Genomic DNA, 56,712 nt, shown 5'->3' with positions numbered 1-56,712 from the left:
AACAAGAACGAACTCCTCGATCTCGAAAAAGGGTTCTGGACCGGCGACGCTGCCTATTTCAAAGCCAATGCCGACACCAAATGCTTGGTGGCTTTCCCACAGATGGCGCAAACGATGAGCAACGCCGATCTGGCCGAAACCGCGACGGACCCAAATCGCTGGCGGGATCTCGACATCGACCTCAAGGGCATCATCGAGCCGGGCAGCGACATTGTCATGCTGACCTACGAGGCCCATGCCACGCGCGAGAATGGCGAGCCCTATTCGGCGCTGGTCAGCACCGGCTATGTCCATCGCGTCAATGGCTGGAAGATGATGTTCCACGCGCAGACGCCGCTTGAGCCTGCCGCAAAAACCTGACCAAAAACCCGACCTTTGGCGCAGATCATGGGAAAAACACCGCCTCGCCCTTCAGCGCGTCGGCCAGCATCTTTTCGTATTTGCCCCTTGGCACGTCGACCGCGCCGAAGCGTTTGAGGTGCTCGGTGGTGAACTGCGTGTCGAGCAAGGCGAAGTGTCGATCCTTCAGGCGTTCGACCAGGTGCACCAGGCAGACCTTCGACGCGTCCGTTTCCCTGGCGAACATGCTTTCGCCGAAGAACACCCGGCCAAGAGACACGCCGTAGAGGCCGCCAACCAGCCGACCCTCGCGCCAGGCTTCGACCGAATGGCAATGGCCCATCCGATGGAGTTCGACATAGGCCTCGCGGATCGGCGCATTGATCCAGGTCGACCGGCGTTCCTCGCGCCTCTCGGCGCAGCCGTCGATGGTCGCCTCGAAATCAAAATCGAAACGGATGTCGAACAGGTTTTTCCGGATCGCCTTCCTCAGGCTTTTGGGCGTGTGAAAACCATCCAGCGGGATGATGCCGCGCGTCTCCGGCCGCACCCAGAACACTTCCGGATCGGTGGCGCTTTCGGCCATCGGAAAGACCCCCGAGGCGTAGGCCTTGAGCAACAGGTCGGTCGGGATGCGATAGCCTGGCGCGTAGGGACGGGTCATCGCGTCACTATATTCTATAAGTTCACGTCCTAATCCTCATCGGCCAGATATTTTTCCAGCCAGTGGATGTCATACTCGCCATTGGCGATATCGGCATTGCCGACGAGATCGCGAAACAGCGGCAGCGTCGTCTTGATGCCGTCGACGACGAATTCGTCGAGCGCCCGCCGCAGCCGCATCATGCATTCGACGCGATTGCGGCCGTGCACGATCAGTTTGCCGATCAAACTGTCGTAGTAAGGCGGGATCTTGTAGCCGGAATAGACGCCGGAATCGACACGGATGCCGAGGCCGCCCGGCGTGTGGAAGTGGGTGATCGTGCCGGGCGAGGGGGTGAAGGTGCGCGGATCCTCGGCATTGATGCGGCATTCGATGGCGTGGCCCTGAAAGCGGATCTCTTCCTGGCGCATGGAAAGCCCGCCGCCCGAGGCGACGCGGATCTGCTCATGCACGAGGTCGATGCCGGTGATTGCCTCCGTCACCGGATGCTCGACCTGCAGGCGCGTGTTCATCTCGATGAAATAGAACTCGCCGTTCTCATAGAGGAATTCGATGGTGCCGGCGCCGGAGTAGCCGAGATCGGCGATCGCCCTGGCACAGACGCCGCCGATATGTGCGCGCTCCTCGGCATTGAGCGCCGGCGAGGGCGCCTCTTCCCAGACTTTCTGGTGGCGGCGCTGCAGCGAACAGTCGCGTTCGCCGAAATGCACGCCGCGGCCGGCACCGTCGCCGAACACCTGGACCTCGATGTGGCGCGGCTTTTCGAGATACTTCTCGATGTAGACGGCGTCGTCGCCGAAAGCGGCACCGGCTTCCGAGCGCGCCGTCTGCAGTGCGACCACAAGATCGGCTTCGCTGCGCGCCACCTTCATGCCGCGTCCGCCGCCGCCGGCCGACGCCTTGATGATCACGGGGTAGCCGATCTCGGCGGCGATGCGTCTGGCTTCCTTTTCCTCGGTGACCGCCCCGTCGGAGCCGGGCACCACCGGAATGCCAAGGCGCTTTGCAGTGCGCTTGGCCTCGATCTTGTCGCCCATGATGCGGATGTGATCGCCGGACGGGCCGATGAACGTGATGTTGTGCGCGGCGAGGATATCGGCGAATTTGGCATTCTCCGACAGGAATCCGTAGCCCGGATGCACCGCGTCGGCGCCGGTGATCTCGCACGCCGCGACGATCTGGTGGATGTTGAGATAGCTGTCGCGCGACGGCGGTGGCCCGATGCAGACGCTCTCGTCGGCGAGCCGCACATGCATGGCGTCGGCGTCGGCAGTGGAATGCACCACCACCGTCTGGATGCCGAGCTCCTTGCAGGCGCGCAGCACCCTCAGAGCGATTTCGCCGCGATTAGCGATGAGGATTTTCTGGAACATTTTTCGGCTGTTCCCGGCTCTACTCGATCACGACGAGCGGCATGCCATATTCGACCGGCTGCGCATCCTCGAACAGTATCGCCGTCACCGTTCCGGCACGCGGCGAGGGGATCTGGTTCATCGTCTTCATCGCCTCGATGATCAGCAGCGTCTGGCCCTCCTTGACCTGTTGGCCGACTTCGATGAACGCCTTGGCGTCGGGCGATGGCGCCAGGTAGGCGGTGCCGACCATCGGCGAGGCCACTGCGTTCTTGGACACGTCGGCCGCCGCCGGGGCGGCTGCGCCAGCCGGCTGCGCTGCCGGCTGCGCATAGGCGGGCTGCGCTGCGGCGACCGCATGGACGGCCGGCGCCTGTCGCGACACGCGCACCTTCAAGTCGCCCAGCTCGACCTCGATCTCGGTGAGGTTGGTGTCGTTCAGTATGCCCGCCAGATCGCGGATAAGCTGCTGGTCAACACCATTCTTTTTTATCGACATTTTCGAGCCTTCTGTTTGTTGGCCGGTCATAGGCGTGCGGCCAGCGCCTGCAGCGCCAGTGTGTAGCCGAGCGGCCCGAACCCGCAGATCACGCCGACGGCGACCGACGAGACCATGGAGACGTGGCGGAATGATTCCCGCGCATGGATGTTGGAAAGATGAACTTCGGCGACGGGCAATGGCGCGACGGAGCGGATGGCGTCGTGAATGGCGATCGAGGTGTGGCTGTAGGCGCCCGGATTGATGACGATGCCGACAGCCTTGTTGGCGGCTTCCTGTATCCAGTCGACGAGGTCGCCCTCATGGTTCGACTGACGGAAATCGATCTCGAGCCCAAGTGCCGCACCTGCCTGCTTGCAATCGTCGGCGATCGCGGCCAGCGTCTTGCCGCCATAGATGCCCGGCTCGCGTTTGCCGAGCGCGTTGAGGTTGGGACCGTTCAGGACGAAAACCGTTTTCAAAATGCCGACCTTTTCCCGGTGTGGTTTCGAATTCGAAATTCGCAATACCTTGGAGCAGCGCTTTGAACGAATTTCGGCTTCAAAGCCACACTGGCATTTATACATTTCTGATGTGGTGGATTTAAAGTTCCTGAACACTGACGCCACCAAAGCAGCAGGAACTTCAAATCCACCACATCAGCGCCGGCATCAGTCGGCGCACCGGGCCTCTATAATGGGCTTAGACGCCTGCGAAAAGAGCGCAAGTGGGTTCTTTCGCTGTCCACAACAGGCGGAAAATGGCTTGCGCAGAAAGCCAGCCGCCGATCAGAGTGCGGCCTTGGCCGCTTCGATCTTCTTCGCCAGCACGTCCTGGCCGAGCGCACCGAACACCACCTCGTTGCCGACCACATAGGAGGGCGTTCCGGTGATGGCCAGCTTGTTGGCAAGATCATAGGTCTTGGAGAGGGCCTCGGCGATCGACGGATCCTTCATCTTCTCGCGCAGCGTCGCTTCGTCGGCGCCGAGCGAAAGCGCTACCTTGATGGCCGCCGCTTCGGTGGCGCGTCCCTGGGCGCCGAGCAACGCGTTGTGGAACTCGCCGTATTTCTCCGGCATCATCAGGTGGAAGGCCATCGAGACGACGCTTGCCTTCTGCGAATCCGGGCCGAGGATCGGGAACTCCTTGAGCACGAAGCGCAGATCCGGATCGGCTGTCGTCAGCGTCTGCATGTCCTCCATGGCGCGTTTGCAGTAGCCGCAATTGTAGTCGTAGAATTCGACGATGGTGACCTTGCCGTTCGGATTGCCGACGACGCCGTCGAAGGCCGAGTTGAAGATCTGGTCCTTGGCATCCTTGATGACGTCGAGACTGGCGACGCGCTGCGCCTCCTTCTGCTTGGCCTCGAGCGCTTCTTGAGCTTCCAGCAGCACTTCCGGGTTCTTCAGCAGATAGTCGCGGATGATGCCTTCGACTTCAGCCCGGTCGATCTTGGTGTCGGCGGAGGCTGCCTGGGCGATCTGCGCGGCATCGGCCTTTGCCGTCTGCGGACTTCCGTTCACGAACCCGAAACCCAGCATGGCGAGAGCGACCGCCACGCCCGTGGTGCCCAGCAGAATTGCCTTCTTCATCATCCTGATCCTCTTGCCTGGTTTCCGGCCGGGTTGTCCGACCCGGCTGGTCCGACTAGCCGATTTGGTTCGACTACCCGATTGGTCCAACTACTTGTCGCCGCGCACGGCCGGAAGGTTCACTTTTTCTTGCCTGATGGTGCGTAGTTTATGATGTCCTGCGCGCGGATCCAGCCCGGCTCGCCGCGCTTCATTTTCATCTGCGCGCGCATTGCGAAGATCTTGGCATCCTTGTAGGCGCCAGAATAGAAATGGCCTTCGGCGGTCGCAAGGTCGGCGGCCGGAATGTTGCCAAGCTCGCCATAGGCCTGCGCCAGATGGCGGTAACCGACGGCGTTTTCTCGGTCGCGCGCGAGACCCTTGTTGATCTGCACCACCGCTTTCTCCAGGGAATTGGGCGTGCCGACTGCCATCAGCGCCTGGCCGTAGGAAACCGGCAGCAGCCCGGATCGCGCTGGGTCGAGGCTGACCGCCTTGGCATAGGCTTCCGCGGCAGCCTTCGGTTTGTTCGCCTTCATCAGGATGTCGCCGCGCAATTCCTGGAAATAGGGGTTCTTCGGCTGTGCCTTGATCAGCGCGTTGGTCTTGGCAAGCGCCCCGGCCAGATTGCCGAAAAGGAAGCTCGTCTGCGCGTCGCCATATTGCGAGGCGAGGCTTCCCGGCATCTTGCGCATCAGCCGCGATGCGGCGGCCTGACCTCCCATATAGGCAGCGATCTTGATGCGCATCATGTCGTGCCGCTGCTGCAGCGCCGGCGGATCGGCCTTTTCGACGTAGGGGCTTTTTTTGACCAGGACTTCGAGGTTGGCAATGCGTTCGCGCGGCAGCGGATGGCTGATCCGGTAGGGGTCGACCTGCGCCCCCGACAGCGAAAGTGCGCTCTGAAAGCGGCCGAAGGTTTTCAGCATGCCCAGGCCGGACTGGCCGGTGGCATTGAGATAGGTTATCGCCGAGCGGTCGGCGGTCATCTCTTCGGTGCGCTGATAAGCGAGGATGCTGCGCTGCGCCATCTCGCCGCCGCCAGCTGCAACCCCCATGCCGGCGCCGGCCAGGCCCCGGCTTTTGCTGGTGGCGCCGGCAACCATGGCACCGGCGCCAAGCAGCGTCGCGATGATGGCCATCGTCTTGGCGCGTTCGAGCTGGTTGCGCAATTTCTGCTGGTGGCCACCGGCGATATGGCCGGCTTCATGGGCGATGACGCCAATGATCTCGTTGGGCGTCTCCGCCGACATCAGGGCGCCGGTGTTGATGAACAGGCGGGACCCGGCAACGAAGGCGTTGAAACTCTGGTCGTTGACCAGCACGATGTCGACGCCGTCTTCCGGCAGGCCCGCGGCCCTGAAGATCGGCCGCGCATAGGCGCGCACCAGCGCCTCGATCTCGGCATCGCGCACCACCGGCACATTTTGCGCAAAAGCGCTGACGGTGCCGGTCACAGCGACCGTCGCGGCAAGCGAAAGCGTCGCGAAGGCGCGCGCTGCCCTGGCTATCGTCGATTTGGGTCGGCTCAACATGGCAGGTCCACTGGTAGACGAGCGGGTGAAGGATGAAAAGTCGGCACTGAAACTTTACTGAACTTGTGAACCTCACATCAATCGGGCATTTGTGCGGCGCGGGACGCCAAAGCTCGGCGCCGGCAGCCGGCAAGCGCCGGCCCATGGGCGATCTCAAAGGGCTGACCTAAAGGGCGGACCCAAGGGCGAACAAGGAAATGAGGTCAAATGGTTGTATCGCTTTCGCGTCGCGGCGACGTCGAGCCGTTCCACGCCATGGACGTTCTGGCGGAAGCGAATCGGCTGAAGGCTAAAGGCGTGCCGGTCGTTTCCATGGCCGTTGGCCAGCCGTCCGATCCGGCGCCGGCCGGAGTCAGGCAAGCGGCGACGAACGCATTGAAGATGGGGCGCATCGGCTACACCGACGCATTGGGTCTTGCGGGCCTGCGCGAGGCTATCGCGCAGCACTATGCCGACCACTACGGGCTGGCCGTTTCACCCGGCCGGATCGCCGTCACCACCGGATCGTCGGCCGCCTTCAACCTGGCATTTCTGGCGATGTTCGATCCAGGCGACCGTGTCGCCATCGCCGCACCCGGTTATCCGGCCTATCGCAACATCATGGCCGCGCTCGGCATCGAGATCGTCGAGATCGAGCTCGACGGTGATGCCTATCTCCACGCCGAGCATCTGAAGGCTGCGCATCGCGAAAAGACGCTGAAGGGCGTGTTGTTTGCCAGCCCGGCCAATCCGACCGGGGCGATTATCCCCGCCGACGAGCTGTCGGCGCTGGTGACGACGGCACAAGAGCTCGGCATCGCCGTGATCTCCGACGAGATCTACCACCGGCTGGCTTACGCTGCGCCGGACAGCACAGCACTTGCCTGCGGCCCTGACGTGACGGTGATCAATTCCTTCTCGAAATACTACTGCATGACCGGTTGGCGCATCGGCTGGATGGTGCTGCCGGAACCCTTGGTGCGGCCGGTCGAGCGCATCGCCCAGAGTCTCTACATCTCACCGCCCGAACTGTCCCAGATCGCCGCGATCGAGGCGTTCAAGGCAACCGCGGAATTGGAGGCTGTGAAGGCGCGCTACGCGGGCAATCGGGAGCTTTTGATGCAACGCCTGCCCGAACTCGGCTTTACCCTGGCGGCACCGATGGACGGGGCGTTCTACGCCTTCTGCGATGTCACCAGGCACACCAACGACAGCATGGTCTTCGCGCGCAAGATGCTGGCCGAGGCGCATGTGGCGGCGACGCCCGGCCGCGATTTCGATCCGCTTCAAGGCCATCGAGCCATGCGCTTTTCCTACGCCGGCAGCCACGACGAGATGGTCGAGGCGATGATGCGCATCGAGCGCTGGCTGAGATAGCGTGATGCCGAACCTCGAGCAGGCTTTGACCGAGATTGCCGCCGAAATGGCCGAGCGCACCGATCGCGGCGGCGTCGCGACCTACATTCCGCAGCTCGGCAAGGTCGATCCGAAAAAGTTCGGCATTGCCGCGGTGACCAATGACGGTCGCGTGCTGATGGCGGGCGACGCCGATGAGCCGTTTTCGATCCAGAGCATTTCGAAGGTGTTCACGCTGACACTGGCGCTTGGCAATGTCGGCGACGCGTTGTGGCAGCGTGTCGGGCGCGAGCCTTCGGGCAACCCGTTCAACTCGATCGTCCAGCTCGAGCACGAGAACGGCATTCCGCGCAATCCGTTCATCAATGCCGGCGCCATCGTCATTTCCGACATTCTGCTCGCCGGCCACCAGCCGCGCGAGGCGATCGGCGAGATCCTGCGCTTCATCCAGTTCCTGGCCGACGACGAGACCATCATCATCGACCGCGAGGTCGCGGCTTCGGAACGAGCCACCGGTTTTCGCAACTTGGCGCTCGCCAACTACATGAAATCCTTCGGCAATCTCAGCCACGCGCCGGATCTGGCGCTGGGCGTCTATTTCCACCATTGCGCCATCGCGATGAGCTGCCGGCAACTTGCCCTGGCCGGCCGCTTCCTCGCCAGTGGCGGCAAGAACCCGGCGACTGGTCATTCCGTGGTGTCGGCCGAGCGCGCGCGCCGCATCGGCGCGATGATGCTGACCTGCGGCCACTATGACGGCTCAGGCGATTTCGCCTTCCGCGTCGGCATCCCGGGCAAGAGCGGCGTCGGCGGCGGCATTTTAGCAATCGTGCCGGGCGTGGCCTCGCTCGCCGTCTGGTCGCCCGGCCTCAACGCCAACGGCAATTCCAGGCTGGGGTCGATTGCGCTGGAAAGGCTGGCGAAGATGATGAACTGGTCGGTTTTCGCGCCATAGAGATTGGCCGGCTTCAGACAAGAATAATCCCGCGCTGTCGATGGGACAGCGCGGGATTATTTTGTTCAAAGATCAGGATAACCTACCGAAAAGCTTAGAAAAAGCCTTTCCGCTGCCACCAGCCGGCACGCTTTGGCTTCTCCTCGGTCTTTTCCTCTTCGGCAACAGTCGAGGACACGATCGGCTCAACCGGAGCATCGACCGGTACGGGCTTGCGTCGCGATGGGCGGACCTTCGGTTTCTCGTCGACGGCGGCCCCGGCTGTTTCCTCTGAAACAGCTGCGGGAGCCTCGGCAGAAATTTCCGGCTCGGCTACCGGCGTCTCGGCAACGACGTCCGCCGCGGCCTTCTTCGGCTTGGCAGCGCGGCGCGGCTTCTTCGGCTTTTCGGCGCTTGGCATGTCGTCATTGGCCGGAGCAAGGTCGACAGGCTCTTCGACCGGCGTGGCTTCCACCGGCGTTGCTGCTGCCGGTTCGCCGGAGACGGCCTCCAAGACCTCGGGACGGTCAGCCAACTCGGCAGTGCCTGCATCGACCTCGCCTTCGCCGTCTTCACGGCGATTGCGCTTGCCGCCGCGCTTGCCGCGCCGACGCTTCTTGCCCAGACCTTCGTCAGGCTCCAGACCTTCATCAGGCTCCAGACCTTCATCAGGCTCCCGACCTTTAGCCTCTTGCCCGTCATCCGACGCTTCCACCGCCTCGGTGACGCCGACCTGGTCCTCGTGGTCTGCTTCGGCGCCTTCATCGCTTGCGGCCTCGGAGACGCCATCGGCAGTGGCCGAGATGGACGCACCTTCCACGGGGGCGCCATGCTCGCGGTCGCGATCCTTGCCGCCGCGCCGTCTGCGGCGCTTGCGGCGCTTGCGGTCGCGGCCTTCGCCATCCTCGCTGGGCCTTGGCTGCTGCGGCTGCTGCGCCTGGCGCGGTTGCTCCGCCGGTGCAACGACCTCGTCTTCCTCCTCCTCGATGACGATTTCGTCGGCGGGCTCTTCCGGCTCGACATAGGCGGGCAAGGTCCGCACCTCGACGAAGCCTTCAGGCTTTTCGGCCAGCGCGCCGCGGAAGATCGCATAGTGCTGGGCGCCGACCGTATCGTCGGCCTCGACGGTGATGGTCAGGCCGAAGCGGTTTTCGAGCTCCACCAGCGTGCCGCGCTTGTGGTTGAGCACATAGAGCGCGGTCGCCGCCGGCGTCCGCACCGTGATGTGGCTGCGCGAATCCTTGAGCAGGAATTCCTCGATCGCCCGCACCACCATCAGCGCGACGGACGAATCGGACCGCACATGGCCGGTGCCGCCGCAATGCGGGCAAGGCTTCATCGTCGATTCCAGCACGCTGGCACGGATGCGCTGGCGCGACATCTCCATCAGGCCGAAATGCGAGATGCGGCCGACCTGGATGCGGGCGCGATCGTTCTTGAGGTGATCCTTCAGCCGCTTCTCGACGGAGCGGTTGTTGCGGTTCTCCTCCATGTCGATGAAGTCGATGACGATCAGGCCGGCGAGATCGCGCAGCCTCAGCTGCCGTGCGACCTCCTCGGCCGCTTCCAGATTGGTGTGAAGCGCTGTGTCCTCGATCGAGTGCTCCTTGGTGGAGCGGCCCGAATTGACGTCGATGGCGACCAGCGCCTCGGTCTGGTTGATGATGATGTAGCCGCCGCTCTTCAGCGTCACCTGCGGCTGCAGCATGCGGTCGAGCTGCGCCTCGATGCCGCTGCGCACGAAGATCGGCGTCGTGTCGCGGAACGGCTGCACGACCTTGGCGTGGCTCGGCATCAGCATGCGCATGAAATCCTTGGCCTCGCGATAGCCCTCTTCGCCGGAGACCAGGATCTCGTCGATGTCCTTGTTGTAGAGGTCGCGCACCGAGCGCTTGATCAGGCTGCCTTCCTCGTAGACGAGGGCAGGGGCCGTCGACTGCAGCGTCAGGTTGCGGACGTTTTCCCAAAGCCGCATCAGATATTCGTAGTCGCGCTTGATCTCGGCCTTGGTGCGGCTTTCGCCGGCCGTGCGCAGGATGACGCCCATGCCCTGCGGCACTTCGAGATCGGCGACGACCTCCTTCAGCCGCTTGCGGTCCTGCGCGTTGGTGATCTTGCGCGAGATGCCGCCGCCGCGCGCCGTGTTGGGCATCAGCACCGAATAGCGGCCGGCAAGCGACAGGTAGGTGGTGAGCGCCGCGCCCTTGTTGCCGCGCTCTTCCTTGACGACCTGCACCAAGAGGATCTGCCGGCGCTTGATCACTTCCTGGATCTTGTACTGGCGGCGCACCGGCTTGCGGCGGTTGCGCGCTTCTTCCAGCGCATCCTCGGCGCCGACCGATTCGACCTCATGGTCATCCGAATGCGATGACTGCACCTCTTCCAGCATGCCGCGATCATTGTCGGTGGAGGTGGCTTCGCCGGCCGCATCAGCCTGCGGCACGGCTTCGGAAATCACATCCGATTCGATGCTGGCGGCGATGGAGTTCGGACCGCCTTCGGAAGGCCCAATTTCGTCACCGCCAGTTTCGTCACCGCCAGTTTCGTCACGGCCATGGCCAGTCTCGTCACGGCTCGTCTCATCAGGACTTGCCTCGCTATGACTGGCGACATCCTCGCCATGTTCCGAAGCAGCGGACGGCGTGTCGACTTTTTCTGAGGCATCGACGTTCTGCGCGACCGCATCCTCGCCGTGTTCGCCGCCCTCATTGGAGCCGCTGTCATTGGACCCGCTGTCATTGGAATCGCCAGGAGCGTCCGAATCGGCCGCACCTGCATCACGCTTGTGTTCGCCTCGGTCGCGGCTCTTGCCGCCGCGACGGCGTCCGCGCCGGCCGCGATCGCGGTTCTGGCGATCGTCGCCATCGCCGTCCTCATCGTCCTCGTCTTCAGCCTCCTGCGCTTCCGCGCGCAACAGCGCCTGACGGTCGGCGACCGGAATCTGGTAGTAGTCGGGATGAATTTCACTGAAGGCGAGGAAACCGTGACGGTTGCCGCCGTATTCGACAAAGGCTGCCTGAAGCGAGGGTTCGACGCGGGTTACGCGGGCGAGGTAGATATTTCCTTTGAGCTGCTTCTTGTCCTGGGATTCAAAGTCGAATTCTTCAATACGGTTACCGCGAACAACGACAACTCGTGTTTCCTCCGGGTGGGAGGCGTCTATCAGCATTTTGTTGGGCATTATTTCGTTTCCCCCCGGCAGCCGTCAGCCGCAGCTTGCGAGGCAAAGCCCGCCGCTGTGAGTGTGGATGAACATGGGTGCCGGGCAATTGAATGTCCGCCGGCCGCTGCCTGAGCGCCATGGCGGTGCCGCCCGCAGCCATAATGGCGCGGTTTGCTGCGGACCTTTCCATGATTGCGCTTGAAGCCATCGTAACCAGCAGAACCTTTTTGAACCAAAGCCCGGGAAAACCGGACCAGCTTGTTTGCTCGTACAGAGCCGGCGCGGGACAATCCCGGCCGTTTTCCTCACGCAGGCGCTTCCCCCGCCACGGGCTTACACCTGCGAAATTCGTCGCGATCACCTGTTGCCTTTTTCGCCTGACGCGAAAGGAGCCGTCGTTCATCTCACCTGTAGCAGGAAGCTGCGGAGAAGGACGGTTCCAGGATTGCAGTGATCCACCATCGCTTTTATGATTTGGCGGGTTGGAAGGCAACCCTGATTTCCGATGCCGGCAAAATGCAGTTCCGCAACGGAAGCACGGCTTTAAGCGTTGCGTGAAAAGGCTTGGTTAACCTTCTCTGGTTACCAACCGTTAATCGAGTTCGCGGCCTGACCGGCGTTTAGACAAGACGACGACACTCCGACAAGCAAGATTGGCCGACAACAGGATCGGGCGCCTCACGCCAAACCGGAGCGACTGGAAGAGATGGGACTGGCAGTCTTCACGCACATGAGTGGTCGCGCCGGAGGCATTTTTTTCTACGCCGCCTACTTCCGCGCTGCCCACTTGCGAGGTGCCCGCTTCCGCGCTGCCCACTTCTTCCGCGCTGCTTGTCTGCTGTTGCTGGTTGTCGTTTGCCTGGCTCTTTCGCCAGTTTCCTTTGCCGCCGACGCGCCGCTGGCAGTGACGAGCTACAAAATGGCCGGTGACGCCACCAAGATGCGCATCGTCATGAATTTCGATCGTGAGCCCGACGTCAAATGGTTCCTGCTGCGCGGCCCCCACCGTCTGGTCGTCGACCTGCCAAGCACGAGATTCGCCATCAATGCCAAGGACGTGAAGGCGCGCGGCCTGGTCAGGAGCGTGCGCTACGGCGATCTCGGCGAGGGAGTGTCGCGGCTGATTCTCACCGGCAAGGGTCCGTTCGCCGTCGACAGGTTCGACGTGCTCAAGAACGATGACGGCAACGGCTACCGCATCGCCATCGACATGTCGGCGGCGTCCGTGCGGGAGTTCGACGCCGCTCTTGCCAATCAGGCGTTGACCACCGGCTCGACGGTCTCCTCCGACAAGGGCGGCAGGGTCGGCACCGGCCCTGTCTCCAATCCAGGCCATCGCTTCACCGTCGTCATCGATCCAGGCCATGGCGGCATCGACGGCGGCGCCGAGGGCATGAACGGCACCGTCGAGAAGAACGTCACGCTCGCTTTCGCCACCGAATTGCGGGACAAACTCGCCGCAGTCGGCAAATACGACGTGTTCATGACGCGCGAGACGGACCAATTCCTGCGGCTGGACGACCGCGTGCGCATTGCCCGCCAGCACGAGGCCGATCTGCTCATTTCGATCCACGCCGACACCATCAGGGTCAAGGGCCTTCGCGGCGCAACCGTCTACACCGTCTCCGACAAGGCTTCCGATCCCGAAGCTCAGGCGCTCGCCGACCGTGAAAACCTTTCCGACCAATTCGCCGGTATGGAGATCAAGGACGACAACAAGGAAGTAACCGACATCTTGATCGACCTGATTCGCCGCGAGACGCACAGTTTCTCGATGAGTTTTGCCCAAACGCTGGTCGGGCAGCTTTCGACCAGTGTCGGCCTCATCAACAATCCGCAGCGTTCGGCCAGCTTCAAGGTGTTGAAGGCGCCGGATGTTCCCTCCGTGCTGGTCGAACTCGGCTATCTGTCGAATGCCAAGGACGAGGCACAACTGCTCAGCGCCGATTGGCGCAGCAAGGCGGCCCAGAGCATAACCAATGCCATCGCCCTGTTCGCTTCGGCCAAGACCGGAGCCCGAACCGGAGGCTGAGACGCTCGCGCCGCCACAACCAGAGGCAGCGTTGCACGACGACAACACTTTGCACTTATATTTTCGCCATTCGAAGCCGAAATTCCAGGCTGCCGCATTTTGCCCACATGGTGGCGACATGGATTTTCGATTACCGGTCGGGATCGTCTCGAAAGCTTGCGCGAAAGGCGGCTTCGTTTAGGCAATTCCCGAACCAAGGACTGGAGCGGGCATGATTCGTCTTATTGGCTATTTCTTCGGCATCGGCACCGCGCTGGCCCTTTTGGTCGCGGCCGGGGTGGCGATCTATATCAGCCATTTGTCGAAGGATTTGCCCGATTACGAGGTCCTGGCCAAGTATGAACCGCCGGTGACGACCCGCATCCATGCGTCCGACGGTGCGCTGATGGCCGAATATGCGCGCGAGCGGCGCCTGTATTTGCCGATCCAGGCGGTGCCGGATCGTGTCAAGGCGGCCTTCCTGTCTGCCGAGGACAAGAACTTCTACAATCACCCCGGCATCGATATGACCGGCCTTGGCCGCGCAGTCATGGTCAATCTGCAGAATGCTGGCTCGGGCAAGCGCCAGGTCGGCGCCTCGACGATCACCCAGCAGGTGGCGAAAAACTTCCTGTTGTCCTCGGACCAGACCTACGAGCGCAAGATCAAGGAGATGATCCTCGCCTTCCGCATCGAGCAGGCCTATTCGAAGGACCGCATCCTCGAGCTCTACCTTAACGAGATTTTCTTCGGGCTTGGCGCCTATGGCGTCGCCGGCGCAGCACTCACCTATTTCGACAAGGCGGTGAATGAACTCACCGTGGCGGAGGCGGCCTATCTGGCGGCTTTGCCGAAGGGCCCCTCCAACTATCACCCCTTCAAATATGCCGACCGCGCCATCGAGCGCCGCAACTGGGTGATCGACCAGATGGTCGGCAACGGCTACGTTACGCAAGAGGAAGGTGCCAAGGCCAAGGCCGAGTCGCTCGGCGTCAAGCCACGCCGCTCCGGCACCTATCTGTTCGCCGGCGAATATTTCACCGAGGAGGTGCGTCGCCAGATCAGCGCGCGCTACGGCGAGAATGCGCTCTATGAGGGCGGCCTGTCCGTCCGTACGACGCTCGATCCCAAGATGCAACTCATCGCCCGCAAAGCCATGCAGAACGGCCTGATGAAGTTCGATACGCTGCGCGGCTATCGCGGGCCGGTGAAGACCATCGACGTATCCGGCGACTGGGGCGTGCCTTTGAGCGAAGTCAAGGGACTGGACGACGTGCCCGAATGGTCGCTCGCCGTCGTGCTCGACAGCTCGGAGGGCGGCCTGTCGATCGGCCTTCGGCCGACCCGGCAGATCTCGGGCGAACTCGTCAAGGATCGCATCGAAGGCACCGTCAGCCGCGAGGACATGAGCTTCGCCATGCGTCATGTGGTCGGCGGCAAGACCGTCAAGGCCAAATCGCCGGCGGACGTGCTGAAGCCTGGCGACGTCATCTTCGTGCAGAAGAAAGAAGGTACGGATGGGGCCTATATCTTGCGCCAGGCCCCCGAAGTGGAGGGCGGCCTGATCGCCATGGACCCGCATACCGGGCGCGTTCTGGCCATGGTCGGCGGGTTCTCCTATTCGCTATCCGAATTCAACCGTACCACGCAGGCCATGCGGCAGCCGGGTTCGTCGTTCAAGCCGATCGTCTATGCGGCCGCTCTCGACAATGGCTATACGCCGGCTTCGGTGATCATGGATGGCCCGATCACCATCAAGAGCGGCAACACGACCTGGACGCCGAAAAACTATGATGGAAGGACTGCGGGCCCCGCGACCTTGCGGTCCGGCATCGAGAGGTCGCGCAATCTGATGACTGTGCGCCTGGCCAACGACATGGGCATGAAGCTGGTCGCCGAATATGCCGAGCGCTTCGGCGTCTATGATCGACTGGCGCCGTATCTGCCGATGGCGCTGGGGTCGGGCGAGACGACCGTGATGCGCATGGTATCGGCTTATTCGATCATGGCCAACGGCGGCAAGTCGATCAAGCCGACGCTGATCGACCGGATCCAGGACCGCTACGGCAAGACGGTCTACAGGCAGGACGAACGCGGCTGCAAAAATTGCAATGCGGCTGAATGGCAGAACCAGCCTGAGCCGGAACTGGTCGACAATTCCGAGCAGGTGCTCGATCCGATGACCGCCTATCAGATCACTTCGATGATGGAGGGCGTCGTCGAGCGCGGTACCGGCGCTACCGTTGCCGAACTCGGCCGCCACATCGCCGGCAAGACGGGAACGACAAACGACGAGAAGGATACCTGGTTCATCGGCTATACGCCCAACCTCGTTGTCGGCCTTTATATGGGCTATGATCAGCCCAAAGGTCTTGGCAAGGGCGCGACCGGCGGCGGCCTTGCTGCGCCGATCTTCAAGGACTTCATGCGCGTGGCGCTGGACGGCACGCCCAATGTCGATTTCCAGGTTCCCGAAGGCATGAAGCTGATCGCCATCAATCGCAAAACCGGCATGCGGGCGAACCCGGACGACGCCGGCGCCTTTATCGAAGCCTTCAAGCCGGGCACCGGCCCCGCCGACAGCTATTGGGTGATCGGCATGGGTGAGGACGGCTCCAACGCCTCCGGCGGCGCGCTGTCGCCACAGGCCAACCAAGCCATCCAGTCCGGCGGCGGCGGGCTCTACTGACATAGGTTCGAGCAATTCCAGGAAAAGTGTGAAACGGTTTTCCGTCCGGAATTGCGCAAAAACAAAAAGATAGAGCCGTTCGGCGTTTCTGTGAAACGATGAACCGCCCTAAGGTATTTGGGCCGGTTTTCGAGCCGGCCCATTTCGCTTTACAGGCGGCGGTGCCGTCCCTATGTATCGCGCCAACCCAAGCTCTGCTTAAGCGACAGGGCACCATTTCAGCACAGGACAGAACGGCCAGCCATGCGCGCGGAAACGCAGAATATTGTCGACGAAATCAGGCAGGCGATAACCCTGCTGAGGAGGCATCTTTGACTGGGATCAAGCCATAAAGCGGCTTGAATACCTGAATGTGCGTGCCGAGGATTCGAGCCTCTGGAACGAACCGCTGGAGGCGCAGAAGCTGATGCGTGAGCGCCAGGGCCTCGAGGAAGGCATCGCCGCAGTCAAAGGCCTCACCCAGGCGCTGGAAGACAATATCGGCTTGATCGAGCTTGGCGAGGAGGAGGGCGATGAGGGCGTCGTCGCCGAGGCGGAAGCCGCGATCCGCTCGATGCGCGGCGAAGCAAAGGCCCGCCAGATCGAGACGCTGCTTTCCGGCGAGGCCGACGCCAACGACAGCTATCTCGAAATCCATGCCGGCGCCGGCGGCACCGAAAGCCAGGACTGGGCCTCGATGCTCCTGCGCATGTACACGCGTTGGGCCGAGCGGCGCCGCTTCAAGGTCGAGGTGCTGGAGGTGCATGACGGCGAAGAGGCCGGCATCAAGTCCGCCACGCTGCTGATCAAAGGCCACAACGCCTATGGTTGGCTGAAGACGGAATCCGGCGTTCACCGTCTCGTGCGTATTTCGCCCTATGACAGCAATGCGCGCCGTCACACCTCCTTCGCCAGCGTCTGGGTCTATCCGGTGATCGACGATACGATCGAGATCGACGTTTCCGAATCGGATGTCCGCATCGACACCTATCGTTCGTCCGGATCGGGCGGCCAGCACGTCAACACCACCGATTCAGCGGTCCGCATCACCCATCTCGCCACCGGCATCGCAGTCGCCTGCCAGGCTGAGCGCTCCCAGCACAAGAACAAGGCGAAGGCCTGGGAGATGCTGCGCTCGCGGCTTTACGAGGAGGAACTGAAGAAGCGCGAGGCGGTGGCCAACGCCACCGAAGCGTCGAAGAGCGATATCGGCTGGGGCCATCAGATCCGCTCCTACGTTCTGCAGCCCTATCAGCTGGTGAAGGATCTGCGCACCGGTGTCGAGAGCACAAATCCGTCGAGCGTGCTGGACGGCGACCTCGACGATTTCATGGAGGCCTCGCTGTCGCAGCGCATCGAGGGCGGCGCCGGCGAAGTGGTGGCCGATATCGACTGAAGCTTCTAAGCCCCAAGCAGCAGGAACATCACGCTAGAGTAACAGGCTCTTCACTGTAATTGAGCGGTTGCTTTATGGCTTTGTTTTTTCATCGAATTTTCGACAATTACTTCTACCTCCGGGTTCATTGTTGCAGGCCTGATGTCGCCTGGCCCGGAACCACTGCGAGTTCAATCTCGTTATCCGCGCGATCCCACTGCCGGGGTTGATGAAGTCACTCTCGTCAGCCCCGGCAGGCTGGTTCCGGCTGCAGATGTCGGCGCTCGATTGCACAGCAATTTCTTGCGCCAGCAAAGGAATCAGGCCAGCATCCGAACGTTGGGGGAAAAAGCATTTATGGCCGGACGCGGCGTATCTGCGACCTGACGAGCCGGCCACTGGGAAGATACGTTCCAAGAACGGGCAAGCGAAACGCTTGATAACTCGGTGATAGGAATTGCGCCCATGCCTGCTTCCACAACCCGACTGGCCTCTGCCGTCAAGACGGCGCGCCGCCTCCTGAATTCGATCATTGCGGTGGTGGTTCTGACGGCCGCCACCATTGTATTTGCAGCGCCGGCTTTGGCGCACGACGCCACGCCGACTGCAGCGAAGCCGCAAGGCTGGAGTTACCCATTCTCCTGTTGTTCCGGCTACGATTGCCGCGCGGTCTCGCAGACGTCGATCAGCGAGCGTCCGGAGGGCTATGTCATCAAGGGAACAGGCGAGGTCGTGGGCTACAGCGATGCACGGATCAAGAATTCGCCCGACGGCGAATATCACTGGTGTTCGGTCGCCGGCGCCAATGACGGAAAGACCATCTGCCTGTTCGTGCCACCGTCGTCGTTTTGATGCATGTCGCCCAAAGGCTTGCCCCCAAAAGCTTGCGCCAAGCGGGCCATGGCCTGACCCGAGGCTGCACAGCGGTTTGGGATACGACATGCATCAAAAAGAGTGAAGCGCGCCACGCGTCCGACGCAGGCAAGCGAGCCTGCTGACAGACGGTTGTCAACGGCGCCTCTTTATGTTGCCTTACCGCGCTGGCGCGAAGCAATCGCGAGGGAGGCGTCATGACCATAAAGGCAAGCTGCCACTGCAGGGCGACGACGTTCGAGGTTTCGGAAGCGCCGCTAACCGTGACGCAATGCACTTGCTCCTTCTGCTCGAAACGCGGCTCGTTGTGGGCCTATTACGTCCCGTCGCAATTCAAGCTCACCAGCCCGCTCAAGAATGTCTCTTTCTATCAATGGGGCTCGAAAACGGTAAAACATGGTTTCTGCGCCACCTGCGGCTGCGGCACCTTCACCGAAACGCCGGACTGGTCGACCGGCAAGCCGGATTTCGACAATCCGAAAATCAGCGTGAATTCTCGCCTGTTCGACGGTTTCGACCTCGATCAGGTCGAGGTCGTCGTCATCGACGGCAAGAATCTCTGGTAGCCGACAGTCTCTGCCAGCCGATCGGAATTGCGCAAATAGCGGCGGTTGAATTGACCGGGAAAAGCCGTGGCCAGCCGCTTTTCCCCTTCCATTTTTCGCCGCATTTCATGTTACAAGCATAGAGCGACGTGCGTCCACTTGGACGCACAAGGGATGCGGCGCGCCACTGGTGGGACCGCGGACTGGAGAGGGACTACCTGATGAAAAAGACTGTGCTCGTCGCAGTGGCGACGGCTGTGCTCGTGAGTGCCTGCACCACCACCGATCCGTATACCGGACAACAGAAAGTTTCCAACACTGCGGCCGGCGCCGGCATCGGCGCGCTGGCGGGTGCGGGACTTGGCCTGCTTGCCGGCGGCAACGATCGCCGCAATGCGCTGATCGGCGCTGGCGTCGGCGCGCTCGCTGGCGGCGCCATCGGCGCCACGATGGACCAGAACGAGGCCGAACTGCGCCGGCAGCTTCAGGGTTCCGGCGTCAGCGTCACCCGCAGCGGCGACCAGATCATCCTCAACATGCCGTCCGACATCACCTTCAACGTCGACCAGGACGCGGTGAAGCCCGGCTTCTATCAAGCGCTGAATTCGGTCGCGCTTGTACTGAACAAGTTCCGCCAGACCACGGTCGACGTGTTCGGCCACACCGACTCGACCGGGGGCGACGAACACAATTTCGACCTGTCGCAGCGTCGCGCGCTGGCGGTCGCCAATTATCTGTCCGGGCAGGGCGTCGATACCCGCCGCTTCGCAGTCACCGGCTTCGGCAAGACGCGTCCGATCGCCTCCAATGCGACGGCCGCCGGCCGCGCCCAGAATCGCCGCGTCGAGATCCAGCTCTCGCCGCTCACCTGAGCAAGACAGACAGAAGACGGCATTGCACATGAAAACGGCCCCGCAAGGGGCCGTTTTTCTTTGAGGATTTCTGCTGTGATCAGCCCAATTTCTGGCTGTGATCAGCCCTTGGCGACGATGCGCATGAACGCGGGCATGTCGTCACCGAATCCGACGGTCCCATCGTTGTCTTCCTGGCGATGGCGGGCCGGGCGATTGCCGTCGCGCTGCGGCCTGGTGTCGCCACGTTCCGGGGCGCGCTGTTCGTTGCGATGGCGATCGGGCGAAGCCTTGCGATCGGGTGAAACTTGGCGTTCGGGTGAAGCTTGGCGTTCGGGGGAAGCTTGGCGCTCGGTGTTTTCCGAGCGGATCGCTTCCTTGCGCGCGCGCCGCTCACCGGCATCGGCGACCGCCGTCTCGGCCGCCACCGGCTGTTCCTCGCGCGCCGCATCCGGTGCTGCAGCTTCGCTTTGCTTGGCGTGGCGTTCGCGTGGCCTGCGTTCGCCCCTCTCCTTGCCATCGTCCTTGCGGCCGGCGCGGCGCGGCGCGCCGCGGCCACGGCGGGGAGCATCGTCCTCTCCGCCCTCGCTGGCGACGACCGTCGACAGATCGCCGTCATGCCACTCGATCTTGTTGCCAATCAGCCGTTCGATCGCGTCGATGTATTTGGTGTCGGACTTGGTGGCGATGGTGAAGGATTTGCCCGAGCGGCCGGCGCGGCCGGTGCGGCCGATGCGGTGGACATAGTCCTCGGCATGGATCGGCACGTCGTAATTGAAGACGTGGCTGACATCGGGGATGTCGAGGCCGCGCGCCGCGACGTCCGACGCAACGAGATAGCGCAGTTTGCCGTCACGGAAATTGGCCAGCATCTGCATGCGCGCGCGCTGGTCCATGTCGCCATGCAGCGCGCCGGCGTCGAAATCATGTTTCAGCAGCGAGCGGAAAAGCTCCGAGACCTCGATCTTGCGGTTGCAGAAGATGATGGCGTTCTTCAGCTCCGCATCCTCGGCCTTTATCAGATTGCGCAGCGTCTCGCGCTTGTCCCAGGGTTTCGAGCCGGATTTCACCAGACGCTGGATGATGTTGGTCGCGGCGGACGCGGCCTTCGAAACCTCGACGCGCACCGGCGCGTGTAGGAATTTCTCGGTGAGCTTGGTGATCTCAGGCGGCATCGTCGCCGAGAAGAACAGCGTCTGCCTGGTGAACGGGATCATCTCGCAGATGCGTTCGATGTCGGGAATGAAGCCCATGTCGAGCATGCGGTCGGCCTCATCGATGACCAGGATCTCGACGCCGTTGAGCAGAAGCTTCCCGCGCTCGCGATGATCGAGCAGGCGGCCCGGCGTCGCGATCAGCACGTCGGCGCCGCGCTCCAGCTTCTTGTCCTGCTCGTCGAAGGACACGCCGCCGATCAGCAGTGCGATGTTGAGCTTGTGGTTCTTGCCGTATCTGATGAAGTTCTCTTCAACCTGCGCAGCAAGCTCGCGCGTTGGCTCAAGGATCAGTGTGCGTGGCATGCGGGCGCGCGCCCGGCCTTTTTCGAGGCGGGTCAGCATCGGCAGCACGAACGAGGCCGTCTTGCCGGTGCCGGTCTGGGCGATGCCCAAAATATCCTTGCCGAGCAAGGCGTGCGGTATGGCGCCGGCCTGGATCGGTGTCGGTTCGGTGTAACCGGCGTCGGTAACCGCGGAAAGGACCTTCGGCGACAGGCCGAGGTCTGCGAAGGTCAACACATCTTGAGCGATCTGGGTGTCTGAGGACAAGTTTGGCTGTCTTTGGCTGGTTCGGGGGCGCAACGCAAGCGGTCGCGGCAAGCGCCGCGCGCCTGCAAGATTGGTATTGCAGGTAGGCGCAAGCCCACGATTTGTCAACACAAACAGGCGGGGGACGGCACGATTGTGAAGTCGTAACCTTAATCGCGATGCTTAATCGATCTGCTGTCGCTGCGCCGGCTCAATAGCGGAACTGTTCGGCGAGAATGCGCTCGTTCCACGAGTGGCTCGGATCGAACAGCAGCGTCGCTGTTACCGTAGGCGATTCCTGCACCGTAACCGAGGTTACGGCCTTCACCTCGGTGTGGTCGGCGGCGGCGTTCACCGGCCGCTTTTCCGCCTCCAGAATGTCGAAACGAACGGTCGACTTGTTGGAGAGCAGCGCGCCGCGCCAGCGGCGCGGGCGGAACGGACTGACCGGGGTCAGCGCCAGCAGCGGCGCGTCGAGCGGCAGGATCGGTCCGTGCGCGGAAAGGTTGTAGGCGGTCGAGCCGGCCGGCGTCGCGACCATCACACCGTCGCAGTTCAATTCCTCCAGCCGCACTTGCCCGTCCACGGTGATACGGATCTTGGCCGTCTGGTAGGACTGGCGCCATAGCGCAACCTCGTTGATCGCCAACGCCGAGATCGTTTCGCCCTCAGCCGTGACCGCCTGCATCTCCAGCGGACGGATCGTTTCGGCAACGGCCGCGGCGATGCGCCCGGTCAAACCGCTGGCGCGGTATTCGTTCATCAGGAAGCCGATGGTGCCACGGTTCATGCCGTAGACCTTTTTTCCCGTGCTCATCGTGTCGCGCAAGGTCTGCAACAGGAAGCCGTCGCCGCCCAGCGCCACGACGATCTCTGCATCCTCGATGGGTGCCTGGCCATAGCGCGCCGAAAGGCTCTCCAGCGCCGCCTTGGCGTCGGCGGTGTCGGACGAGACGAAGGCGAAGCGGCTGGCGGCTTTGTTCATGGCTCCCCAATGGCGATGTTGATGGCGACCGGTTGGTGGCGACCGGTTGCTTGGGCCGCGCCAGCGCCGGGTTAGCATGGGCTGGCAAATCTGCAAAGCGAGACATCTGGCGCCGCTTAATAACAGCGCCGGGAGGAGCCGCCGGCCTGCCGCTCGCGCATCGTGTCGAGTGACAAGCGAATGTGATGGTTAAGACGGGAATTAAACTCTCGTAAAGCCGGATCGACCATGTTAGCCGGCAGTGGATGGGCGGCGTGGGGCCAGCTAGTCGGACCGATTTATTGCCGGTAACACGCCTGATTGTCATCGTCTTGATGCTGGGAAGTTTTGCGCTTGCCTTTGCCCAACTGGTGCGCCAGTCGGAACAGACGAGTTTGCGACCCCAACCAACGGCTTCACGCTGCGGCGATGCCGCCGGCACGCCATGCCCGCAACGGGCGTTGTGAATTCGCCAGGCACTTCCCGTGATACGAGAGGCCGGTGCTTAGCGCGCCTGCAGCAGATGGCAGCCGGCCTGCCGCTTTTGTGCGAGATACTCGTCGATAAGCTGGCGGTAGCGCACTTTGCCGAAGCTCGGGAAGTGGCCGCCATGCACGACCGCAACATCGAGTTCGCGCATCCGCAGCAGCGTCTCGACATAGTCGTCGACAGCGGAATGATAGACATCGTCGATCAGCGGGCCGTCATAGACGATGTCGCCGGAAAGCAGGATGCCGGTCTTCCTCTCGTAGAGCGCGATGCCGCCGGGTGAATGGCCCGGCGTGTGGATCACCTCGAAGGCACGGTCGCCGAGATCGACGAAATCGCCTTCTCCAAGCAAACGATCGGCCGGCGCCGGGTGGATCCGGTAGCGCGTGGCATCCCAGCCCTGCGGCATTCCGTCGAACATGGCGTCGGTCGCGTAGCGGTCGGCGACCGTCCATTCATTGCGCGGGTCGGCGAGGATTTCTGCTTCGGCCGCATGCACGCAACGGTCCGGAAATTCGTGGTGGCAGCCGATATGGTCGAAATGCGTGTGGCTGGCCACGCAAACGAGTTTTCGCTCCGTCACCAGCGGGACGTGGCGCCGCAGGCTGAAATGACCGAGGCCGGTGTCGAACAGAAGATCGCGATCGCGGCCGCGCACATGCCAGATGTTGCAGCGGAAGAACGGCTTGATCCACGGCTCGTGGATCAGCGTCACGCCATCGCTCATACGGATGGCTTCATACCAGTTCGCAGCGTCGATGATCGGAAGCGTGCCCATTGCTCAGCTCGCCAGAAGGATGACATCGCCAGCCTCGCACGAAACCGCAGAGATGTCGCCCGGCTGGACGACCGTTGCTGCGGGAACCCTGGCGATGAAGTGCAGCGCCGGGTCTTTCTCGGAGACAGCCAGCACGCGTTTGAAGCTGCCTTGAAACACCACGTCGCTCACCTTGGCCGTGCCGAGCCTTACCGCGCCGCCGGTTGCGCCGAGGACAAGGTGCTCCGGACGGACGGCGAGGGCGACAGAAGCGCCAGCAGGCATTGTACCGGGCAGCGAAAGCGGTCCGACCTGGGTCGCGACTGTGATTGTTCCATGCTTCGCCGCCGTCACCGTTCCCGATATCAGCGTGCTCTCACCCATGAATGTCGCGGAAAAGCGCGTCGCCGGCCGCGCATAGACGCGCTCCGGCGGGCCTTCGTCCTCGATGCACCCGTCATTCATCACGACGCAATGGTCGGCCAGGGCCATCGCCTCTTCCTGGTCGTGGGTGACATGGATGAAGGCGGTGCCGACGCGTTTCTGGATCGCTTTCAACTCGTCCTGCATCTGCCGGCGCAATTTTAGGTCGAGCGCGCCGAGCGGTTCGTCGAGCAGCAGCACGGCCGGCTCGACGACCAGCGCGCGGGCCAGCGCGACGCGCTGCCGCTGGCCGCCGGAAAGCTGGTGCGGCTTCTTGTCGAAGGCGGTGGCCAGACCAACCAGCGCCAGCGCATCGCGCGCCCGGGCGGTCCGTGTTGCGGCATCGACGCCTTGCATGCGCAGGCCGAAGCCGACATTGCTGCCGACGCTCATATGCGGGAACAGCGCATAGTCCTGGAACACCGTCGTCGTCGGGCGCTTCGCCGGCGGCACGGCGGTGCAGTCCTCGCCACGGATCAGCACCTTGCCTTGGCTCGGCGTGACGAAGCCGCCGAGAATGGACAAAAGCGTCGTCTTGCCGGAGCCCGACGGGCCGAGCAGGATGGTGTAGCTGCCCGGCTCGATTTGCAGCGACACGTTTCTCAGCACGGTGTGCGGGCCGAAGCGGTGCGAGACAGCGCGGACATCGACGAGTGGCGCGGTCATGTCGGCTTCCTCCGCAACAGCATCAGTTCAAAAAACACCACCAGCACGATGGAGACGGCGAAGACCAGCGAGCCGACGGCGTTGGTCTTGGGATTGAGGCCTGAGCGCAGCAGGTTCCAGATCTCGACCGGCAGCGTCGTGTCGAAGCGCGTCAGCAGGAACGAGATCACGAATTCGTCCCAGGAGAAGGTCATCGACAGGAAGAAGCCAGCGAAGATCGCCGGTGCCATGACAGGCACGGTGATCAGCAGCAGCACCTTCCATTCGGGCGCGCCGAGGTCGCGCGCGGCACGCTCGATGTTGATCTGGTGGTCGCCCATCTGGCTGTAGATGATGGCAAAGCACAGCGGCAGGTTGATTACGACATGGCCGATGCCGGCAGCAAGCAGCGACTTCGGTATGCCGGCCCAGTTGAACAGCACCAGCAGCCCCATGCCGATGATGAGATAGCTCACGGTCAGCGGCAGCGTGATCAGCCCGCGCAGCAGGGCCGAGCCCGGCAGCGCGAAACGGGCAAAACCCCAGGCAGAGAGGAAACCGAGCGTGACGGCGGCAGCCGAGGAGAGGGCCGCGACTAGCAGCGAATTGATCAGCGCCGAGGTCAGCCGCGTGTCGGCGAGCACGGCGTTGTACCAGCGCAGCGACGGTCCGGTGAATGGCGGGATCGGAAACGACGTCGCCTGCAGCGAAAACAGCACCAGCACGACCACCGGCAGGAAGATGAAGCCATAGATGGCGACGGCGTAAAACCAGGAGACGATGCGGACAAGGGCGCGCACGGTCAGGCCCGCTCGATCTTGAGCCAGCGGGCGGAGGCGAGATAGGCGATGGTGACGACCGCCATCAGGATGATCGACAGCGCCGAGGCGAGCGGAAAATCGCCGCGCCGGCCGATCTGCATCATCACCAGCTGCGGCATCAAAAGCTCGTTGTTGCCGCCGAGGATCTGCGGCGTGATGTAGTCGCCGATGCACAGTACGAAGGTGAGGAAGGCGCCGACCATGATGCCGGGCAAGGTCAGCGGCAGGACGACATGCAGGAACGTGCGCACCGGCCCGGCGCCGAGATCGGCGGCTGCCTTGCGGTAGCTCGGGCTGAGCTGCTTGAGATTGGCGAAGATCGTCAGCGTCAACAGCATGACGAAGAAATGAACGAAGCCGATGACCGTGGCCAGCCGTGTGTTGGCGAGCTGCAGCGGCTCGCTGAACAGGCCGGAGCCGGTCAGCGCGCGGTTGATCACGCCGTTCTGCGCCAGCACCAGCAGCCAGGAATAGGAGCGCACGACATAGGAGGTCCAGAACGGCAGCACCGCCAGCATCAGCGCCAGCCGCTGCCAGCGTTCCGGCACCTGTTCGGCCAGGATCCAGGCGAAAGGGTAGGCGAGCAGCACCGAAATCACTGTGACGATGGCTGTAACCTGCAGCGAATTCACCATCGCCTGCCAATAGGCCGGGTTGGTGAAGAACTGGCTGTAATTGGCGAGTGTAAAGCCGCTGCCGTCATGCGCCGTCAGACTGGAAAACCCCATGGCGACGAACGGCAGCACGAAGAACAGCAGCGTCCAGCCGAGCGCCGGCGTGACCAGCGCCCAGGGCAGGGCACGGCCCGCCCGAGGCAGGGCGCGGCCCGTCCGGGGCAGGGCACGCCCGCTGTTGGTGGCAGAGTTCACGACCGGCGACCGATCACTGCGCCTGCAGCATTTCGGTCCAGACGTCCTGCATCTTCTTGTCGAGATCGGCATCCGGCGCCGGGTAGGGCTGGGCGCGGGCGAGGAAATCCGGCTGCTCGTCGAAGCGCAGGATCTTCTTCTGCTCATCGCTCAGAGCCGCCTTGGTATTCGCCGGCATGCCCCAATAGCAGGCCGACGTGGCAAGCCGCGCCTGGCCTTCAGGGCTCATGATGTACTGGATGAATTTTAGCGCCGTGTCCTTGTTTTTGGAATCCTTGAACATGGCCAGCGACTGCGACCACAGCACAGCACCTTCTCTGGGAATCGAGAAGTCGAGGGCAGGGTTCTCCTTGGCCAGCCCGGCCGTCACCCATTCGCCGCCGCCGACGAGAATGTCGACCTCGCCGGTCGCCAGCGCGGTCTGGCTGGCGGTCACTTCGCCGACCAGCTTGGCATTGGCCTTCATCTTGAGCAGCTCTTCCTTGATGGCCGGAAGGTCGGCTTCGGTGAGCTCGGCGGTCTTCTTGCCGATCGCCAGCGCCGCCATGCCGATGACCGGCAGGTAATAGTCGTAGATGGCGACCTTGCCCTTGTATTTGTCGCCGGTCAGCGCGGCCAGCGACTGCATGTCGGCCGGATCGACCTTGGTCTTGTTGTAGCCGATGGTGTTGTAGCCGAACTTTTCGGTGATGCCGTAGCGCTTGCCGTCGACCACGGTGGAGCTGTCCATCTTCACCTGGGGAAAGAGGTCGGCCAGCGGCAGCTTGTCTTCCGGCAGCGGCTCGAACAGGCCCTTTTCGACGCCGCGCGGTATGTCGATGCTGTCGATCACCATCACGTCCCAGTCGCCGGGCTGCGACTGCTCGACAATCGCCATGCCGGCGCCGGTGCCTTCGAATTCCTTGACATTGACCTTGACGCCATTGGCCTCTTCGAAGGGCTGCAGCAGCGCCGGGTCGGCGTGATCGCACCAGATCAAGGCGTTGAGATCGGCAGCCTGGGCGAGGCTGCCCGTCGCCAGCAGCAGCGCTGTCGCTGCACACGCGGCGTGAAGGTGGCTCTTCAGAACCGAAAGCGGCTTCCTGGTCGTTGGATTCGAGATGTCTGGATTGATGGTCATCGAGTGTTCTCCCTTGCCTTTCTGGCTTCTGGCAAAAAATTGAACCAATTCTAAAATTGAGTCAATTCCGTTTTTATGGCAGATAGCCGTCATGAGCGGATTGCGGGCAAGGCAAAAGGCGGATCGGCATCGCCGCATCATCGAGGCGGCGGCGGCGCTTTTTCGCGACACCGGCTATGAAGCCGCCAAGATCGAGACGATCGCGGCGCAGGCGGAAGTCTCGGTCGGCACGATCTACAACTATTACCAGAACAAGGGCGACATTCTCGGCGCCATCGTCTCGATGGAGGTCAACGAGGTGCTCAATGCCGGGCGCGGCGTCGTCGCCAACCCGCCGGCCAATGTCGGCGATGCGCTCGATACGCTGCTCGGCATCTATATCGAGCATTCGCTGCATTATCTCAGCAAGGAGATGTGGCGGCAGGCGATGGCGATCTCGACGCAACTGCCCGACAGCCCGTTCGGCCAGGCTTACACGGCGCTCGACCGGGCGCTGACCGAGCAGATCCGCGCGCTGATCGCCCGGCTGCAGGCGATCGGCCTGGTCCGCCGCGATATTGACGGGCAGGCGCTCGGCGAGCTGGTGTTCAACAACATGAACATGATGTTCATCGAGTTCGTCAAGCGCGACGGGGCGAGGATTGCCGAACTGCGCGCCGCGATACGAAGGCAGAACCGGATTCTGGTGGCGGCGATCGCGGCGTGAGGGCTCCCGATGGGATTTCTGGTGGCCCGGACGCCGCTAAGCCGCAATCGCGCCGGTTCAATTTCGCTGGTGGGAGCACTTCCGCTGTTGACTACATCGGCGGTGTTCTACCGAGCATGCCTGGGTGGCCGCGCACGTGGAAACGGCACGACGGTCAGTGGCGCCTTACGGAATTCCGCGATGGCTATTTCTTCAATCAGCAAGTCGAGTGCCTCGCTGACGCGCTGGCTGGTTTCGTCCATGCCGCAGAGCCGGTTTTGGGCACACTCCAAGAGCTCGCGCGCTGCAGCGAAGTCGCTTCGCATGACACCACCCGTTGTTTAGCCCACCGCCCGGACATTGTCGGCGCGCTAAATTGAGCGATTGCTAATATACACAGGGGCATTTTAATCGAATGGCATTAAATGGCCGGGAGCAGGAGATGCCGGCCGGTCCGCATCGCCCTGCTGCATCCCGTTGGTTCTGATGCCCCGGACCGGAGGCATGGGCGCTTTGCTTTGCGAAACGCGGGGGATTAGTCCTGATACGATCTTGGGCGGCTTAGAAATTCCCTGGCGGCAGCGATCTGGCGTCGATGCTCGCGAAGGAAGGTCAGGCTGAAACAGATCGAAAAGGCCAATCCCGCAAGGGCTATCGTTGCCTGCGAGGTCGGATCGGGATCGGTAATCATCAGAAAGCGGAAACCGAACCCGAGCGCGAGGGCAGCAAGACCACCATACATGCCGCCGATAAACGGTGCGATCGTGCGTTTCTGCTCCAACGGCGACTCCTATGGTTTCCACAAGGGGAATACCTGTGGTCCGCTAGCGAATATATGCGTTGAAGCTGACGGGCTACGGCCCCGGCCTGTGGAAATCGGGGATGAGCAGATTTCGCCCGACCCTGGCACGTAATCACAAGAAGCCGGTTTCTTACTGGTGCCCCCGGACGGCGTCTGTTTTCAATAGCGATAGATGTAAGCCGGCCTCCTGAAGCCGCGCTTGCACTTCACCTCTTCCTTGTATTCATGCCCTCCCACTTGCGCTCAATCTTGCAATTGCCGCGCCGAAATTCTTTTTTGTAGCTGTAGCGTTCGCGCTTCCGCTCATAATCATCTTCGTCTTGGTAGCGGCCCTGCCATTTGCCATGACCGCTCTCGTCCTTCCACGGATCGGCAGCGGCCATGCTGATGCATCCGGCCATTGCAATGCCGGCCATGAGGGTGACGAGCACCTTCATAAGCGATCCTCCTTTTGCTGGTCTCCGCAACTGATTGAAACTCCGTCGAAGACTTTCTGTTGCGTGGGCCGCTTTGCAGAGTGTGGACGGCCGTCAACGTTTTCATCAAGCCCGGAAGCGCATCCCGCCGGGCCCGATATCCGATGTCACAATCAGCCGCCGTTAGCAGGTGCTGCCGGGGCAGGTGCTGCCGGAGCGGGTGCTGCCGGAGCGGGTGCTGCCGGCTCCGGAGCGGGCGCGGCTGGGGCAGGTGCGCTCGGCTCAGCCGGAGCGGACGCAGCTGGCGCTTCGACGGTGGGCGCTTCGACCGTAGGCGCTTCAACCTTTACGTCGACGTCCTTTCCGGTGCCCCCGCCGTTGATGTTGATAACGCCGGTGAACAACAGCAGGATCACGATTGCGATAATAGCGAGAACGACGGCGACAGCGGTGCCGGCGCCATTTCCGCCTGAGTTAACAACGGTGGGACCGTCAGCCATGACTATCTCCTATTCTCAATTATCACTGGTCGGCAACGGGACCGGCGGGCACTTAGTTCCGGCGCCGGGCTATGGTCCATGACGCAGTAAGACTGAAGTCTGTGCGTTAAAGACAGAGGGCTGAGGCTGGCAACCAAGATCTTGGCAAGGGATTGGTATTTGGCCGCCGAGCAAAGTCCCTTCATCGGTGGTTCCGGGTGCCCGCTGTATACTCATCGGCGGGCACCCGATATGACACCTAACGGCGGAGAGAACTGTGACCCTTATCCAGAGCAAACAGAATGCCGATGCGGTCGCAAGCCGACCCGCCAATGACAATCAAACTCCTGACCCAACAGATTTCTCGGCGGTTGATCTTGTTTCATCGAGCGACGACGACGTCGTTGCAATCGTCAGGCGAACAGAGCGCCTGGCCCTCGCCGTGATTATAGTAATGGCGATCTTCCTGATCTTTGCACCGGTATTCTTCATTGCCATGATGTATGGGATCTAGAGGTCCCGATTAGCCCTCGCCCCCCTTGCGCAGCGCGGCAAAATCCGAAAGGCCGGCCTCATTTAAGACGACAGGCTTTGGTGCCCCCGGACGGAATCGAACCGCCGACCTTCGGTTTACAAAACCGCTGCTCTACCAGCTGAGCTACAAGGGCACGGCGCTCCGGTTAGCATATTTGGTGCGCCAGTAAAGACAAAACTCTGTTTTCGGCTGCCCAGAGAGCGCCGGAGCTGCCGGCGTGGCCATCCTGAAAACGGCTAATTCGCTTCCTATAATGGCCGAAACTGCAATCGCATAGGCGGAGGGTGTCGCATGGTCAGACTTGTCGTCATTGCCCGGTCGTCGTCGTGGCCAGAGCGGACCGTAAACCCTCTTCACCGCGAGGATTCCTGTCATGGCTAGAGAAGGGTCTCTGAGAAGATCGACATCGGTGTTGACTAGGGCTCGGCGGCTCGGACGAAAGATCCTGCGCTGGCTGGAGGGAGACAGCCGATCCCAACAGCTCAGGGACGAAGTTCTGTTTTGGAGACACTGGTTCTCCACTCAGGGATCATTCTGGCCAGAGGACTACAAGGAACGTCTTGACCCCAATTTACCAATTCAGGATCACGTTGGGCGATATGTCGATAGGTTGACGACCAACCCAGTTTACATACTCGATGTGGGCGCTGGCCCCTTGACGAAGCTCGGCAAAGTGCATGCTTCGAAAGAGATCAGGATTACTGCAACTGACCTGCTGGCATCGGAATATGATCAAGTTCTGAGAGATTTTGGGATCCAACCTCTTGTGCGAACAGTCTTTGGTGACGCCGAAAATCTTAGAGCGCAATTTGACGATTACAGTTTCGACATCGTGCATGGACAGAATTGTATAGATCACACCGCTAGTCCGCTCAAGGCAATACAACAGATGCTCTCCGTCACGAAGCCCGATGGTTACGTCGTGCTTTATCATGCTGAAAACGAAGGCAAGACGGAATCCTACAAGCAGCTGCACAAATGGGACTTCACATGTGAGAAAGGACATTTCGTCATCAGAGGGCCTGGACCGGGTGGGGATTCGGTGGATGCCACTGATGCGCTGGCCGCGGTAGGGTCTGTTGAATGTAGCTTGGATGACGGCGCGGTGCTTGCTGCAATCCGAAAGCATCCGCAAAGACGTCAGTGATATCTGGCGAACCGCTGCTCTACCAGCTGAGCTACAAGGGCACGGCGCTCCGGTTAGCATATTTGTTGCGCCAGTAAAGATGAACTCTGTTTTGCCTACAAGCGCGCCGGAGCTGCCGGCGCGGGCATCCTGAAAACGGCCAATTGGCGTCCTATATTGTTCGAAGGTGCAATCGCATAGGCGAGGGTGTCGCATGATCAGACTTGTCGTCATTGCCCTGATCGTCGTCGTGGCCTGGTTTCTCCTGGTGAAGCTCATCAAGGTTTTGAAGAGCGCCAATGTCGACTGGACCGGCGTCACCACCATCATCGGCTTCATCGCGCTCGCCTTCTGGCTGCGCCACATCACCGGCATGGGCTGAGGCCTCCCGCCGCCGGACTGCCAACCGGCGCTCTTCGCCGGTCGTCATTGCGCGCCTGGCGCAAACCCAGTTCAGAAAAATCGAAAAAAACGTCGAACCTTTTTCCTTGCTGCCACGACAGATGGTTAAGAGGCGGATGGATCGCCTCTCCAGCAAGGAGATCGTCATGTTCAAGCGCACCATCGTTTCCGGCCTCATCGCGACCACTGTCGCCGCCGCCATGCTGGCCGGCACCGTTCAGCCTTCGGCCGCCCATCACAAGCACCATCACAACAAGTACCTTGGCATCGGCATCGCCGCCGGCGTCGGTGGCTTCCTGCTCGGCACCGCGCTCGCCCAGCCGCGCACCGTCTACATCGAGGAAAATGGCGGCTCATGGCACGTCCGGCGCTGCCTCAACCGCTATCAGAGCTACGATCCGTACTCCGATACCTATGTCGGCTACGACGGCTACCGTCATCGCTGCCGGCTTTGAGGGGAGGTGAACCGTTTCAGGCAAGGCAAAAAGGGGCACCCACTGCCCCTTTTTCAGCTGTCTGGGTTGCAAAATTGAACCGGCACCGCAACCGGTTCCAGCGAGGGATGTACAGGGATTTTTCGACAGCTTAGTCTGGCGGTGAAGGCACCAGAGGGAGAGGGACGCTTGGACGAGCACGAACCCAAGGAAGAGCAGATTGAGACGGATTTCCGCAACGGAACGATCACCACCGTCGGCATTCTACTGGCTTTCTCGCTGGGCTTCATCACGCATTGGGCCGCCAACCCGCTCCCTTGGGAAATCTATCACCTGGCAGCCGTCGTGCCGATTTTGATAGGCATTGCATTGCAGATACGAGCGCTGCGGTTGCTGCTCGACACAACGTCTCTACAGCGACGCGTCCATGAACGTGCCACCCGCATCTTCATCGCCGGCCTGATCTTCACCGCCTGCGGAGTTGGGCTGGCGATGCTGCTTGATTTCTACGACCTATCGACCAAGAGCGCGGTGCCCGGGGCCTAGCTCATCCTGACAGATGTCGCACCATTCGGCGCCGGTCAGCGCCGCCATGCGCTCGACGCCTATTTTCACCGCTGCATTGGTTGCGCCGGCCGCTGGCACGACCTGATCGTAGGCGCGCAGCGATACGTCGCAATAGACCGGCAACGGCGAGGCGAGGCCGAAGGGGCAGACGCCGCCAATCGGATGGCCAGTGATTTCGGCCACCTGCTCGGCATCGAGCATGCGCGGCTTGCCGCCGAATGCATCGCGCGATTTGCGATTGTCGATGCGCGCGTCGCCGCGGGCGACGACCAGCATGACCCGGTCACCGACGCGCAGGCAGATGGTCTTGGCGATCTGCCCCGGCTCGACGCCGTGCGCCTCGGCCGCGAGCGCGACGGTCGCCGAACTTGTCGGCGTTTCGATCACCTCGATGTCGGGGGCATATTCGGCGAAGAAGGCTTTGACGGATTGGAGGCTCATGCGTCTTTCGGGCGTCGGCTGGCGGAAGGTGGACGCAAACTTGGCCGTAGCCGGGCGGCTGTCAAGGTGAGCGCGTAGCGCCAATCTCGAAGAGTGAACCCGGTTCGGCGGCGCGGCTTGGTGAAGAAGGGGGCGGCAGACCACCAATCATCCTGGTTATTTCCGTTGCGGCTTCGCGCACCAGGGGGCCGATCTCGACCAGCCGCTCCGGCGTCACCCGCACCGTCGGTCCCGAAACCGAAACCCCGCCGATCGGCTCGCCGAACTCGTTGAAGATCGCGGCGGCGACGCAGCGCATGCCGGGATGCCGCTCCTCGTCGTCGACCGACCAGCCGCGCAGCTTGATCGTCACCAGATCACGGGCCAGCGCCGAGACGTCGGAAAGCGTCTTTTCGGTGAAGCGCTCCAGCCCGGTCCGGCGCAGGACGGCGCCGACGCGCTGCGGCTCGAGATGCGCCAGCACCGCCTTGCCGATGCCCGATGCATGGAAGGAACTGCGCGTGCCCGGCCGGAAGAAGGCGCGGATCGCCTGATGCGTCTCGACCTGGCTGACGAAGACGACGCAATCGTCCTCGGCGACGCCGAGATTGGCGGTCTCGCCGGTCTTCTCCATCAATTCCTGCATGACAATGCGGGCGCGGTCGACCAGCTTGCGGCGGCGCAGGAACGCCGCGCCCATGCGATAGGTCTCGACGCCGATCGACCACAGCTGGTCGGTGCTGTCGAACTCAACCATGCCGTGGTTTTCCAGCGTCGTCAGCATGCGGTAGGCGGTGGAGGCGGGGAGGCCGCTCTGCGCGGCGATCTCGCTCAGCGACAGGCCGCTGCCGTCGGCGACGATGGCCAGGATGCGCAGCGCCCGGTCGAGCGACTGCACCGAAGCCGCCTCGGCCGGACCGTGGAAGGCGCGCGGCCGTCCGCGCTGGCGTTTTTCGGCGGTTTCCATAGTGGCATTCTTGCCAATTTCGCCAAAGGCGCAATGAAAAAGTTTTCCACAAATATGCTATGCGACTTCGTGGAAAACAGAAAACCCAATTAAATCAGTAAATAGCCGCAGTTTCTTAGAAATGAAAAAATATTCTGAAAAAATTGAAAAATAACAGGCGCGCTGGCATTCTCGGCCATCAACAATTCCGTGGAGGCTGACATGGCCAGGATGCGCGCAGTCGACGCAGCGGTTCTCGTTTTGGAAAAAGAAGGCACCTCCTGCGCCTTTGGCGTGCCGGGTGCTGCCATCAACCCGTTCTATTCGGCGCTGAAGGCGAGGGGTACGATCCGCCATATCCTGGCGCGCCATGTCGAGGCGGCCTCGCACATGGCCGAAGGTTATACCCGCGCCAGATCAGGCAATATCGGCCTGTGCATCGGCACTTCGGGTCCGGCCGGCACCGACATGATCACCGGCCTCTATTCGGCCGCGGCCGATTCCATCCCGATCCTCTGCATCACCGGCCAGGCGCCGCGGGCGCGTCTCAATAAGGAGGATTTCCAGGCCGTCGACATCGCAGCCATCGCAGCACCCGTCGCCAAATGGGCAGTCACCGTCATGGAGCCCTATCTCGTGCCGATGGCGCTGCAGAAGGCGTTTTACCTGATGCGCTCGTCGCGGCCGGGGCCGGTCCTCATCGACCTGCCGGTCGACGTGCAACTGGCCGAGATCGAGTTCGACATCGACGCCTATGAGCCGCTGGTGCCGTTCAAGCCGGCAATGTCGCGCGGCCAGGCCGAGAAAGCACTGAAAATGCTCAACGCGGCCGAAAAGCCTGTCATCGTTGCCGGCGGCGGCATCATCAACGCCGATGCCTCGGATCTGCTGATCGAGTTCGCCGAAGTCACCGGCGTGCCGGTGATCCCGACGCTGATGGGCTGGGGCGCGATCCCCGACGACCACCGGCTGATGGCCGGCATGTGCGGGCTGCAGACTTCGCATCGCTACGGCAACGCGACGATGCTCGAAGCCGATTTCGTCTTCGGCATCGGCAACCGCTGGGCCAACCGCCACACCGGCTCCGTCGACGTCTACACCAAGGGCAAAAAATTCTTCCATGTCGACATCGAGCCGACCCAGATCGGCCGTGTCTTCGCGCCGGATCTCGGTGTCGTCTCGGACGCCGGTGCAGCGCTCAAAATGCTGCTCGACGTCGCCACCGAATGGAAGACGGCTGGAAAACTGCGCGACTGGTCGGGTTGGGCCAGGGAATGCCAGGACCGCAAGAAGACGATGAAGCGCAAGACGCATTTCGACCAGGTGCCGCTAAAGCCGCAGCGCGTCTACGAGGAGATGAACAAGGCATTCGGCCGCGACACCACCTATGTCACCACGATCGGCCTTTCGCAGATCGCCGGCGCGCAGTTCCTGCATGTCTACAAGCCGCGCAACTGGATCAATTGCGGCCAGGCCGGCCCGCTCGGCTGGACGCTGCCGGCAGCACTTGGCGTTCGCGCCGCTGATCCGCAGCGCAACATCGTGGCGCTGTCCGGCGACTATGATTTCCAGTTCATGATCGAGGAACTGGCGGTCGGCGCGCAGCACAAATTGCCCTATATTCATGTCGTCGTGAACAATGCCTATCTCGGCCTGATCCGCCAGGCGCAGCGCGGCTTTTCGATGGATTTCGAGGTCAGCCTCGCTTTCGAGAACGTCAACCGGAAGGATGATCCCGAGGCTGGCTATGGCGTCGACCACGTTGCTGTCGCCGAGGCCATGGGCTGCAAGGCGGTCCGGGTGCGCCGGCCGGAGGAATTCGCCGGCGCCTTCAAACAGGCGCAACAACTGATGAAGGAGCACCAGGTTCCGGTGGTGCTCGAATTCATCCTTGAGCGCGTCACCAATGTTTCGATGGGCACCGAAATCGACAAGATCACCGAATTCGAGGAGCTTGCCGAACATCACGAAGACGCGCCGACGGCGATCGTCATGCTGGATTAAGCTGTGCTGATATTCAGGTGATGCCGGCCTGCAAACGGCGATTCCTGCGCTTCCGGAGCTCACGTACCAAAAGTACGCTCCGCTCCGGTTCTCGGAACCCACCATTTTCGGCTGGGCCTGACCTGAATCTCACCACTGCTTGGGCCGGGCGAAAACAAGGAGAAAAGGAATGCCACGGTTTTCAGCCAATCTTTCGATGCTCTTTGGCGAGCACGATTTCCTCGACCGCTTCGAAGCCGCCGCCCGCGCCGGCTTTAGGGGTGTCGAATATATCGGCCCTTATGACCATGCGCCCGATGTCGTTGCGGCGAGGCTGAAGAAAAACGGTCTGACGCAGGTGCTGTTCAACCTGCCAGCCGGCGACTGGGGCAAGGGCGAGCGCGGCATTGCGGTGTTGCCGGATCGTGTACCCGAGTTCCGACAAGGCATCGCCAAGGCGATCACCTATGCACATGCGCTCGGTTGCGAACAGGTCAACTGCCTCGCCGGCATTGCACCGCAAGGCGTCGAGCGTTCGGTGCTGGAAGATGTCTTCGCCGAAAACCTGGCTTTCGCCGCCGAGAAGCTGGAGCAGGCCGGAATCAGGCTGCTGATCGAGCCGATCAACACCCGCGACATTCCCGGCTTCTTCCTCAACTATTCGGACCAGGCCCTGGCGCTCATCGAGCGCGTCGGCTCAAAAAACCTGTTCCTGCAATACGACATCTATCACATGCAGATCATGGAGGGCGATCTCGCCCGCACCATCGAGGCAAACCTCGGCCGCATTGCGCATATCCAGCTGGCGGACAATCCCGGCCGTCACGAGCCGGGGACGGGCGAGATCAATTTTCCTTTTCTGTACAGCCACATCGACCGCATCGGCTATTCCGGCTGGGTAGGGGCGGAATACAAGCCGAAGGTTTCGACGGAAGCCGGGCTGGGCTGGTTCCGGGAGTTTGCCGGGCAGGCGGCGGCGTAGGGGACGTTTACAATTGACGTCGAGTTCCTTCGCGCCCCCCTCTGGCCTGCCGGCCATCTCCCCCACGGGTGGGGAGATTGGACGTCACCGCCGCTTTCGCCAATTCTCGAGGTTGGGAAAGTAGAAGCCGGCGCCGGAACTGCCGATCTCCCCACCTGTGGGGGAGATGGCCGGCAGGCCAGAGGGGGGCGCGACGGAACGCGACCTTAAAAGAACGGAGAACATCAATGGAAACCATCGGCTTCATCGGCCTCGGCATCATGGGCGCGCCGATGGCGGGGCATCTGCTCGACGCCGGCTACACCGTCGTCGCCAGCGACCATCGCTCGAAACCGCCGGCCGATCTCGTCGCCGAGGGTCTAAAAACCGTCTCCGGCCATCACGCCGTGGCACGTGCCGCCGACATCATCATCACCATGGTTCCCGACACGCCTGAGGTGGCCGACGTGCTGTTCGGCGACAGCGGCGTCGCCTCGGGTTTGACCGCGGGCAAGCTGGTCATCGACATGAGCTCGATCTCGCCGATCGAGACCAAGGAATTCGCCACGAAAATCAATGCGCTGGGCTGCGACTATCTCGATGCGCCGGTGTCGGGCGGCGAGGTCGGCGCCAAGGCCGCGTCGCTGACCATCATGGTCGGCGGCGAGGAAAAGGCCTTCGAGCGCGCCAGGCCGGTGTTCGAGAAAATGGGCAAGAACATCACGCTGGTCGGACCGAACGGCGTCGGCCAGACCACCAAGGTCGCCAACCAGATCGTCGTCGCGCTGACCATTGAAGCAGTCGCGGAAGCGCTTGTTTTTGCATCGAAAGCCGGCGCCGATCCGGCCAAGGTGCGGCAAGCGCTGATGGGCGGGCTGGCCGCCTCGCGCATCCTCGAAGTGCATGGCGAGCGCATGATCAAGCGCAGCTTCGCGCCGGGCTTTCGCATCGAACTGCACCAGAAGGATCTTAATCTCGCGCTGGAAGGGGCAAAAGCGCTCGGCGTGGCACTACCCAACACCTCGACGACGCAACAATTGTTCAACGCCTGCGCAGCCAATGGCGGCGCCAAGGAGGATCATTCGGCGCTGGTCAAGGCGCTGGAGCGAATGGCGGGATATGAGTTAGGGGAGTAGGGGAGTAGGGGAGTAGGGGAGTAGGGGAGTAGGGGAGTAGGGGAGTAGGGGAGTAGGGGAGTAGGGGATAGGGGATAGGGGATAGGGGATAGGGGATAGGGGATAGGGATAAGGCAGCAAGGGAAGGCGGGTTGCGGCTCGCAGCAAGTGCTTCCCTACTCCCCTACTCCCTTAACCCAAAAACTTCCTCGCCGCATAAAGGCTCACCGCCGCCGCATTCGACACGTTGAGCGAGCGGATGGCGCCGGGCATGTCGAGCCGGGCGAGCGTCGTCACCGTTTCACGCGTCTTCTGACGCAAGCCCTTGCCCTCGGCGCCCAGCACCAGCGCGATCCTTTCCCCGGCAAAACTTTTCTCGAGTTCCGCCGGCCCGTCGGAATCGAGGCCGATGGTCTGGAAGCCGGCCTCGTGCAACTGGCCGAGCGCGTCGGCGAGGTTTTTTACCTCGATCTGGTCGATATGCTCCAGCGCGCCGGAGGCCGACTTTGCCAGCACGCCGGATTCATGCGGACTGTGGCGCGCCGTGGTGATCAGCGCGCCGGCGCCGAAGGCGACCGCCGAGCGCAGGATCGCGCCGACATTATGCGGATCGGTGACCTGGTCGAGGACCAGCACCAGCGTGGTATCGCCGAGCGCATCGAGGCGCTTGGGTTTTAGCGGCTCGGCTTCGATCAGCACGCCCTGATGCACGGCGTCAGAGCCGGTGACCTTGTCGATGTCTTTCGGCTCGACCATCTCTGTCTCAAAGGGCAGGGCGGTGAGGTCGGCGATAGCCAGCCGCTCGGCGGCGTTGCGCGTCACCAGCATCTTCTTGATCCGCCGGCGCGGATTGTCGAGTGCTGCTCGCACCGTGTGCAGGCCGTACAGCCGCACCAGCCCATCCGCGGCGGTCTCTCCTGGTGGTACCGGCTGGCGCGGCCTGAACGCCGGCGCGCCGCCGCTCTTCTCGTCGCGATGCGCGCGGCGCAGCTTGGCGTAGTGGGTGTCTTTCGGGGTCTTGGGCTTGTTGTCGTTGCTCATGGCCGGTTCTATAGCCGTGTCGTTCGCCCATGGATACAGCCGCAAAACCCTGCTCGTCGGGTCGTCAACAAATTCAGCGCGTTTTGCCGGGATGTTGCGGTTGACAGTTTTGGGCGCTGCCGCCATAAGGCGCTTCGCGACGGGCTGCTCCTGCGGCCGCGACGCGTCGATGCCTCGTTGCATGGCTCCGGCGGCAGACTGGAGAGGTGCCCGAGTGGTTAAAGGGGACGGACTGTAAATCCGTTGGCTATGCCTACGTTGGTTCAAATCCAACCCTCTCCACCACTGCCGGCCCGGAAGCCCTGAAACGCAAGCCTCGGACCGAAAAGTGCATAGCGGTTTTCGGGTGAAATGCGCGGGTATAGCTCAGTGGTAGAGCAGCAGCCTTCCAAGCTGAATATGCGGGTTCGATTCCCGCTACCCGCTCCAAGCATGCTGTTGAAGTCATTATCGAAAATAACTTCCTTGAAAATGCGCCGTGTCACTGCGTGTGCCTGAGCGGCAATGCCGTCAGCCACATCGCCAGGTCTTCAGTCGGCGCCTCCGGCAGCATGCTCTTCATATTGAGGCAGGTCGTCGGCGATCGTGAACCACTTCGCCTTGGAGCCGACAAAGATGTGCTGCGTTGGACGGATGGCCGGCTCGTCGACGAGGGTTCCCATGGTGACGTGGACGAAGGCGCCGTCGCGGACGACCGAGTAGAGCAATGAGCCGCAGGTCTTGCAGTGCACGTTGTGGCCGGTCTCCTCGCCAAAGATCAGGAGGTTGTCCTCGCCCTTGGTCAGGCTCAGTCTCTCACGCTCGATGCCGGCAAACGGCTTGAAGGCCGAACCGGTGGTGCGCCGGCAGTCCGAGCAGTGGCAGTTGGCGGCGTAGATGAACTCGTCGGCCACCGCGTATTGCACGGCGCCGCACAGGCATTTTCCGGCAAGCATGCGGTTGCCGACGTTCTCCTGGCTTGTCACAGTTTTCTCCATTTTTTGCGGGCAGCGGCCAAGTTGAAATCTGTGGTCCGTTGTTTTGGTCACCACTGCCCAAATTATGCGACGACGGTCAGTCGGCGCCGCCGCTCGTCGAGCGACACGATGGTCAGCCCGCTGGCCACCACCAGCAGGATACCGCCGATCGCCAGTGCGTTCGGCAATTGCTGGAACACCACCAGGCCGGAAATGACCGCCCAGACGGTGAAGCAGTAGTAAAACGGCGCCACGACGCCGGTTGGCCCGGCGCGATAGGCCATGAAGATGAAGAAATGGCCAAAAATCAGGAACAATCCGGCCCCGGCCATCAGAAGAAAATGATGCGTCTCGGGCGCCACCCAACGCTCCGACATCAGATGCGCGACGCCTGATCCGACCAGCACCACCACCACCGCGGAAATTGCGACGATCATGCCAGGCACGTCGGCGGCGACCCGGCGCCCGGCGAGATCGCGCGCGGCGGCGAACGCCGCGTTGCCGAGCGCCAGCAAGGCGTAGACCGAGATTCCCTGCATCGTCGGCTGCGCCACCATCACCGCTCCGATGAAGCCGAGCCCGATCAGCGCCATGCGCAAGCCGCCGATCCGTTCGCCGAACAGGACAGAGGAGCCAATCAGCATGAGCAGCGGCGTGATCTGTCCCAGGGCGGTCGAATCGGCGATCTGCATGTTGGCGAGCGCCACCACGTAGCAAAGGATTGCTGCCAGCTCGAGCAGGTTTCTTTGCAACACTCTCCTGTCGAGGATCAGCGGGATCTGCCTGGCGTAGCCCAGCGCAAACAGCAACGGGATTCCCCACAGCGTTGCCGCCGTCCCGCGCAGAAACAGCACTTCATAGGGCGGCAGCCCAACCGTCGCGAGCTTCAACATGGTGTCGTTGGCGACATAGGACCCGGTCGACAGGATCATGAACAGCGGGCCGCGGATGGCGATCGGAATGAAATGCATCGGATCAGGAAATCAGACCGGCGTCACACCGGCAATGGGCCAGATCCGGCAGTAAAATCCGGCAAGGCGGACAGGCGGAAGCAGCGATGTCCATTCGCTGAATGGCGATACCCGCGGAACCTATGTCAGGCCATTCCATTTCTTCTTGTTCGTTCCTATATCCGCGCCACATCCCCGAAAACCGGATCATGGGTTCAGACCGGGTGAGAAAGCCCCGGCCACAAGACACCCCGGACACAAGGCACTTGTGTTTTTCGGCCGCAGTCGCTAATCGCCCCGCATTCGACTGAACTGAAGGTCCCGGCCGTCCAAGGAAAGAGACTATGGCAAAAGGTAAATTCGAGCGTACAAAGCCTCATGTGAACATCGGCACGATTGGCCATGTCGATCATGGCAAGACGTCGCTGACGGCGGCGATCACCAAGTATTTTGGCGAATACAAGCGCTACGACCAGATCGATGCGGCGCCCGAGGAGAAGGCGCGCGGCATCACCATCTCGACGGCGCATGTCGAATACGAGACGGCCAACCGCCACTACGCCCATGTCGACTGCCCCGGCCACGCCGACTACGTCAAGAACATGATCACCGGTGCTGCGCAGATGGACGGCGCGATCCTGGTTGTGTCGGCCGCCGACGGCCCGATGCCGCAGACCCGCGAGCACATCCTGCTGGCCCGCCAGGTCGGCGTGCCGTCGATCGTGGTGTTTTTGAACAAGGTCGACCAGGTCGACGACGCCGAGCTGCTCGAATTTTTTTTTTTGTTCCGCAAGCTGCTCGACCAGGGCCAGGCCGGCGACAACATCGGCGCGCTGCTGCGCGGTGTCGACCGCGAAGGTGTCGAGCGCGGCCAGGTTCTGGCCAAGCCGGGCACGGTCAAGCCGCACAAGAAGTTCGTCGCTGAAGCCTACATCCTGACCAAGGACGAGGGCGGCCGTCACACGCCGTTCTTCACCAACTACCGTCCGCAGTTCTACTTCCGCACGACCGACGTGACCGGCATCGTGTCGCTGCCGGAAGGCACCGAGATGGTGATGCCGGGCGACAACATCACCGTCGATGTCGAGCTGATCGTGCCGATCGCCATGGAAGAGAAGCTGCGCTTCGCCATCCGTGAAGGCGGCCGCACCGTCGGTGCCGGCATCGTCGTCACCATCAAAGAGTAATCGATACCGGCATCCGCCGGATCGACAGGGAAGGGCGGTCTTCGGGCCGCCCTTTCTTCGTTTACTGGCTCCACGCAGAACAATTTTGCGCGGTCGTTTCAAAGCTATTGCAAGCACCACCGCCGCCACTATTATAGGTTGCATCAAGGGGGCTTTTGCCGAGCGTGGTTTGGGGACGCCGTTTAAGCAGTATGGCCGGGTGGTGGCGCGGGCTGGTTCGCCTGGCGCCGGTAGTCGCAATCGCGATGGCTGCCTTTGCCGCGAAAGCCGAGGATGTGTCCGATCCGGAGACTTGGAAGACATTATCCGTTCCGAAGCCGGTGTCTGATGAAGTCTTCCCAACATGGGTCGATCCGAAAATATGGTCCGATGATATTTCGCCGATGCGGTTCGCCGTCGTTCGCAGCAGCGCGCCGGGCTGTGAGCCCAGCTGCCCGGAATGGATCTCGGCGGAAGGCGCCATCGAGGCGGGCACGCCAGCGCAACTCAAGCGCATATTGAAGAAGCTCGGCCGTCGCAAACTGCCGATTATCGTCAATTCCCCGGGCGGCAATGTCGATGCAGCGCTCCAGCTTGGTCGTATAATCCGCAAAAACAAGCTCGATATCGCCGTCGGTATAACCAGGTTTTCCGATTGTTGGCCCGGGATGAAGGATTGCCGTGCCAATGACGGCAAGGGCGCCGCATATTTCGGCATTGCGTCCGACGGCGGCGCCATGTGCAACTCCGCATGTCCGCTGATGTTAGCCGGAGGCGTCGGACGCGTGGTCGGCGGTTCGGCCCATCTGGGCGTCCATCAGATCACTACGACCCATTTCCGCACCAAACGGCAATATCGAACCACCTATCGGGTTGTGCGCGGCAAAAAATATAAGGTCACCACAGAAACCGTCACTCAAGACGATATCGGCTACAAGACCTATGAGATGAGCAAGGCGCTTGAGAGGAGGCTGTCGGCCTATCTCAGGGAGATGGGTGTCGGGCGGGGCGTTCTGGACACAATGAAGGCCACGCCTGCCAGCGATATCCGGCAGATCGCCCTCGACGACATGCTGACGATGAAGCTGGTCACCAGCAGGGCCTCCCTCGACATACTTACGCAGGCGGGCATATGCCGGCGGAGTCCGGCGCCGCCGAACTGCAGAGAGATCCCTGCGAATGCCAAGCCGGCCAAGACGGCAGTGGTGGCCGTCCGAGGGGCCGTTCCAGCCACTCCGTCGGCCCGTCCAGCGCCGGTCGACAATTCGATGCGTTTCGTCCTGGTCCGAAGCAGCGATCCGAAATGCGGTCTCGATTGTCCCGAATGGATTGCAGCGCAAGGCACGATCACTCCCGATACGCAGAAGATATTTCGCCAATTGCTCGACACGGTCGGCGGCCGGCGTCTGCCGTTGATCGTGAGTTCGCCGGGGGGCGATTTGCTCAGCGCCTTGGCCATCGGAAGGTTGATCCGCGACCGCAAGCTTGACGTCGCGATTGCGCGCACCGATTTTACCGGGTGCAAGCCGCAGGACAAAGGGTGCGCGCCAACGAATGGGTTCTATCCTGGTGTCGTGACCGAATTAGGTGCGGGGTGCGATGCCGCCTGTCCGATCATGCTTGCTGGGGGCGTCAGACGTTTCGTGGGCCCCAATGTGCCAGTCAGCGTTCAATCACTGGCATTCGCGGAGCGGATACGCTCTTATCTAGCGGAAATGTCGGTCAGGCAGCATCTGTTTCCGCCGATGCCGCTCGACCGCTTTGATTATAAGCGTAACCGGCTCCCGCTCGAACCCGGCACAATGTTGACGATGGGACTGACGACGGGACCTGAATCGGCGAACCATTTGGTGGGGCCAACTGTCTGTAAAACCGAACCGAGGCCGCAAAATTGCCCGGCGACATCGGCGCTCAAGGTCGACGCACAATTCCCACTCAAGCCGTAGCCGTTGAAATACCCAAAGCCCTACTTCGAAGGGCGGGTCTTCGGGCCGCCCGTCTCGCTTTTGGATACGGCCGGCATACTTTTTTGGGTACGGCGGGCGCTTGCGCCATCGTCGCAAAACGCTGTTGCAAGCCGGCAAAGCTGAACTAGTATGGATCGCATTGCGGGGGGCTTCCCGAATGGTTTCGTGGCACCGTCTGAATGGCCAGGCATGGTGGATGGTGATCTGCCTGGCGTCGTTCCTGGTCATGGGAGACGCTGCCTTCGCGGCGAACACCAAAAAATCCGCGCCGGATCTTGGTCCGACGATGCGGTTTGTCGTCGTCCGCAGCAGCGCGCCTGGTTGCGAACCGACCTGCCCGGAATGGATATCGGCTGAAGGCTCGATAGAGGCCGGCACGCCGGCCCTGTTCAAACGCACGCTCAAGGGGCTTGGTGGCCGAAAACTGCCCGTTGTCGTGGATTCTCCCGGCGGCAATGTCGAAGCGGCACTGGCGCTTGGCCGGCTGCTCCGCAAGAACAAGCTCGATATCGCGGTCGGCAAAACCCGGTTCACCGGCTGCCAGCCCGATGCCAAGGGCTGCAAGGAAAACGACGGCAAGGGCGCTCGCTATTTCGGCAATGCCTATGCCAGCAGCGCCATCTGCAATTCAGCCTGTCCGCTGATGCTTGCCGGCGGCATCAAGCGCGTCGTCGGGCAATGGGCCTTTCTCGGCGTACATCAGATCACCACGACCTACATCCGCACGAAATTGCAGTACCGGACCACCTATCGCGTGGTCGGAGGCAAGAAGAAGATCGTCAGCAAGAAGATCGTCGGCCGCAAGAACGCCGGCAGCTACAAGACCTACGAGATGAGCAAGTCGGTGGAGAAAAGACTGGCTGCCTATCTGAACGAAATGGGCGTCGGCCAGGCCGTGCTCGAGACGATGAAGAACACGCCGGCCAGCACCATCCAGCAGCTGGCTCCCTACGACATGCTGCAGGCGAAGCTGGTGACCAGCCTGGATGCCGTCGACCTGCTGACCGCGCCAACCCTTTGCAACACCGATCCGGTGGCCGCGAACTGCAGGGAAATACCGGCGCCGGCCGGCGACGTGGTGGCGTACGCCAAGCCCGCTCCCGCCGCGCCGGTCGAACCTGAAACCGGGCAGCCGGCCGATGTTGGCGATATGCGCTTCGTCCTGGTTCGCGGCAGAAGTTTTCTCTGCGATCCCAATTGTCCCGAATGGATCTCGGCGGAAGGCACGATCAGCGCTCAAACGCCGGAACGGCTGCGCCAACTGCTGGACACGATCGGTGATCGGCGACTGCCCGTGGTGATCAACTCGCCGGGAGGCGACGTGCTCGGCGCTCTGGCCGCCGGAAGATTGATCCGAGAACGCAAGCTCGACGTGGCAGTTGCGCGGACGGACTTCATTGGATGCGAGCCGAACAAGGCGGATTGCACCGCCAGGGATGGCGTCCATGTCGGGCTGACGATCGATGCGAGCGGCGCGTGTGGCGCGGCCTGTCCGATCATGCTTGCCGGCGGTGTCAGACGCCTTGTCGGTCCTCGCGCGCAGTTGACCGTGCACTCGATGGGGCTGGAGCAGCGGGTCAAGACCTATCTCAGGGACATGTCGGTCGGACCCGGTCTGCTGGCGGCGATGCGGTCGGTGCCGGCCTCGCGCCATCGGCAGCTCGAACCCGAGATGATGCTGAAAATCGGGCTGACGACCGGGCTCGAATCGGCAGATGAATTTACCGGTCCGACCATCTGCAAGTCGCAGCCAGTGCCGGAGAATTGCCGCGTCGTGTCGATGTCCGAGGTTCAGGCCGAGGCGGCCGTCAAGCTGTAAGGCGCAGTCACGCCCCAGCCGAGCGCGATAGGGCGAGGCGGGGTAGTCCTTCCTGAATGCGCCACAATCCGCCGCGACGTTCGACCGATTCGGCAATGAACAAGGTTTGACGATGCTGATCGCTCATCTTCCGGCTGGCTACATACTCGGTACTTTCGCACGAAACCGTTGGCCCGGCAGATCGGGGATCATGGCGGCGGCAATGCTCGGCAGCGTCGTCCCGGACCTCGACATGGTCTATTTCCATTTTGTCGATGGCGGACGAACCCATCACCACGCCTACATCACGCACTGGCCGCTCTTCTGGGCAGCGGTTGGCCTTGTGGCAGTGTCGGTCGCGAAATGGCGGGATCCGCGATATCTGGCCCCCGTCGGCGCCTTCTTTGCCGCCGCAATGATACACATGATCCTGGACTCAGTGGCGTCGCCTATCATGTGGCTAATGCCGTTCGACCGGCGCGCGCTCGAACTCGTCACGGTTCCGGCGATGTATCGCAACTGGGTCATGAGCTTCATGTTGCATTGGACTTTTGCCCTCGAACTTCTGATATGCGCCTGGGCGCTGGCCCTCGGATTTCGACGATTGCAGCCCGGCGCGGCCACGCCTGAAAACTCGACTTGAGTTCTTGTCCGCTTTATGAAATAGCAGCGCGCGATACGGGCATAGCTCAGTTGGTAGAGCGGCGGTCTCCAAAACCGCAGGTCGTAGGTTCGAGCCCTGCTGCCCGTGCCATTCTTCGAAATGGCCAATTCATGAAACCCGTGCCATTTTTCGAAATGGTCAATTCAAGAAAAAGTCTGGTCTTCCGCGCATCGACCTTTTGAAAATCGCGCGGTGGCTTGCCATATAGGCTGTCTTGAGGCATAAGAGCGCCATAGCCGGAACGGGACGACTGGATGGTTCCGAGGCGGCGTTTGGCATAAAGCGGACACTTGCCACTTGCGTGGATCAAGAATCGGTTTTATGTAGACGAAACAGACACGCGACGCGTGGAGCTGGGAAGCCGGCTTTACGCGTCCGATTTGCATGGGCGAAATGATTGCGCTGATTCGGCGCGGACACAGGCTCAGGCGGCACATCCCGGCCAGCGGGATCATCCAGGAGATCCGGTCAACGGGTCTTGCAGACAGAGCGGCACATGGCTTCGAAAACCACAAATCCATTCGTCTTTCTCCAGCAGGTTCGCGCGGAGACCGCCAAGGTGACTTGGCCGTCGCGTCGCGAAACGATGATCTCGACGGTGATGGTTCTGGCGTTCGCTGTGATCGCGATGATCTTTTTCTTTACTGCCGATCAGCTCATGGGCCTCGCGGTCGAGCAGATTCTGGGCATTGGACGCTGAGTCCGGCGATTACGGAGAAGCCTTGAAATGACTGCGCGGTGGTACATCGTCCACGCCTATTCGAACTTTGAAAAAAAGGTCGCTGAGGACATCGAGAACAAGGCCAAGCAGAAAGGCCTGTCCGCTGACATCGAGCAGATCGTGGTGCCTACCGAGAAGGTCGTCGAGATACGCCGCGGCCGCAAGGTCGATGCCGAGCGCAAGTTCTTCCCGGGCTACGTGCTGCTGAAGGCCAACCTGACCGACGCAGTGTTCTCGCTCGTGAAGAACACGCCGAAGGTCACCGGCTTCCTGGGTGATTCGAAGCCGGTGCCGATCACCGAGTCCGAGGCCCAGCGCATCCTGAACCAGGTGCAGGAAGGCGTCGAGCGGCCGAAGCCGTCGGTCACTTTCGAGATCGGCGAGGCGATCCGCGTCTCGGACGGTCCGTTCGCCTCGTTCAACGGTTTCGTCCAGGAAGTGGACGAGGAGCGGGCGCGGCTCAAGGTGGAAGTTTCGATCTTCGGGCGCGCCGTGCCGGTCGATCTCGAATTCGGACAGGTCGAAAAGGGCTGATCCGAAATCCTTGTCGCCAATTCGGCGGTGAGGGAGGCGGCGTGGAAATCGCCGCCAAAACGGGTGGGAGGCGAATGCGGCTTTAGCCCGCTGCAGGAACCGCACCACCAGACTGCAACCGCCGGTGTTGCCCAGATTTGGGGCCGGCATGAGATAAAGGCAGGAAGAGATGGCTAAGAAAATTGCAGGCCAGCTCAAGCTCCAGGTTTCCGCGGGCTCGGCGACGCCGTCGCCCCCGATCGGACCGGCGCTTGGTCAGCGCGGCATCAACATCATGGAGTTCTGCAAGGCGTTCAACGCGCAGACCCAGGAAATGGAAAAGGGATCGCCGGTTCCGGTCGTGATCACCTACTACCAGGACAAGTCGTTCACCTTCGTCATGAAGACGCCGCCGGTGAGCTACTTCCTGAAGAAGGCCGCAAACCTGAAGTCGGGCTCGAAGGAGCCGGGCAAGGTCAAGGCCGGCACGATCGGCCGCGACAAGGTGCGCGCCATCGCCGAGCAGAAGATGAAGGATCTGAACGCGACCGATATCGAGGGGGCCATGCGCATGGTCGAGGGCTCCGCCCGCTCGATGGGTCTGGAAGTGGTGGGCTGAGATCATGGCAAAGATTGCAAAGCGTGTATCGAAGACCCGCGAAGGCATCGATCCCAACAAGGCCTATGCCTTGGGCGATGCGCTGAAGCTGCTCAAGGACCGGTCCTCGGTGAAGTTCGACGAGACCGTTGAAATCGCGATGAACCTGGGTGTCGACCCGCGCCATGCCGACCAGATGGTCCGTGGCGTGGTCAACCTGCCGAACGGCACCGGCCGTACCGTCCGCGTCGCGGTTTTCGCGCGTGGCGACAAGGCCGAGGAAGCCAAGGCGGCCGGCGCCGATATCGTTGGCGCCGAGGATCTGGTCGACATCGTCCAGAAGGGCACGATCGACTTCGATCGCTGCATCGCCACGCCGGACATGATGCCGCTGGTCGGCCGTCTGGGCAAGGTGCTCGGCCCGCGTGGCATGATGCCGAACCCGAAGGTCGGCACTGTCACCACCGACGTTACCGCCGCCGTCAAGGCGTCGAAGGGTGGCGCGGTCGAGTTCCGCGTCGAGAAGGCCGGCATCGTTCATGGCGGCGTCGGCAAGATCTCGTTCGACGTCAAGGCGCTGGAAGAGAATGTTCGCGCCTTCGCTGACGCGGTCACCAAGGCGAAGCCGGCTGGCGCCAAGGGCAACTACGTCAAGAAGGTGTCGGTCACCTCGACAATGGGCCCGGGCCTCAAGCTCGACGTCTCGACGCTGGCAGCGTCCTGATACGAACCATTCGGATCTGCCGCTAAAGGGCTGATCCACAAACAGAATTCCGGGCCTCCGATTTATCTTGGCGGCCCGGTACCGGAAGTCGGAAGGCTTCCGGACATCCTGTCCGAGATTGCGGGCGGCCCCAGGCCTTGGTTCAAGGGGGGCCTTAATTCATGTGGGCCTGCATGAGACGGGTGAAGACCGGACAACGGAGCGACTGCTCCAATGAAAGGTTCGAACCGTGTTTGCCTTTTGTCTGCGCACCATTCGGCTTGCCGGCTGGTGTGGCGAAAGGGGGCAGGATCCTCGAGCGTCGTTCGGGAGATCCGTTACTGGATGGCCCGGCCGGCAAAAGGCAACCCGACGCCTGTCCTCGTAATGGGAATGTTCCCGTTAACAGGATTGGGGTCAACTGGAGATAGGCAGTGGACAGAGCGGAAAAACGCGAACTCGTCACGGGCCTGAATGAAGCGTTTTCGGGCGCTGGTTCAGTCGTCGTGGCCCACTACGCCGGTATTACCGTCGCGCAAATGAACGACCTTCGGTCGAAAATGCGTGTCGCCGGTGGCACCGTCAAAGTCGCGAAGAACCGTCTCGCCAAAATCGCTCTTCAGGGCACGGACTCCGCATCGATCATCGACCTGTTCAAGGGACAGACGCTGATCGCCTATTCGGAGGATCCGATTGCGGCGCCGAAGGTCGCGTCCGATTTCGCCAAGGGAAATGACAAGCTCGTCATTCTCGGCGGCGCAATGGGCACCACCTCGCTCAACGCCGACGGTGTGAAGGCACTCGCCACACTTCCGTCGCTCGATGAGCTGCGCGCCAGGCTGGTTGGCATGATCGCTACGCCGGCAACCCGGATCGCCCAGATCGTCAATGCGCCTGCGGCTTCGGTCGCGCGCGTCATCGGCGCTTACGCCCGGAAGGACGAGGCGGCATGAGGCCGTTCCTCGCTATCACAAACACACGTTCGAACCTTATGAAGGAATATTGCAATGGCTGATCTGGCAAAGATCGTAGACGACCTTTCGAAGCTGACCGTCCTCGAGGCGGCCGAGCTGTCGAAGCTTCTGGAAGAAAAGTGGGGCGTTTCCGCTGCTGCTCCGGTGGCGGTTGCTGCCGCCGGCGGTGCTGCGGCGGCTGCTGCTCCGGTCGAGGAAAAGACGGAATTCGACGTCGTCCTCACCGAGGCGGGCGCTCAGAAGATCAATGTCATCAAGGAAGTTCGCGCCATCACCGGTCTTGGCCTCAAGGAAGCCAAGGACCTGGTCGAGGCGGCTCCGAAGCCGGTCAAGGAAGCTGTTTCCAAGGCCGACGCGGACAAGTTCAAGGCCCAGCTGGAAGCAGCCGGCGCCAAGGTCGAACTGAAGTAAGCGTTTGATATCGGCGGGCGGCTTCGCGCCGTCCGCCGCTCCCTTGGCGCGAAGGGAGGCTGCGTAACGCGAAGAGTACGAAAACCTCTTTCCTGAGGGCCGTAAACCGGCCTTCAGGAAACGGGTTTTCTCCCGTTTTGGCCGGCTATCGACAGGTGGCGGGTGAACAAATAAAGGCCGCCGCCGAAGGTGGCCGAGAATGCAAGGCGAGCCGCGGCGAGGCTCGCCCCGAGAATCGAGCTAAGGAGCGACGATGGCCCAGACACAAACTTTCAATGGCCGCAGACGCGTACGCAAATTCTTCGGAAAGATTCCGGAAGTTGCGGAGATGCCGAACCTGATCGAGGTTCAGAAGGCATCCTATGACCAGTTCCTGATGGTCGAGGAGCCCAAGGGCGGGCGTCCTGACGAGGGACTGCAGGCGGTTTTCAAATCGGTGTTCCCGATTTCCGACTTTTCCGGCTCCTCGATGCTGGAATTCGTGAAGTACGAGTTCGAAGCACCGAAATTCGACGTTGACGAATGCCGTCAGCGCGACCTGACCTATGCCGCGCCACTCAAGGTGACGCTGCGCCTCATCGTGTTCGATATCGACGAGGATACCGGCGCCAAGTCGATCAAGGACATCAAGGAGCAGGACGTCTATATGGGCGACATGCCGCTCATGACCTTGAACGGCACCTTCATCGTCAATGGCACCGAGCGCGTCATCGTCTCGCAGATGCACCGTTCGCCGGGCGTCTTCTTTGACCATGACAAGGGCAAGTCGCATTCGTCGGGCAAGCTGCTGTTTGCCGCGCGCGTCATCCCCTATCGTGGATCGTGGCTCGACATCGAGTTCGACTCGAAGGACGTCGTGCACGCCCGCATCGACCGCCGCCGCAAGATTCCGGTGACGTCGCTGCTGATGGCGCTCGGCATGGACGCCGAGGAGATCCTGTCGACCTTCTACAACAAGATCACCTACAAGCGCGCCGGCGACCACTGGCGCATCCCGTTCAACGTCGAGCGTTTCCGCGGCCTCAAGGCTGTCGGCGACCTGGTCGATGCAGACACCAACGAGGTCGTCGTCGAGGCCGGCAAGAAGATCACCGCACGCCAGGCCCGTCAGCTCGGCGAAAAGGGTCTCAAGGCGATCAAGGCGACCGACGAGGATCTGCTCGGCAATTACCTTGCCGAGGACATCGTCAACTATGCGACCGGCGAGATCTTCCTCGAAGCCGGCGACGAGATCGACGAAAAAACGCTAAAAGTGCTTCTCGCCGCCGGCGACGACGAGATCAAGGTTCTCGACATCGATCACGTCAATGTCGGCGCCTATATCCGCAACACGCTCAACGTCGACAAGAACGAGAGCCGCCAGGACGCGCTGTTCGACATCTACCGTGTCATGCGCCCCGGCGAGCCGCCGACGCTGGAAACCGCCGAAGCCATGTTCAACTCGCTGTTCTTCGACAGCGAGCGCTATGACCTGTCGGCCGTCGGCCGCGTCAAGATGAACATGCGCCTCGAGCTCAAGGCCGAGGACACCGTGCGCGTGCTGCGCAAGGACGACATCCTGGCCGTGGTCAAGACGCTGGTCGAACTGCGTGATGGCAAGGGCGAGATCGACGACATCGACAATCTCGGCAATCGCCGCGTGCGCTCGGTCGGCGAGCTGATGGAGAACCAGTACCGCGTCGGCCTCTTGCGCATGGAGCGCGCGATCAAGGAACGCATGTCCTCGATCGAGATCGATACGGTGATGCCGCAGGACCTGATCAACGCCAAGCCAGCGGCTGCCGCCGTGCGCGAGTTCTTCGGTTCCTCGCAGCTGTCGCAGTTCATGGACCAGACCAACCCGCTGTCGGAGATCACCCACAAGCGCCGTCTCTCGGCGCTTGGACCCGGTGGTCTGACCCGCGAGCGCGCCGGCTTCGAGGTGCGCGACGTGCATCCGACGCATTACGGCCGCATCTGCCCGATCGAGACGCCGGAAGGCCCGAACATCGGTCTGATCAACTCGCTGGCCACATTTGCGCGCGTCAACAAGTATGGCTTCATCGAGAGCCCGTACCGCAAGATCGTCAACGGCAAGCTGACCAATGAGGTCGTCTATCTCTCCGCGATGGAAGAGGCCAAGCACCACGTCGCCCAGGCCAATGCCGAGCTCGACAAGAATGGTGGTTTCGTCGACGAATTCGTCATTTGCCGCAATGCCGGCGAAGTGATGATGGCGCCGCGCGAAAACGTCGATCTGATGGACGTGTCGCCGAAGCAGATGGTGTCGGTGGCCGCGGCCCTGATCCCGTTCCTCGAGAACGACGACGCCAACCGCGCGCTGATGGGCTCGAACATGCAGCGTCAGGCCGTGCCGCTGGTGCGCGCTGAAGCGCCGTTCGTCGGCACCGGCATGGAGCCGATCGTCGCCCGTGACTCCGGCGCCGCCATCGGCGCCCGCCGCGGCGGCATCGTCGACCAGGTCGACGCGACGCGTATCGTCATCCGCGCCACCGAAGATCTCGATCCCGGCAAGTCGGGCGTCGACATCTACCGGCTGATGAAGTTCCAGCGTTCGAACCAGAACACCTGCATCAACCAGCGTCCGCTGGTGCGCATGGGCGACCTGGTCAACAAGGGCGACATCATCGCCGACGGTCCGTCGACCGAGCTTGGCGATCTGGCGCTCGGCCGCAACGTGCTGGTCGCGTTCATGCCGTGGAACGGTTACAACTACGAGGACTCGATCCTCTTGTCCGAGCGCATCGTCGCCGACGACGTCTTCACCTCGATCCACATCGAGGAGTTCGAGGTCATGGCGCGCGATACCAAGCTCGGGCCGGAGGAAATCACCCGCGACATCCCCAATGTCTCGGAAGAAGCGCTGAAGAACCTCGACGAGGCTGGCATCGTCTATATCGGTGCCGAAGTGCAGCCGGGCGACATCCTGGTTGGCAAGATCACGCCGAAGGGCGAAAGCCCGATGACGCCGGAAGAAAAGCTTCTGCGCGCCATTTTTGGCGAAAAGGCATCGGACGTGCGTGACACTTCCATGCGCATGCCGCCCGGGACCTTCGGCACCGTCGTCGAAGTGCGCGTCTTCAACCGCCACGGTGTGGAGAAGGACGAGCGCGCCATGGCGATCGAGCGCGAGGAGATCGAACGCCTCGCCAAGGACCGCGACGACGAGCAGGCGATCCTCGACCGCAACGTCTATTCGCGCCTGTCCGACGTTCTCGTCGGCAAGGATGCGATTGCCGGGCCGAAGGGTTTCAAGAAGGGCTCGAAGCTGTCGAAGGATACGCTCGACGAGTATCCGCGTTCGCAGTGGTGGCAGTTTGCGGTGGAGAACGAAAAGCTCCAGAGCGAACTGGAAGCCCTGCGCGGCCAGTACGACGATTCCAAGAAGGCGCTCGAACAGCGCTTCATGGACAAGGTCGAGAAGGTGCAGCGCGGCGACGAGATGCCTCCCGGCGTCATGAAGATGGTCAAGGTCTTCGTGGCCGTGAAGCGCAAGATGCAGCCCGGCGACAAGATGGCCGGCCGGCACGGCAACAAGGGTGTCGTGTCGCGGATCGTTCCGGTCGAGGACATGCCGTTCCTCGAGGACGGCACGCATGCCGATATCGTGCTCAACCCGCTGGGTGTGCCGAGCCGCATGAATGTCGGCCAGATCCTGGAGACGCATCTGGGCTGGGCTTGCGCTGGAATGGGCAGGAAGATCGGCGAGCTGATCGACGCCTACAAGACAGGCGGCGACATCAAGCCGCTGCGCAAGACGCTCGAGAGCTTCATGCCGGCCAACGACCGCAACGAGCCGGTCCGCGACTATGACGACGAGAGCGTCGTTCGCCTCAGCGAGCAGATGCGCCGCGGCGTCTCTATCGCGACACCGGTGTTCGACGGCGCGCACGAGGCCGACATCAACATCATGCTGGAGCAGGCGGGCCTGCACACCAGCGGTCAGTCGCAGCTCTATGACGGCCGCACCGGCGAGCCGTTCGATCGCAAAGTGACGATGGGCTACATATATATGCTCAAGCTTCACCATCTTGTGGACGACAAGATCCACGCGCGTTCGATCGGGCCGTACTCGCTCGTTACCCAGCAGCCGCTGGGCGGCAAGGCGCAGTTCGGTGGCCAGCGCTTCGGCGAGATGGAGGTCTGGGCGCTCGAAGCGTACGGCGCCGCCTACACGCTGCAGGAGATGCTGACGGTGAAGTCGGACGACGTCGCCGGCCGCACCAAGGTCTATGAGGCGATCGTCAGAGGCGACGACACCTTCGAGGCCGGCATCCCCGAGAGCTTCAACGTTCTCGTCAAGGAAATGCGGTCTCTGGGCCTCAATGTCGAGCTGGAGAACACCAAGCTCGACGACAATCCGATCCGGCTGCCCGACGCGGCCGAATAAGCAAGACGTCCGGTCGCGGATCCCCGCGACCGGACGCACCAAATTCTCGGCCGATGGCCGATCAAGTCGGCGGGCGTTTGGCCCGCGCTAGATGCAAGGGGTTTTCGATGACCCCGAAAAGGAGAACGGCATGAACCAAGAGGTCATGAATCTCTTCAATCCCCAGGCGCCTGCACAGGTGTTCGATTCCATCCGGATTTCGCTCGCCAGCCCTGAGAAGATTCTGTCCTGGTCGTTCGGCGAGATCAAGAAGCCGGAGACCATCAACTACCGCACCTTCAAACCGGAGCGCGACGGCCTGTTCTGCGCGCGCATTTTCGGCCCGATCAAGGACTACGAATGCCTGTGCGGCAAGTACAAGCGCATGAAGTACAAGGGCGTCATTTGCGAGAAGTGCGGCGTCGAAGTCACGCTGTCGCGCGTCCGTCGCGAGCGCATGGGCCATATCGAGCTGGCCGCGCCGGTCGCCCATATCTGGTTCCTGAAGTCGCTGCCGTCGCGTATCGGCACGCTGCTCGACATGACGCTGAAAGACATCGAGCGCGTTCTCTACTTCGAGAACTACATCGTCACCGAGCCCGGCCTCACCGCGCTGAAGGAGCACCAGCTCCTCAGCGAGGAAGAATACATGATGGCCGTCGACGAATATGGCGAGGATTCGTTCACCGCCATGATCGGCGCCGAGGCCATCCACGACCTTCTGGCCGGCATGGACCTGGAGAAGATCGCCGGCGACCTGCGTTCGGAGCTGGCTTCGACCACGTCCGAGCTCAAGCAGAAGAAGTATCTGAAGCGGCTCAAGGTCGTCGAGAACTTCATGGAGTCCGGCAACCGTCCGGAATGGATGATCATGAAGGTGGTCCCGGTGATCCCGCCGGACCTGCGCCCACTGGTTCCCCTGGATGGCGGCCGCTTCGCCACGTCCGATCTCAACGATCTCTATCGCCGCGTCATCAACCGCAACAACCGCCTGAAGCGGCTGATCGAGCTGCGCGCGCCCGGCATCATCGTGCGCAATGAAAAGCGCATGCTGCAGGAAGCCGTCGACGCGCTGTTCGACAACGGCCGTCGCGGCCGCGTCATCACCGGCGCCAACAAGCGCCCGCTGAAGTCGCTGTCCGACATGCTGAAGGGCAAGCAGGGCCGGTTCCGCCAGAACCTGCTCGGCAAGCGCGTCGACTATTCCGGCCGCTCGGTCATCGTGACCGGTCCGGAGCTCAAGCTGCACCAGTGCGGCCTGCCGAAGAAGATGGCTCTCGAACTGTTCAAGCCCTTCATCTATGCCCGTCTCGACGCCAAGGGTTATTCCTCGACCGTCAAGCAGGCGAAGAAGCTGGTCGAGAAGGAGCGTCCGGAGGTCTGGGATATCCTCGACGAGGTTATTCGCGAGCATCCGGTGCTTCTGAACCGTGCGCCGACGCTGCACCGCCTCGGCATCCAGGCGTTCGAGCCGATCCTGATC

51 protein-coding genes, 4 tRNA genes and 1 pseudogene (2 of these 56 running past the window's edge) are annotated in these 56,712 nt (G+C 62.0%); 33 read left to right on the top strand and 23 right to left on the bottom strand.

Translation table 11 applies throughout. The annotated features are described in order from the left end of the window. A protein-coding gene (locus BLT09_RS05575; RefSeq protein WP_091591264.1) for a hypothetical protein crosses the window boundary here: on the top strand, positions 1-360 show its 3' portion. The gene continues 9 nt to the left of window position 1, outside the view; the window shows 360 of its 369 coding nt (coding positions 10-369); its start codon lies off the left edge, out of view; its stop codon occupies positions 358-360. A gap of 25 nt (positions 361-385) precedes the next feature. Here the strand turns inward: BLT09_RS05575 and aat are convergent, their stop codons facing one another. The 6 genes from aat to BLT09_RS05545 all read right to left on the bottom strand — a co-directional run bounded on the left by aat (position 386) and on the right by BLT09_RS05545 (position 5,939). Continuing rightward, complete coding sequence (gene aat / locus BLT09_RS05570) at positions 386-1,003, bottom strand: leucyl/phenylalanyl-tRNA--protein transferase (protein WP_091591262.1); 618 nt, start codon at positions 1,001-1,003, stop codon at positions 386-388. Positions 1,004-1,032: 29 nt separating this feature from the next. Then, a complete protein-coding gene (gene accC / locus BLT09_RS05565; protein WP_027154457.1) occupies positions 1,033-2,376 on the bottom strand; it encodes an acetyl-CoA carboxylase biotin carboxylase subunit in 1,344 nt (447 codons plus the stop codon). Positions 2,377-2,395: 19 nt separating this feature from the next. Then, a complete protein-coding gene (gene accB / locus BLT09_RS05560) occupies positions 2,396-2,854 on the bottom strand; it encodes an acetyl-CoA carboxylase biotin carboxyl carrier protein (protein WP_091591793.1) in 459 nt (152 codons plus the stop codon). A gap of 26 nt (positions 2,855-2,880) precedes the next feature. Further along, positions 2,881-3,315, bottom strand: a complete 435-nt coding sequence (aroQ, locus tag BLT09_RS05555) for a type II 3-dehydroquinate dehydratase (protein WP_091591792.1) — start codon at positions 3,313-3,315, stop codon at positions 2,881-2,883. A 306-nt stretch (positions 3,316-3,621) separates the two neighbouring features. Continuing rightward, positions 3,622-4,425 (bottom strand): DsbA family protein, encoded by an 804-nt coding sequence (locus BLT09_RS05550; protein ID WP_091591790.1) that lies wholly within the window; start codon positions 4,423-4,425, stop codon positions 3,622-3,624. Between the two features lie 119 nt (positions 4,426-4,544). After that, positions 4,545-5,939, bottom strand: a complete 1,395-nt coding sequence (locus BLT09_RS05545) for a M48 family metalloprotease (protein WP_091591260.1) — start codon at positions 5,937-5,939, stop codon at positions 4,545-4,547. A gap of 207 nt (positions 5,940-6,146) precedes the next feature. On the opposite strand from BLT09_RS05545, the gene BLT09_RS05540 reads away from it, so the two are divergent. Beyond that, the gene (locus BLT09_RS05540) at positions 6,147-7,295 is read left to right on the top strand and encodes a pyridoxal phosphate-dependent aminotransferase (protein WP_091591257.1); all 1,149 of its coding nucleotides are present in this window, start codon (positions 6,147-6,149) and stop codon (positions 7,293-7,295) included. A 4-nt stretch (positions 7,296-7,299) separates the two neighbouring features. Then, positions 7,300-8,229, top strand: coding sequence for a glutaminase (locus BLT09_RS05535; protein WP_091591789.1), 930 nt, complete (start codon positions 7,300-7,302; stop codon positions 8,227-8,229). Positions 8,230-8,323: 94 nt separating this feature from the next. Here BLT09_RS05535 and BLT09_RS05530 read toward each other — a convergent pair whose 3' ends face one another. Beyond that, the gene (locus BLT09_RS05530) at positions 8,324-11,389 is read right to left on the bottom strand and encodes a ribonuclease E/G (RefSeq protein ID WP_091591255.1); all 3,066 of its coding nucleotides are present in this window, start codon (positions 11,387-11,389) and stop codon (positions 8,324-8,326) included. A gap of 688 nt (positions 11,390-12,077) precedes the next feature. Between BLT09_RS05530 and BLT09_RS05525 the strand changes: the two genes are divergently transcribed. The 6 genes from BLT09_RS05525 (at position 12,078) to BLT09_RS05500 (ending at position 19,715) form a co-directional block, all read left to right on the top strand. Next, positions 12,078-13,403, top strand: coding sequence for an N-acetylmuramoyl-L-alanine amidase (locus tag BLT09_RS05525; protein ID WP_236473757.1), 1,326 nt, complete (start codon positions 12,078-12,080; stop codon positions 13,401-13,403). Between the two features lie 211 nt (positions 13,404-13,614). Next, entirely contained in the window at positions 13,615-16,071 is a 2,457-nt protein-coding gene (locus BLT09_RS05520) for a penicillin-binding protein 1A (RefSeq protein ID WP_091591254.1), read from the top strand. A gap of 243 nt (positions 16,072-16,314) precedes the next feature. Next, a protein-coding gene (gene prfB, locus BLT09_RS05515) for a peptide chain release factor 2 (protein WP_139172523.1) occupies positions 16,315-17,446 on the top strand; the annotation gives its coding sequence in 2 pieces (ribosomal slippage) (positions 16,315-16,380 and positions 16,382-17,446; 1,131 coding nt in all). Positions 17,447-17,890: 444 nt separating this feature from the next. After that, entirely contained in the window at positions 17,891-18,277 is a 387-nt protein-coding gene (locus tag BLT09_RS05510; RefSeq protein WP_023798148.1) for a hypothetical protein, read from the top strand. Between the two features lie 218 nt (positions 18,278-18,495). Beyond that, positions 18,496-18,864: a GFA family protein gene (locus tag BLT09_RS05505; protein ID WP_091591252.1), complete on the top strand. Its 369-nt coding sequence runs from the start codon at positions 18,496-18,498 to the stop codon at positions 18,862-18,864. Between the two features lie 200 nt (positions 18,865-19,064). Next, positions 19,065-19,715, top strand: coding sequence for a YiaD family glycine zipper/OmpA-like lipoprotein (locus tag BLT09_RS05500; RefSeq protein WP_091591250.1), 651 nt, complete (start codon positions 19,065-19,067; stop codon positions 19,713-19,715). Between the two features lie 101 nt (positions 19,716-19,816). On the opposite strand, the gene BLT09_RS05495 is transcribed toward BLT09_RS05500, so the two are convergent. From BLT09_RS05495 to BLT09_RS05460, 7 genes are all read right to left on the bottom strand, one after another. Next, positions 19,817-21,460 (bottom strand): DEAD/DEAH box helicase, encoded by a 1,644-nt coding sequence (locus BLT09_RS05495; RefSeq protein WP_208602479.1) that lies wholly within the window; start codon positions 21,458-21,460, stop codon positions 19,817-19,819. A 190-nt stretch (positions 21,461-21,650) separates the two neighbouring features. Further along, a complete protein-coding gene (locus tag BLT09_RS05490) occupies positions 21,651-22,424 on the bottom strand; it encodes an NAD kinase (protein WP_023798144.1) in 774 nt (257 codons plus the stop codon). Positions 22,425-22,908: 484 nt separating this feature from the next. Further along, complete coding sequence (locus BLT09_RS05480) at positions 22,909-23,670, bottom strand: MBL fold metallo-hydrolase (RefSeq protein WP_091591246.1); 762 nt, start codon at positions 23,668-23,670, stop codon at positions 22,909-22,911. Between the two features lie 3 nt (positions 23,671-23,673). Next, positions 23,674-24,738: an ABC transporter ATP-binding protein gene (locus tag BLT09_RS05475; protein ID WP_091591244.1), complete on the bottom strand. Its 1,065-nt coding sequence runs from the start codon at positions 24,736-24,738 to the stop codon at positions 23,674-23,676. Next, positions 24,735-25,517, bottom strand: coding sequence for an ABC transporter permease (locus BLT09_RS05470; protein ID WP_091591240.1), 783 nt, complete (start codon positions 25,515-25,517; stop codon positions 24,735-24,737). The genes BLT09_RS05475 and BLT09_RS05470 overlap by 4 nt, the downstream gene beginning before the upstream one ends. A 2-nt stretch (positions 25,518-25,519) precedes the next feature. After that, the gene (locus BLT09_RS05465) at positions 25,520-26,407 is read right to left on the bottom strand and encodes an ABC transporter permease (protein WP_091591238.1); all 888 of its coding nucleotides are present in this window, start codon (positions 26,405-26,407) and stop codon (positions 25,520-25,522) included. 13 nt (positions 26,408-26,420) lie between these two features. Next, on the bottom strand, positions 26,421-27,527 hold the full coding sequence (locus tag BLT09_RS05460; protein WP_091591236.1) for a polyamine ABC transporter substrate-binding protein: 1,107 nt from the start codon (positions 27,525-27,527) through the stop codon (positions 26,421-26,423). A gap of 91 nt (positions 27,528-27,618) precedes the next feature. Here BLT09_RS05460 and BLT09_RS05455 point away from each other — a divergent pair, with 91 nt between their 5' ends. Beyond that, positions 27,619-28,233 carry a TetR/AcrR family transcriptional regulator gene (locus tag BLT09_RS05455; protein ID WP_091591234.1) on the top strand — a complete coding sequence of 205 codons (615 nt, stop codon included), beginning with the start codon at positions 27,619-27,621 and terminating at the stop codon, positions 28,231-28,233. Positions 28,234-28,747: 514 nt separating this feature from the next. Here the strand turns inward: BLT09_RS05455 and BLT09_RS05445 are convergent. From BLT09_RS05445 to BLT09_RS05435, 3 genes and pseudogenes are all read right to left on the bottom strand, one after another. Then, positions 28,748-28,993, bottom strand: coding sequence for a hypothetical protein (locus tag BLT09_RS05445; protein WP_091591232.1), 246 nt, complete (start codon positions 28,991-28,993; stop codon positions 28,748-28,750). Between the two features lie 180 nt (positions 28,994-29,173). Further along, a pseudogene (locus tag BLT09_RS05440) lies at positions 29,174-29,451 on the bottom strand (hypothetical protein). Between the two features lie 152 nt (positions 29,452-29,603). Next, complete coding sequence (locus tag BLT09_RS05435) at positions 29,604-29,930, bottom strand: hypothetical protein (protein WP_091591231.1); 327 nt, start codon at positions 29,928-29,930, stop codon at positions 29,604-29,606. 256 nt (positions 29,931-30,186) lie between these two features. On the opposite strand from BLT09_RS05435, the gene BLT09_RS05430 reads away from it, so the two are divergent. Continuing rightward, complete coding sequence (locus BLT09_RS05430) at positions 30,187-30,423, top strand: hypothetical protein (protein WP_091591229.1); 237 nt, start codon at positions 30,187-30,189, stop codon at positions 30,421-30,423. 78 nt (positions 30,424-30,501) lie between these two features. Here BLT09_RS05430 and BLT09_RS05425 read toward each other — a convergent pair. Further along, a tRNA-Thr gene (locus BLT09_RS05425) sits at positions 30,502-30,577 on the bottom strand. Positions 30,578-30,817: 240 nt separating this feature from the next. Here BLT09_RS05425 and BLT09_RS35460 point away from each other — a divergent pair. The 4 genes from BLT09_RS35460 (at position 30,818) to BLT09_RS05405 (ending at position 32,952) form a co-directional block, all read left to right on the top strand. Beyond that, on the top strand, positions 30,818-31,591 hold the full coding sequence (locus BLT09_RS35460; RefSeq protein ID WP_091591227.1) for a class I SAM-dependent methyltransferase: 774 nt from the start codon (positions 30,818-30,820) through the stop codon (positions 31,589-31,591). 193 nt (positions 31,592-31,784) lie between these two features. Further along, positions 31,785-31,952: a hypothetical protein gene (locus BLT09_RS05415; protein ID WP_023798133.1), complete on the top strand. Its 168-nt coding sequence runs from the start codon at positions 31,785-31,787 to the stop codon at positions 31,950-31,952. A gap of 166 nt (positions 31,953-32,118) precedes the next feature. Then, complete coding sequence (locus tag BLT09_RS05410; RefSeq protein WP_091591783.1) at positions 32,119-32,427, top strand: BA14K family protein; 309 nt, start codon at positions 32,119-32,121, stop codon at positions 32,425-32,427. 168 nt (positions 32,428-32,595) lie between these two features. Continuing rightward, entirely contained in the window at positions 32,596-32,952 is a 357-nt protein-coding gene (locus BLT09_RS05405; RefSeq protein WP_091591226.1) for a hypothetical protein, read from the top strand. Here the strand turns inward: BLT09_RS05405 and BLT09_RS05400 are convergent. Continuing rightward, a complete protein-coding gene (locus tag BLT09_RS05400; RefSeq protein ID WP_091591224.1) occupies positions 32,920-33,414 on the bottom strand; it encodes a YbaK/EbsC family protein in 495 nt (164 codons plus the stop codon). The genes BLT09_RS05405 and BLT09_RS05400 overlap by 33 nt on opposite strands. A 61-nt stretch (positions 33,415-33,475) precedes the next feature. Beyond that, the gene (gene bhcR, locus BLT09_RS05395; RefSeq protein ID WP_091591222.1) at positions 33,476-34,360 is read right to left on the bottom strand and encodes an HTH-type transcriptional regulator BhcR; all 885 of its coding nucleotides are present in this window, start codon (positions 34,358-34,360) and stop codon (positions 33,476-33,478) included. 201 nt (positions 34,361-34,561) lie between these two features. Between bhcR and gcl the strand changes: the two genes are divergently transcribed. From gcl to BLT09_RS05380, 3 genes are all read left to right on the top strand, one after another. After that, positions 34,562-36,343, top strand: coding sequence for a glyoxylate carboligase (gcl, locus tag BLT09_RS05390; protein WP_091591221.1), 1,782 nt, complete (start codon positions 34,562-34,564; stop codon positions 36,341-36,343). 169 nt (positions 36,344-36,512) lie between these two features. Next, positions 36,513-37,304 (top strand): 2-oxo-tetronate isomerase, encoded by a 792-nt coding sequence (otnI, locus tag BLT09_RS05385; protein ID WP_091591218.1) that lies wholly within the window; start codon positions 36,513-36,515, stop codon positions 37,302-37,304. 227 nt (positions 37,305-37,531) lie between these two features. Further along, the gene (locus BLT09_RS05380; protein ID WP_091591217.1) at positions 37,532-38,419 is read left to right on the top strand and encodes a 2-hydroxy-3-oxopropionate reductase; all 888 of its coding nucleotides are present in this window, start codon (positions 37,532-37,534) and stop codon (positions 38,417-38,419) included. A gap of 171 nt (positions 38,420-38,590) precedes the next feature. Here BLT09_RS05380 and BLT09_RS05375 read toward each other — a convergent pair whose 3' ends face one another. Beyond that, positions 38,591-39,439 (bottom strand): TrmH family RNA methyltransferase, encoded by an 849-nt coding sequence (locus BLT09_RS05375; RefSeq protein ID WP_091591781.1) that lies wholly within the window; start codon positions 39,437-39,439, stop codon positions 38,591-38,593. Between the two features lie 200 nt (positions 39,440-39,639). Between BLT09_RS05375 and BLT09_RS05370 the strand changes: the two genes are divergently transcribed. Continuing rightward, positions 39,640-39,724: transfer RNA gene (locus BLT09_RS05370), tRNA-Tyr, on the top strand. A 70-nt stretch (positions 39,725-39,794) separates the two neighbouring features. After that, positions 39,795-39,868: transfer RNA gene (locus BLT09_RS05365), tRNA-Gly, on the top strand. Positions 39,869-39,969: 101 nt separating this feature from the next. Here the strand turns inward: BLT09_RS05365 and BLT09_RS05360 are convergent. Together BLT09_RS05360 and BLT09_RS05355 are read right to left on the bottom strand one after the other, a co-directional pair. Continuing rightward, on the bottom strand, positions 39,970-40,416 hold the full coding sequence (locus BLT09_RS05360; RefSeq protein WP_167366343.1) for a GFA family protein: 447 nt from the start codon (positions 40,414-40,416) through the stop codon (positions 39,970-39,972). A gap of 62 nt (positions 40,417-40,478) precedes the next feature. Next, on the bottom strand, positions 40,479-41,366 hold the full coding sequence (locus BLT09_RS05355) for a DMT family transporter (protein WP_091591214.1): 888 nt from the start codon (positions 41,364-41,366) through the stop codon (positions 40,479-40,481). A gap of 323 nt (positions 41,367-41,689) precedes the next feature. Between BLT09_RS05355 and BLT09_RS05350 the strand changes: the two genes are divergently transcribed. From BLT09_RS05350 to rpoC, 13 genes are all read left to right on the top strand, one after another. Beyond that, positions 41,690-42,532 (top strand): GTP-binding protein, encoded by an 843-nt coding sequence (locus tag BLT09_RS05350; RefSeq protein WP_091591212.1) that lies wholly within the window; start codon positions 41,690-41,692, stop codon positions 42,530-42,532. 245 nt (positions 42,533-42,777) lie between these two features. Then, on the top strand, positions 42,778-44,457 hold the full coding sequence (locus BLT09_RS05345; protein ID WP_236473507.1) for a COG3904 family protein: 1,680 nt from the start codon (positions 42,778-42,780) through the stop codon (positions 44,455-44,457). A 178-nt stretch (positions 44,458-44,635) separates the two neighbouring features. After that, on the top strand, positions 44,636-46,297 hold the full coding sequence (locus tag BLT09_RS05340) for a COG3904 family protein (RefSeq protein WP_091591210.1): 1,662 nt from the start codon (positions 44,636-44,638) through the stop codon (positions 46,295-46,297). A gap of 112 nt (positions 46,298-46,409) precedes the next feature. Further along, complete coding sequence (locus BLT09_RS05335; RefSeq protein WP_091591208.1) at positions 46,410-46,919, top strand: metal-dependent hydrolase; 510 nt, start codon at positions 46,410-46,412, stop codon at positions 46,917-46,919. 35 nt (positions 46,920-46,954) lie between these two features. Beyond that, positions 46,955-47,030, top strand: a tRNA-Trp gene (locus BLT09_RS05330). Positions 47,031-47,436: 406 nt separating this feature from the next. Beyond that, positions 47,437-47,640, top strand: a complete 204-nt coding sequence (secE, locus tag BLT09_RS05325) for a preprotein translocase subunit SecE (RefSeq protein ID WP_013531408.1) — start codon at positions 47,437-47,439, stop codon at positions 47,638-47,640. 27 nt (positions 47,641-47,667) lie between these two features. After that, positions 47,668-48,195, top strand: a complete 528-nt coding sequence (gene nusG, locus BLT09_RS05320) for a transcription termination/antitermination protein NusG (protein ID WP_091591206.1) — start codon at positions 47,668-47,670, stop codon at positions 48,193-48,195. 169 nt (positions 48,196-48,364) lie between these two features. Next, a complete protein-coding gene (gene rplK / locus BLT09_RS05315) occupies positions 48,365-48,793 on the top strand; it encodes a 50S ribosomal protein L11 (RefSeq protein WP_023798121.1) in 429 nt (142 codons plus the stop codon). Positions 48,794-48,797: 4 nt separating this feature from the next. Next, positions 48,798-49,496, top strand: a complete 699-nt coding sequence (rplA, locus tag BLT09_RS05310) for a 50S ribosomal protein L1 (protein ID WP_027155818.1) — start codon at positions 48,798-48,800, stop codon at positions 49,494-49,496. A 413-nt stretch (positions 49,497-49,909) separates the two neighbouring features. Continuing rightward, complete coding sequence (gene rplJ / locus BLT09_RS05305; protein ID WP_023798119.1) at positions 49,910-50,428, top strand: 50S ribosomal protein L10; 519 nt, start codon at positions 49,910-49,912, stop codon at positions 50,426-50,428. 54 nt (positions 50,429-50,482) lie between these two features. After that, positions 50,483-50,860 carry a 50S ribosomal protein L7/L12 gene (rplL, locus tag BLT09_RS05300; protein ID WP_023680442.1) on the top strand — a complete coding sequence of 126 codons (378 nt, stop codon included), beginning with the start codon at positions 50,483-50,485 and terminating at the stop codon, positions 50,858-50,860. Positions 50,861-51,113: 253 nt separating this feature from the next. Next, positions 51,114-55,250, top strand: coding sequence for a DNA-directed RNA polymerase subunit beta (gene rpoB, locus BLT09_RS05295; RefSeq protein ID WP_091591204.1), 4,137 nt, complete (start codon positions 51,114-51,116; stop codon positions 55,248-55,250). Between the two features lie 130 nt (positions 55,251-55,380). Then, positions 55,381-56,712 carry the 5' end (the start) of a DNA-directed RNA polymerase subunit beta' gene (gene rpoC / locus BLT09_RS05290; protein ID WP_091591775.1) on the top strand. 2,865 nt of this gene lie beyond the right edge of the window, so the window shows 1,332 of its 4,197 coding nt (coding positions 1-1,332); its start codon is at positions 55,381-55,383; its stop codon lies beyond the right edge, outside the window.

Source organism: Mesorhizobium muleiense (assembly GCF_900099905.1).
In the GTDB taxonomy this organism is placed as follows: Bacteria; Pseudomonadota; Alphaproteobacteria; order Rhizobiales; family Rhizobiaceae; genus Mesorhizobium; species Mesorhizobium muleiense.
This window is presented reverse-complemented; position numbering and strand designations above follow the sequence as displayed.

Bases quoted from the DNA above. Each gene is read 5' to 3' on its own strand.
- accC (WP_027154457.1), bottom strand. From the start codon at position 2,376: ATGTTCCAGAAAATCCTCATCGCTAATCGCGGCGAAATCGCTCTGAGG.
- BLT09_RS05345 (WP_236473507.1), top strand. From the start codon at position 42,778: ATGGCTGCCTTTGCCGCGAAAGCCGAGGATGTGTCCGATCCGGAGACT.
- rplK (WP_023798121.1), top strand. From the start codon at position 48,365: ATGGCTAAGAAAATTGCAGGCCAGCTCAAGCTCCAGGTTTCCGCGGGC.
- BLT09_RS05525 (WP_236473757.1), top strand. From the start codon at position 12,078: ATGGGACTGGCAGTCTTCACGCACATGAGTGGTCGCGCCGGAGGCATT.
- BLT09_RS05360 (WP_167366343.1), bottom strand. From the start codon at position 40,416: ATGGAGAAAACTGTGACAAGCCAGGAGAACGTCGGCAACCGCATGCTT.
- BLT09_RS05460 (WP_091591236.1), bottom strand. From the start codon at position 27,527: ATGACCATCAATCCAGACATCTCGAATCCAACGACCAGGAAGCCGCTT.
- bhcR (WP_091591222.1), bottom strand. From the start codon at position 34,360: ATGGAAACCGCCGAAAAACGCCAGCGCGGACGGCCGCGCGCCTTCCAC.
- BLT09_RS05340 (WP_091591210.1), top strand. From the start codon at position 44,636: ATGGTTTCGTGGCACCGTCTGAATGGCCAGGCATGGTGGATGGTGATC.
- accB (WP_091591793.1), bottom strand. From the start codon at position 2,854: ATGTCGATAAAAAAGAATGGTGTTGACCAGCAGCTTATCCGCGATCTG.
- BLT09_RS05530 (WP_091591255.1), bottom strand. From the start codon at position 11,389: ATGCCCAACAAAATGCTGATAGACGCCTCCCACCCGGAGGAAACACGA.
- otnI (WP_091591218.1), top strand. From the start codon at position 36,513: ATGCCACGGTTTTCAGCCAATCTTTCGATGCTCTTTGGCGAGCACGAT.
- BLT09_RS05350 (WP_091591212.1), top strand. From the start codon at position 41,690: ATGGCAAAAGGTAAATTCGAGCGTACAAAGCCTCATGTGAACATCGGC.
- BLT09_RS05355 (WP_091591214.1), bottom strand. From the start codon at position 41,366: ATGCATTTCATTCCGATCGCCATCCGCGGCCCGCTGTTCATGATCCTG.
- rplA (WP_027155818.1), top strand. From the start codon at position 48,798: ATGGCAAAGATTGCAAAGCGTGTATCGAAGACCCGCGAAGGCATCGAT.
- BLT09_RS05380 (WP_091591217.1), top strand. From the start codon at position 37,532: ATGGAAACCATCGGCTTCATCGGCCTCGGCATCATGGGCGCGCCGATG.
- BLT09_RS05480 (WP_091591246.1), bottom strand. From the start codon at position 23,670: ATGGGCACGCTTCCGATCATCGACGCTGCGAACTGGTATGAAGCCATC.
- BLT09_RS05435 (WP_091591231.1), bottom strand. From the start codon at position 29,930: ATGGCTGACGGTCCCACCGTTGTTAACTCAGGCGGAAATGGCGCCGGC.
- BLT09_RS05520 (WP_091591254.1), top strand. From the start codon at position 13,615: ATGATTCGTCTTATTGGCTATTTCTTCGGCATCGGCACCGCGCTGGCC.
- BLT09_RS05415 (WP_023798133.1), top strand. From the start codon at position 31,785: ATGATCAGACTTGTCGTCATTGCCCTGATCGTCGTCGTGGCCTGGTTT.
- BLT09_RS05540 (WP_091591257.1), top strand. From the start codon at position 6,147: ATGGTTGTATCGCTTTCGCGTCGCGGCGACGTCGAGCCGTTCCACGCC.
- BLT09_RS05375 (WP_091591781.1), bottom strand. From the start codon at position 39,439: ATGAGCAACGACAACAAGCCCAAGACCCCGAAAGACACCCACTACGCC.
- BLT09_RS05475 (WP_091591244.1), bottom strand. From the start codon at position 24,738: ATGACCGCGCCACTCGTCGATGTCCGCGCTGTCTCGCACCGCTTCGGC.
- BLT09_RS05490 (WP_023798144.1), bottom strand. From the start codon at position 22,424: ATGAACAAAGCCGCCAGCCGCTTCGCCTTCGTCTCGTCCGACACCGCC.
- BLT09_RS35460 (WP_091591227.1), top strand. From the start codon at position 30,818: ATGGCTAGAGAAGGGTCTCTGAGAAGATCGACATCGGTGTTGACTAGG.
- rplL (WP_023680442.1), top strand. From the start codon at position 50,483: ATGGCTGATCTGGCAAAGATCGTAGACGACCTTTCGAAGCTGACCGTC.
- BLT09_RS05545 (WP_091591260.1), bottom strand. From the start codon at position 5,939: ATGTTGAGCCGACCCAAATCGACGATAGCCAGGGCAGCGCGCGCCTTC.
- secE (WP_013531408.1), top strand. From the start codon at position 47,437: ATGGCTTCGAAAACCACAAATCCATTCGTCTTTCTCCAGCAGGTTCGC.
- rpoB (WP_091591204.1), top strand. From the start codon at position 51,114: ATGGCCCAGACACAAACTTTCAATGGCCGCAGACGCGTACGCAAATTC.
- BLT09_RS05455 (WP_091591234.1), top strand. From the start codon at position 27,619: ATGAGCGGATTGCGGGCAAGGCAAAAGGCGGATCGGCATCGCCGCATC.
- aat (WP_091591262.1), bottom strand. From the start codon at position 1,003: ATGACCCGTCCCTACGCGCCAGGCTATCGCATCCCGACCGACCTGTTG.
- BLT09_RS05505 (WP_091591252.1), top strand. From the start codon at position 18,496: ATGACCATAAAGGCAAGCTGCCACTGCAGGGCGACGACGTTCGAGGTT.
- BLT09_RS05400 (WP_091591224.1), bottom strand. From the start codon at position 33,414: ATGAGCCTCCAATCCGTCAAAGCCTTCTTCGCCGAATATGCCCCCGAC.
- BLT09_RS05410 (WP_091591783.1), top strand. From the start codon at position 32,119: ATGTTCAAGCGCACCATCGTTTCCGGCCTCATCGCGACCACTGTCGCC.
- BLT09_RS05500 (WP_091591250.1), top strand. From the start codon at position 19,065: ATGAAAAAGACTGTGCTCGTCGCAGTGGCGACGGCTGTGCTCGTGAGT.
- BLT09_RS05510 (WP_023798148.1), top strand. From the start codon at position 17,891: ATGCCTGCTTCCACAACCCGACTGGCCTCTGCCGTCAAGACGGCGCGC.
- BLT09_RS05550 (WP_091591790.1), bottom strand. From the start codon at position 4,425: ATGAAGAAGGCAATTCTGCTGGGCACCACGGGCGTGGCGGTCGCTCTC.
- BLT09_RS05335 (WP_091591208.1), top strand. From the start codon at position 46,410: ATGCTGATCGCTCATCTTCCGGCTGGCTACATACTCGGTACTTTCGCA.
- BLT09_RS05535 (WP_091591789.1), top strand. From the start codon at position 7,300: ATGCCGAACCTCGAGCAGGCTTTGACCGAGATTGCCGCCGAAATGGCC.
- nusG (WP_091591206.1), top strand. From the start codon at position 47,668: ATGACTGCGCGGTGGTACATCGTCCACGCCTATTCGAACTTTGAAAAA.
- gcl (WP_091591221.1), top strand. From the start codon at position 34,562: ATGGCCAGGATGCGCGCAGTCGACGCAGCGGTTCTCGTTTTGGAAAAA.